The 55,277-nt window shown below is 67.7% G+C and carries 54 protein-coding genes, 1 pseudogene and 1 riboswitch (2 of these 56 only partly in view); of the genes and pseudogenes, 36 read left to right on the plus strand and 19 right to left on the minus strand.

The window, feature by feature from the left end:
• From ACFIMZ_RS16200 to ACFIMZ_RS16210, 3 genes are all read left to right on the plus strand, one after another.
• Positions 1-511: the 3' portion of a DJ-1/PfpI family protein gene (locus ACFIMZ_RS16200; protein WP_431820384.1), read on the plus strand. 173 nt of this gene lie to the left of the window's left edge; only the last 511 of its 684 coding nucleotides appear in the window; the start codon falls outside the window, past its left edge; it ends in the stop codon at positions 509-511.
• A gap of 71 nt (positions 512-582) precedes the next feature.
• Complete coding sequence (locus ACFIMZ_RS16205; RefSeq protein ID WP_431822516.1) at positions 583-894, plus strand: cupin domain-containing protein; 312 nt, start codon at positions 583-585, stop codon at positions 892-894.
• 90 nt (positions 895-984) lie between these two features.
• On the plus strand, positions 985-1,260 hold the full coding sequence (locus ACFIMZ_RS16210; RefSeq protein ID WP_431820385.1) for a hypothetical protein: 276 nt from the start codon (positions 985-987) through the stop codon (positions 1,258-1,260).
• Between the two features lie 26 nt (positions 1,261-1,286).
• Here the strand turns inward: ACFIMZ_RS16210 and ACFIMZ_RS16215 are convergent, their stop codons facing one another.
• The 4 genes from ACFIMZ_RS16215 to ACFIMZ_RS16230 form a co-directional block, all read right to left on the minus strand.
• Positions 1,287-1,571 (minus strand): PAAR domain-containing protein, encoded by a 285-nt coding sequence (locus tag ACFIMZ_RS16215; RefSeq protein WP_431820386.1) that lies wholly within the window; start codon positions 1,569-1,571, stop codon positions 1,287-1,289.
• A 487-nt stretch (positions 1,572-2,058) separates the two neighbouring features.
• On the minus strand, positions 2,059-2,445 hold the full coding sequence (locus tag ACFIMZ_RS16220) for an MAPEG family protein (RefSeq protein WP_431820387.1): 387 nt from the start codon (positions 2,443-2,445) through the stop codon (positions 2,059-2,061).
• 151 nt (positions 2,446-2,596) lie between these two features.
• Positions 2,597-3,460, minus strand: coding sequence for a helix-turn-helix domain-containing protein (locus ACFIMZ_RS16225; RefSeq protein WP_431820388.1), 864 nt, complete (start codon positions 3,458-3,460; stop codon positions 2,597-2,599).
• Positions 3,461-3,574: 114 nt separating this feature from the next.
• A complete protein-coding gene (locus ACFIMZ_RS16230; protein WP_431820389.1) occupies positions 3,575-4,510 on the minus strand; it encodes an oxygenase MpaB family protein in 936 nt (311 codons plus the stop codon).
• An 89-nt stretch (positions 4,511-4,599) separates the two neighbouring features.
• Here ACFIMZ_RS16230 and ACFIMZ_RS16235 point away from each other — a divergent pair, with 89 nt between their 5' ends.
• From ACFIMZ_RS16235 to ACFIMZ_RS16245, 3 genes are all read left to right on the plus strand, one after another.
• Entirely contained in the window at positions 4,600-4,911 is a 312-nt protein-coding gene (locus ACFIMZ_RS16235; RefSeq protein WP_431820390.1) for a hypothetical protein, read from the plus strand.
• Entirely contained in the window at positions 4,859-5,437 is a 579-nt protein-coding gene (locus tag ACFIMZ_RS16240; protein ID WP_431820391.1) for an NADPH-dependent FMN reductase, read from the plus strand. The genes ACFIMZ_RS16235 and ACFIMZ_RS16240 overlap by 53 nt, the downstream gene beginning before the upstream one ends.
• Positions 5,438-5,505: 68 nt before the next feature.
• The gene (locus ACFIMZ_RS16245) at positions 5,506-6,393 is read left to right on the plus strand and encodes a LysR family transcriptional regulator (RefSeq protein WP_431820392.1); all 888 of its coding nucleotides are present in this window, start codon (positions 5,506-5,508) and stop codon (positions 6,391-6,393) included.
• 54 nt (positions 6,394-6,447) lie between these two features.
• Here ACFIMZ_RS16245 and ACFIMZ_RS16250 read toward each other — a convergent pair whose 3' ends face one another.
• Positions 6,448-7,758 carry a dicarboxylate/amino acid:cation symporter gene (locus tag ACFIMZ_RS16250; protein WP_431820393.1) on the minus strand — a complete coding sequence of 437 codons (1,311 nt, stop codon included), beginning with the start codon at positions 7,756-7,758 and terminating at the stop codon, positions 6,448-6,450.
• Between the two features lie 423 nt (positions 7,759-8,181).
• On the opposite strand from ACFIMZ_RS16250, the gene ACFIMZ_RS16255 reads away from it, so the two are divergent.
• The gene (locus ACFIMZ_RS16255) at positions 8,182-11,298 is read left to right on the plus strand and encodes a transglycosylase domain-containing protein (protein ID WP_431820394.1); all 3,117 of its coding nucleotides are present in this window, start codon (positions 8,182-8,184) and stop codon (positions 11,296-11,298) included.
• Here the strand turns inward: ACFIMZ_RS16255 and ACFIMZ_RS16260 are convergent.
• A complete protein-coding gene (locus ACFIMZ_RS16260) occupies positions 11,270-11,617 on the minus strand; it encodes a GFA family protein (RefSeq protein ID WP_431820395.1) in 348 nt (115 codons plus the stop codon). The genes ACFIMZ_RS16255 and ACFIMZ_RS16260 overlap by 29 nt on opposite strands.
• A 144-nt stretch (positions 11,618-11,761) precedes the next feature.
• Here ACFIMZ_RS16260 and ACFIMZ_RS16265 point away from each other — a divergent pair.
• Positions 11,762-12,021, plus strand: a pseudogene (locus ACFIMZ_RS16265) (DUF1272 domain-containing protein).
• A gap of 57 nt (positions 12,022-12,078) precedes the next feature.
• Here the strand turns inward: ACFIMZ_RS16265 and ACFIMZ_RS16270 are convergent.
• Positions 12,079-12,762, minus strand: a complete 684-nt coding sequence (locus tag ACFIMZ_RS16270) for a FadR/GntR family transcriptional regulator (protein WP_431822517.1) — start codon at positions 12,760-12,762, stop codon at positions 12,079-12,081.
• Positions 12,763-12,898: 136 nt separating this feature from the next.
• On the opposite strand from ACFIMZ_RS16270, the gene dgoD reads away from it, so the two are divergent.
• Positions 12,899-14,047: a galactonate dehydratase gene (gene dgoD / locus ACFIMZ_RS16275; protein ID WP_431820396.1), complete on the plus strand. Its 1,149-nt coding sequence runs from the start codon at positions 12,899-12,901 to the stop codon at positions 14,045-14,047.
• A 117-nt stretch (positions 14,048-14,164) separates the two neighbouring features.
• Here dgoD and ACFIMZ_RS16280 read toward each other — a convergent pair whose 3' ends face one another.
• Positions 14,165-15,097, minus strand: a complete 933-nt coding sequence (locus tag ACFIMZ_RS16280; protein ID WP_431820397.1) for a CopD family protein — start codon at positions 15,095-15,097, stop codon at positions 14,165-14,167.
• A gap of 382 nt (positions 15,098-15,479) precedes the next feature.
• Between ACFIMZ_RS16280 and ACFIMZ_RS16285 the strand changes: the two genes are divergently transcribed.
• The 3 genes from ACFIMZ_RS16285 to ACFIMZ_RS16295 all read left to right on the plus strand — a co-directional run bounded on the left by ACFIMZ_RS16285 (position 15,480) and on the right by ACFIMZ_RS16295 (position 19,163).
• The gene (locus ACFIMZ_RS16285; RefSeq protein ID WP_431820398.1) at positions 15,480-16,241 is read left to right on the plus strand and encodes a c-type cytochrome; all 762 of its coding nucleotides are present in this window, start codon (positions 15,480-15,482) and stop codon (positions 16,239-16,241) included.
• A gap of 19 nt (positions 16,242-16,260) precedes the next feature.
• The gene (locus ACFIMZ_RS16290; protein ID WP_431820399.1) at positions 16,261-17,559 is read left to right on the plus strand and encodes a c-type cytochrome; all 1,299 of its coding nucleotides are present in this window, start codon (positions 16,261-16,263) and stop codon (positions 17,557-17,559) included.
• Positions 17,560-17,693: 134 nt separating this feature from the next.
• Positions 17,694-19,163 (plus strand): DEAD/DEAH box helicase, encoded by a 1,470-nt coding sequence (locus ACFIMZ_RS16295; protein WP_431820400.1) that lies wholly within the window; start codon positions 17,694-17,696, stop codon positions 19,161-19,163.
• Here ACFIMZ_RS16295 and ACFIMZ_RS16300 read toward each other — a convergent pair.
• The 3 genes from ACFIMZ_RS16300 to ACFIMZ_RS16310 all read right to left on the minus strand — a co-directional run bounded on the left by ACFIMZ_RS16300 (position 19,160) and on the right by ACFIMZ_RS16310 (position 22,496).
• Positions 19,160-19,663, minus strand: coding sequence for a hypothetical protein (locus ACFIMZ_RS16300; protein ID WP_431820401.1), 504 nt, complete (start codon positions 19,661-19,663; stop codon positions 19,160-19,162). The two genes, ACFIMZ_RS16295 and ACFIMZ_RS16300, sit on opposite strands and share 4 nt — an antisense overlap.
• 70 nt (positions 19,664-19,733) lie before the next feature.
• Complete coding sequence (locus ACFIMZ_RS16305) at positions 19,734-20,561, minus strand: ferritin-like domain-containing protein (RefSeq protein WP_431820402.1); 828 nt, start codon at positions 20,559-20,561, stop codon at positions 19,734-19,736.
• Positions 20,562-20,855: 294 nt separating this feature from the next.
• Complete coding sequence (locus ACFIMZ_RS16310) at positions 20,856-22,496, minus strand: gamma-glutamyltransferase family protein (protein WP_431820403.1); 1,641 nt, start codon at positions 22,494-22,496, stop codon at positions 20,856-20,858.
• Between the two features lie 211 nt (positions 22,497-22,707).
• Between ACFIMZ_RS16310 and ACFIMZ_RS16315 the strand changes: the two genes are divergently transcribed.
• Positions 22,708-23,487 (plus strand): DeoR/GlpR family DNA-binding transcription regulator, encoded by a 780-nt coding sequence (locus ACFIMZ_RS16315; protein ID WP_010090759.1) that lies wholly within the window; start codon positions 22,708-22,710, stop codon positions 23,485-23,487.
• 305 nt (positions 23,488-23,792) lie between these two features.
• On the plus strand, positions 23,793-23,990 hold the full coding sequence (locus ACFIMZ_RS16320) for a phage tail assembly chaperone (protein WP_059612197.1): 198 nt from the start codon (positions 23,793-23,795) through the stop codon (positions 23,988-23,990).
• 62 nt (positions 23,991-24,052) lie between these two features.
• Here ACFIMZ_RS16320 and ACFIMZ_RS16325 read toward each other — a convergent pair whose 3' ends face one another.
• Entirely contained in the window at positions 24,053-24,418 is a 366-nt protein-coding gene (locus ACFIMZ_RS16325) for a hypothetical protein (protein WP_431820404.1), read from the minus strand.
• A 162-nt stretch (positions 24,419-24,580) separates the two neighbouring features.
• Between ACFIMZ_RS16325 and glpD the strand changes: the two genes are divergently transcribed.
• The 4 genes from glpD to ACFIMZ_RS16345 all read left to right on the plus strand — a co-directional run bounded on the left by glpD (position 24,581) and on the right by ACFIMZ_RS16345 (position 29,368).
• Entirely contained in the window at positions 24,581-26,104 is a 1,524-nt protein-coding gene (glpD, locus tag ACFIMZ_RS16330) for a glycerol-3-phosphate dehydrogenase (protein WP_431820405.1), read from the plus strand.
• Between the two features lie 80 nt (positions 26,105-26,184).
• A complete protein-coding gene (gene glpK, locus ACFIMZ_RS16335; protein WP_431820406.1) occupies positions 26,185-27,687 on the plus strand; it encodes a glycerol kinase GlpK in 1,503 nt (500 codons plus the stop codon).
• 81 nt (positions 27,688-27,768) lie between these two features.
• Complete coding sequence (locus ACFIMZ_RS16340; RefSeq protein WP_084905327.1) at positions 27,769-28,485, plus strand: MIP/aquaporin family protein; 717 nt, start codon at positions 27,769-27,771, stop codon at positions 28,483-28,485.
• Between the two features lie 196 nt (positions 28,486-28,681).
• Positions 28,682-29,368 (plus strand): HAD family hydrolase, encoded by a 687-nt coding sequence (locus ACFIMZ_RS16345; RefSeq protein ID WP_431820407.1) that lies wholly within the window; start codon positions 28,682-28,684, stop codon positions 29,366-29,368.
• Positions 29,369-29,634: 266 nt separating this feature from the next.
• Here ACFIMZ_RS16345 and ribB read toward each other — a convergent pair whose 3' ends face one another.
• The 3 genes from ribB to ACFIMZ_RS16360 form a co-directional block, all read right to left on the minus strand.
• Positions 29,635-30,357, minus strand: a complete 723-nt coding sequence (ribB, locus tag ACFIMZ_RS16350) for a 3,4-dihydroxy-2-butanone-4-phosphate synthase (protein WP_431820408.1) — start codon at positions 30,355-30,357, stop codon at positions 29,635-29,637.
• A gap of 117 nt (positions 30,358-30,474) precedes the next feature.
• Positions 30,475-30,625: riboswitch (FMN riboswitch) on the minus strand.
• Between the two features lie 89 nt (positions 30,626-30,714).
• On the minus strand, positions 30,715-31,404 hold the full coding sequence (locus ACFIMZ_RS16355; protein WP_431820409.1) for a helix-turn-helix domain-containing protein: 690 nt from the start codon (positions 31,402-31,404) through the stop codon (positions 30,715-30,717).
• Positions 31,405-31,587: 183 nt separating this feature from the next.
• Positions 31,588-32,763, minus strand: coding sequence for an MFS transporter (locus ACFIMZ_RS16360; protein WP_431820410.1), 1,176 nt, complete (start codon positions 32,761-32,763; stop codon positions 31,588-31,590).
• A gap of 148 nt (positions 32,764-32,911) precedes the next feature.
• Between ACFIMZ_RS16360 and ACFIMZ_RS16365 the strand changes: the two genes are divergently transcribed.
• From ACFIMZ_RS16365 to ACFIMZ_RS16415, 11 genes are all read left to right on the plus strand, one after another.
• Entirely contained in the window at positions 32,912-33,844 is a 933-nt protein-coding gene (locus tag ACFIMZ_RS16365) for a LysR family transcriptional regulator (protein WP_431820411.1), read from the plus strand.
• A gap of 215 nt (positions 33,845-34,059) precedes the next feature.
• Entirely contained in the window at positions 34,060-35,433 is a 1,374-nt protein-coding gene (miaB, locus tag ACFIMZ_RS16370; protein WP_010090748.1) for a tRNA (N6-isopentenyl adenosine(37)-C2)-methylthiotransferase MiaB, read from the plus strand.
• Between the two features lie 26 nt (positions 35,434-35,459).
• Entirely contained in the window at positions 35,460-36,506 is a 1,047-nt protein-coding gene (locus tag ACFIMZ_RS16375; RefSeq protein ID WP_431820412.1) for a PhoH family protein, read from the plus strand.
• Positions 36,507-36,655: 149 nt separating this feature from the next.
• The gene (ybeY, locus tag ACFIMZ_RS16380) at positions 36,656-37,435 is read left to right on the plus strand and encodes an rRNA maturation RNase YbeY (RefSeq protein WP_431820413.1); all 780 of its coding nucleotides are present in this window, start codon (positions 36,656-36,658) and stop codon (positions 37,433-37,435) included.
• A gap of 15 nt (positions 37,436-37,450) precedes the next feature.
• Positions 37,451-38,083: a gamma-glutamylcyclotransferase gene (locus ACFIMZ_RS16385; protein WP_431820414.1), complete on the plus strand. Its 633-nt coding sequence runs from the start codon at positions 37,451-37,453 to the stop codon at positions 38,081-38,083.
• A 55-nt stretch (positions 38,084-38,138) separates the two neighbouring features.
• A complete protein-coding gene (locus ACFIMZ_RS16390; RefSeq protein WP_431820415.1) occupies positions 38,139-38,288 on the plus strand; it encodes a hypothetical protein in 150 nt (49 codons plus the stop codon).
• A 301-nt stretch (positions 38,289-38,589) separates the two neighbouring features.
• Entirely contained in the window at positions 38,590-39,477 is an 888-nt protein-coding gene (locus ACFIMZ_RS16395; protein ID WP_431820416.1) for an HlyC/CorC family transporter, read from the plus strand.
• Positions 39,478-39,539: 62 nt separating this feature from the next.
• Positions 39,540-41,201 carry an apolipoprotein N-acyltransferase gene (gene lnt / locus ACFIMZ_RS16400; RefSeq protein WP_431820417.1) on the plus strand — a complete coding sequence of 554 codons (1,662 nt, stop codon included), beginning with the start codon at positions 39,540-39,542 and terminating at the stop codon, positions 41,199-41,201.
• A gap of 431 nt (positions 41,202-41,632) precedes the next feature.
• Positions 41,633-42,250: a hypothetical protein gene (locus ACFIMZ_RS16405; RefSeq protein ID WP_431820418.1), complete on the plus strand. Its 618-nt coding sequence runs from the start codon at positions 41,633-41,635 to the stop codon at positions 42,248-42,250.
• Positions 42,226-42,855, plus strand: coding sequence for a type VI secretion system amidase effector protein Tae4 (locus ACFIMZ_RS16410; RefSeq protein ID WP_431820419.1), 630 nt, complete (start codon positions 42,226-42,228; stop codon positions 42,853-42,855). Before ACFIMZ_RS16405 ends, ACFIMZ_RS16410 begins: the two co-directional genes overlap by 25 nt.
• Positions 42,852-43,178 (plus strand): hypothetical protein, encoded by a 327-nt coding sequence (locus ACFIMZ_RS16415; RefSeq protein WP_431820420.1) that lies wholly within the window; start codon positions 42,852-42,854, stop codon positions 43,176-43,178. Before ACFIMZ_RS16410 ends, ACFIMZ_RS16415 begins: the two co-directional genes overlap by 4 nt.
• Before the next feature lie 39 nt (positions 43,179-43,217).
• Here ACFIMZ_RS16415 and ACFIMZ_RS16420 read toward each other — a convergent pair whose 3' ends face one another.
• Positions 43,218-44,864 (minus strand): hypothetical protein, encoded by a 1,647-nt coding sequence (locus ACFIMZ_RS16420; protein ID WP_431820421.1) that lies wholly within the window; start codon positions 44,862-44,864, stop codon positions 43,218-43,220.
• A gap of 310 nt (positions 44,865-45,174) precedes the next feature.
• On the opposite strand from ACFIMZ_RS16420, the gene glyQ reads away from it, so the two are divergent.
• Genes glyQ through ACFIMZ_RS16445 form a run of 5 tightly spaced genes read left to right on the plus strand, consistent with a single transcriptional unit; the run spans position 45,175 to position 50,627 of the window.
• The gene (glyQ, locus tag ACFIMZ_RS16425) at positions 45,175-46,179 is read left to right on the plus strand and encodes a glycine--tRNA ligase subunit alpha (protein ID WP_431820422.1); all 1,005 of its coding nucleotides are present in this window, start codon (positions 45,175-45,177) and stop codon (positions 46,177-46,179) included.
• Positions 46,180-46,196: 17 nt separating this feature from the next.
• Positions 46,197-48,296, plus strand: a complete 2,100-nt coding sequence (gene glyS / locus ACFIMZ_RS16430) for a glycine--tRNA ligase subunit beta (protein WP_431820423.1) — start codon at positions 46,197-46,199, stop codon at positions 48,294-48,296.
• A gap of 10 nt (positions 48,297-48,306) precedes the next feature.
• Entirely contained in the window at positions 48,307-48,870 is a 564-nt protein-coding gene (gene gmhB / locus ACFIMZ_RS16435; protein WP_431820424.1) for a D-glycero-beta-D-manno-heptose 1,7-bisphosphate 7-phosphatase, read from the plus strand.
• Between the two features lie 43 nt (positions 48,871-48,913).
• Entirely contained in the window at positions 48,914-49,678 is a 765-nt protein-coding gene (locus ACFIMZ_RS16440) for a lysophospholipid acyltransferase family protein (RefSeq protein WP_431820425.1), read from the plus strand.
• A gap of 49 nt (positions 49,679-49,727) precedes the next feature.
• On the plus strand, positions 49,728-50,627 hold the full coding sequence (locus ACFIMZ_RS16445) for a M48 family metallopeptidase (RefSeq protein WP_431820426.1): 900 nt from the start codon (positions 49,728-49,730) through the stop codon (positions 50,625-50,627).
• A 95-nt stretch (positions 50,628-50,722) separates the two neighbouring features.
• On the opposite strand, the gene gloA is transcribed toward ACFIMZ_RS16445, so the two are convergent.
• Positions 50,723-51,112 (minus strand): lactoylglutathione lyase, encoded by a 390-nt coding sequence (gene gloA / locus ACFIMZ_RS16450; protein ID WP_431820427.1) that lies wholly within the window; start codon positions 51,110-51,112, stop codon positions 50,723-50,725.
• Positions 51,113-51,342: 230 nt separating this feature from the next.
• Between gloA and ACFIMZ_RS16455 the strand changes: the two genes are divergently transcribed.
• Positions 51,343-52,878, plus strand: a complete 1,536-nt coding sequence (locus tag ACFIMZ_RS16455) for a catalase (RefSeq protein WP_431820428.1) — start codon at positions 51,343-51,345, stop codon at positions 52,876-52,878.
• A 330-nt stretch (positions 52,879-53,208) separates the two neighbouring features.
• Positions 53,209-54,138, plus strand: coding sequence for a DMT family transporter (locus tag ACFIMZ_RS16460; RefSeq protein ID WP_431820429.1), 930 nt, complete (start codon positions 53,209-53,211; stop codon positions 54,136-54,138).
• Between the two features lie 78 nt (positions 54,139-54,216).
• Here the strand turns inward: ACFIMZ_RS16460 and rsmA are convergent, their stop codons facing one another.
• Together rsmA and pdxA are read right to left on the minus strand one after the other, a co-directional pair.
• Complete coding sequence (gene rsmA, locus ACFIMZ_RS16465; protein ID WP_431820430.1) at positions 54,217-55,044, minus strand: 16S rRNA (adenine(1518)-N(6)/adenine(1519)-N(6))-dimethyltransferase RsmA; 828 nt, start codon at positions 55,042-55,044, stop codon at positions 54,217-54,219.
• Between the two features lie 34 nt (positions 55,045-55,078).
• Positions 55,079-55,277, minus strand: the end of a protein-coding gene (pdxA, locus tag ACFIMZ_RS16470) for a 4-hydroxythreonine-4-phosphate dehydrogenase PdxA (protein ID WP_431820431.1). The gene runs 806 nt beyond the window's last position; 199 of the gene's 1,005 nt are visible here — the last part of the coding sequence; the start codon falls outside the window, past its right edge — the gene reads right to left on this strand; its stop codon occupies positions 55,079-55,081.

Raw genomic sequence — 55,277 nt, forward strand, 5'->3', positions numbered from 1 at the left:
CGACTGTCCGCCGCTCGACGTCATCTGCATTCCGGGCGGCATCGGCATCAACGACCTGCTGTCCGATCGGGAGACGCTCGATTTCGTGCGCGAACGGTCGGCAACCGCCCGCTACGTGACGTCGGTCTGCACCGGCGCGCTGCTGCTCGGCGCGGCCGGACTGCTGCGCGGGCGCCGCGCGACCACGCACTGGGCGTTCCATGCGCTGCTCGAACCGCTCGGCGCAGTGCCGGTCCGCGAGCGCGTAGTGCGCGACGGCAACCTGATCACGGGCGGCGGCGTGACCGCCGGCATCGACTTCGCGCTGACGATCGCCGCCGAACTGGCCGGCGACGAAGCGGCGCAGGCGATTCAGCTGGAGCTCGAATATGCGCCCGCGCCGCCGTTCGACGCAGGCTCGCCCGATACCGCACCGGCCAGCGTCGTCACGCGGGTCCGCGAACGCTCGGCAGCCAACCTCGCCCGACGCCGCCAGGCGATCGAGCAGGCCGTCGCCGCAATGGACCGATGACCGCACATCCGATGCGGGCCCCCACGCGCAACCGGCGGCGCACGTCGCCGTCTTTCGATCGATTCCCGGCCATGAAAGTCTTCCGCAGCACCGCATTTACCGCAGATCGCGCCTGGGGCGCGCTGGACGTCGCCAACCTGCTCGGCATCACGGTCCGCCTGCACTGGACCGACCAGCCCTATCGGTGGCACGTCAACGACGGCGACGAAGTGTTCGCCGTGCTCGATGGCCGTGTCGAGATGCGCTATCGCGAAGCGGGCGTCGAACGTTCAGTGGTGCTCGAGACCGGTGACGTGCTCCATGCGCCAGCCGGCACAGAGCACGTCGCGCATCCGCTCGGCGAAGCCCGCATTCTCGTCGTCGAAACCGAAGGCAGCATCTAGACGCCCGCGCCGCGGATGCGCGGTATCCCCCGCATCCGGTCGCCGCGATCTTGGTAGACTGTCGCGCTGTCGATCACACGGAACCCGCACATGAATCTCTACACCAAGGAAGGCAAACCGCTGCAGGTCGGCGGCCAGATCGTATTCAGCCGCACGGGACAGGTCGTCGGACGCATCAGCGGCCGCAAGGTGTTCGGCAAGAACGGCCGCTACGTCGGCACCATCGCCGGCGATCGGCTCGTCTATCGCTCGACCGACAGCGTGGCGTTCGGCTCGCCGTTCTCGGCCGCCAATCGGACGGGCATCGCGAAACTGCATCGCGTCACGTCCGTCGTATGGGGCCGCGAGCCCAATATTCCGGCCTGACGCAGCGCGCATGCGCCGGCGCGCGCTCACCCCGAGATCGTCCCCGTTCCCTGCGACGGGATGAGTTTCGGCAACGGCGAACACTGGCACTGGCACAGGTCGTGTTCGAGTGCGACGACCTTGCCCATCAGGGTCATCGCGCGTTCGCCGCCGTCGGACACGATCACGCCTTGCGTGTTGCACGCCGCGCAGAATACCGGCGCGCCGAGATAGGCCAGCGGCCGGCCGTCGAACGACGATTCGGCGATGCCGTCGAGCACGACGCCGCCATGGTCGGTGGTGTCGCCTTTCAGAATGAATTTGCGGCTCATGATGTTGGTTCTTCCCTCGGATGCGCCACCGTCAGCGGCTGCCCGGCCACCGCCTGGCGCTCAGTGTCCGCTCGTCGGTTGCGAGCGTGCCGCAAGGATAGCATCGCAGCGCCGGCTCGCCCGCCCGGCGTCGCCGCCCCTGTCAGAACCCGTGCCGCCCCCCGATCCGCGCCTCGAACTGCCGGTCGTTCGCCGACGCGCCCGGGCCATTGATCGCCGCGACCGTCGCATGGCCGGTCGAATCGACGCCCGACGCGCGCGGGTAGACGGCCGTCAGGTATACGTCGGTCCGCTATGACAGGAAACAGTCGAACCCCGTCGCGACCTGGAGGTAAGTCACGCCGTCCCGGCCGTGTCGGTCGGGATCCTGACGCGGCGTGACGCGCTCAGCACGGCTGCGTGCGACTACCTGATCCACTGCTTCGTCGAGGCCGTGCGCCGGCACGGGAACGCGAAGCTGCTGTGGCGCTGACGCCGGGCGCGCCGCTCACGTGACCAGCGCGATGCACAGCGCCGCGCCGCACAGATACGTGCCGAGCGCGCCGACGAACCGCGCGGGATTCGGCCTCGACATCGTCGGCCACGCAAGCAGGCCGATCACGAGCAGGCACCGGCAGACGGTCGCGGCGACGATCAGCGACAGGATCGCGCCCGACGGTTCATGCGCGCCGAAGTAGAGAAACAGCACCGCGAGGAACGGTGCGTACTCGGCGGTGTTGCCGTGCGCGCGCACAATCTTGTGCAGCGCATTGGTCGGATCCTCCGCGCAACCGGACCCGGTCGTCGCGCGAAACCGCGTGATGGAGACGGCAAGACCCAGCCCGAACAGCAGCAGGCCGAGCACGGCGGTACAGGCAACGGCGATCACGTTCATATGGTCAGGACTCCGGTCAGGACAGGAAGCCACGCCGGACGGCCACGTCGGACGACGCCGCCCCGGCGGACACGCGGAGATCGTGAACGATGCCCGCAACCGCCACGATACGCGCAGCCGGGGCCGCCGCCTATCCGGCGCCGTGTGCCGCTCAGACGCGCTCGCGCCGGATCCGTGCGGGCGTATTGCCGACGATCCGGCGGAAGCAGGTGGTCATATGGGCCTGATCCGCGAAGCCGCAGTCCTGCGCGATCTCGATCAGCGGCGTACTGGTGTGGACCAGCAGCTTCGTGGCGCGCTCGACGCGCCGCTGCATGATGAAGCGCAGCGGGGTCTCGCCGGTAGATGCACGAAACGCCCGCATGAAATGGGGCTGGCTCACTTCGGCCAGCGCGGCCAGTTCACTCACGGCGAGGTCGGCTGCGAGATGTGTCTCGATGTAGTCGAGGATGCGGCGCAGCCTGAAGGGCGCCAGTCCGCCTTTGACCGCCTGCAGCGGCGCATGGCCGCACATCCGGGCCAGTTCCACGGCGAGCATGCCGATCAGGCTTTCGCAATAGAGCCGCTGCCCGAGGCGAGGCGTCACGCACTCCAGCGCAAGCCGGTCCGTGATTGCCCAGATTGGCTTGTTCTCGAACATCAGACGCGAACGGAAGCAGTCCGTGCCGCCAGCACCCTCGGCGGCCTCGCATGCATCGCGCAGCAGCGCGTCGTCGAAATGGACGGCCACGCAGCGGAAGCCGCGAATGAACGACGTGTGGCCGTAGGCTTCGCCGCCGCGCTCGATCAAGCTCAGGTGGTCGCTGCCGCGATAGCCGTCGGACAGCGGCTTGGAAGCCTGGTGGCGTGCGTCGATACGTCCGCCGACCTCGCGCAATGCTGCTCGCAGGCTGACGCGCTGCGAGCCGATCGGCCGCGCGACATCCTGCAGCTCACCGTACTCGACGACCTCGACCTCGCTGCCCGCACAGACACACGCAGTGCGGCTCTGATGCACATTGGCGACAATCTTCACCCTGTTCAGTCTCCTGCCATTCCCGAAATTTCGATCCCAGATCCGGCTTCATGACGCCTGTGCCGGCCGCAGCGGCATATTCAGGATCGCATGGATTCATCGTTGCCCCCCGTCTTACGGCACCTGCGAAGGGGGCGAAACCGTCCGCGCCGCCGTGCATGATGCGACCCGGGCATGCGCGCGCATGCCCGCGCTGTCGCGGATGGCCCATCGCAACAGCCCGGATGACGCGCGCATCGCCGGCTCGGGAAAGCCCCGCACGAGCCCTGTCAGCGGTTCGCCAAGCATGGCGCTGATCCAGGGTGGTAGCAGGCGGATCGCCGCGCCGAGGAAAATCCGCATGGTCAGCCGTTCGGACACGCCGGCATCGGGTTGCGTAGCCAGTTGCGCGATCGCCTCATGCATGCGGCCACTGGCAATCAGACTGCCGCGCTGGCCGTTCATGTAAGCCTGCAGCGCTTCCCGGCTCTCCGGCACATCGGTCGCGCCAAGCCGCCGCGCCACCTCGGCTGTCTCGGCCAGATAGCGGCCCTGGTCCGCCTGAGTCAGCCGTGGATTCACGTAGCGCAGGTGGGCATCGAGGAAGCTCGAGACTTCTGCGGCGTGCACCCACGTCAGCAGTGCCGGATCGGTCGCGGCATAGGGCCGGCCTTCGGCAGTGGTGCCTGCGATGTCGCGATGAATGCGGTTGACGTGGTCGATCAGTCCGTCGGCGTCACGGGTGCTGCCGTAGGTCGTGCCGGCGATGAACTGTGCCGTGCGTGCCAGCCGGCCACGCATGTCCTGCCGGAAGATCGAATGCTCCAGCACGCCTGCCAGGACAAGGGGATGCAGCGCCTGGAGAATCAGCGCACGGATGCCGCCGACCATCATCGCGGGGAAGTCGTCATGCACCTGCCACGACACCGCCTCTGGGCCGAACAGCCCCGGGTCGCCGCGGGGTGTCGACAGGTCAATGGGAAAGCCCGTCCGCGTGCGCGTGACCGACCATATCTTTCCCTCGATATGGCGCCGCAGCCATTCCAGCGGCGAATATGGCATTGACAGCATTGGCCGCATTCCCTTGCTTGTTTGAAAGAGCGGATTCTAGAAGCGTTGCGGGGCGGTATTTCACGCGCACCGGAAAAAATGATCACGACGTGAAAGAAGTGCTCGCGCCGCACAAGGATTTCTGCGACATGCTGCCTACACTGGTCGCCGTGAACCCCATGCACGCTTTGGAACCCGATCATGACGACGTCCCGTACCGCATCGATGACCCGAGAACAATTGAAGGTCTCGAATATTTTCAGGAAGTCACGGGGGCGCAGCCATCATGCTCGACTTCCCGCCGCGCGGCGAAATCACTTGTACGCGCAACTGACCGCATGCATTTTCCAACCCGCCTCCGAGTGACTCATGAGCATCAAGATCCTGGCATTCTGCGGCAGTACCCGCAGCGGCTCCTTTAATCAAAAGCTCCTCGAAATTGCTGCACAGGGTGCCCTCGAGTCGGGTGCGCAGGTGACGCACATTCATCTGGACGACTATCCGCTGCCGTTCTACGACGGCGATCTTGAAAGCGAATCCGGTCTCCCGGAAACGGCGCAGGCCTTGCAGAAGCTCGTCAACGAATGCGACGCCGTTCTCGTCGCATCGCCTGACTATAACGGCGGCTACAGTGCCGTCCTGAAGAATTCCCTGGACTGGATCAGTCGTCCGAACGGCAATGGTCAAGCGGGGCTCGCGTGCTTTGCAGACAAGCCGGCAGCCGTCATATCGGCATCGCCCGGCCCGTTGGGAGGTTCGCGCGGTCAAGCTGCAATTCGAGGGGTGCTCGACAAGCTAGGAATGCTCGTGATTCCGCAAACCTTTGCTCTCGGGGCGGCACATGAAGCCTTCGACGAGCTTCATCGCTTGAAGGATGTTCGCGCAGACGCGATGGTCCGCGCCGTCGGATCGGCATTGGCGCAAACCGCGGCAAAGCTCCGGCAATGACGCTGGCGTGACCGGCGACAGCGCGAATCATCGCTCCGCAAAACCTTTCAGCACCGGTTTGTATTTGAATGAACGAGCTTCTGTCGATGCGGTTGTTTGTCAAGGTCGCCGATTTGCAAAGCTTCGCGCGCGCCGCCGCCGACCTCGACATGTCGAGCGCATCCGCATCGCGCCTGATCATGAGCCTCGAGGACAGGCTCGGCACGCTGCTGCTGTACCGTACGACGCGCAGCCTGTCGCTCACCAGCGCGGGGCGTCTCTACATCGAGCAGATCCGCAAGGTGATCGACGAGATCGACACCGTGGAAGACGCGATAGCGACGCTCGATCACGAGCCGCTCGGGGCGCTGCGAATCGTCGCGCCCGTGATGTTCGGCATCCATGTGCTTGCGCCCGTCATCGGGTCGTTCAAGCATCGCCATCCGAACGTGGTGCCCGAGATCACGATCGTCGACCGTCACGTCGATCTCGTGTCCGAAGGGTTCGACGTCGGCCTGATGGTCACGCAACGCATCAGCGGCGCCAATACCGTGAAGCGCGTGCTGACGCGGCTGAAGCTCGTCGTGTGCTCGACCCGGCGCTATCTCGAGCGGCACGGTCAGCCGCTCCAGCCGGGCGATCTCGAACGGCACGCGTGCCTGTTGTACCGGGCCGATTATGCGGGGGAGTTCGTTTCATTCGACCATCATGCGACGCGCGTCGCGGTACGGCCGAGGAAGACCGCGTCGTCGAACAATCTCGGCCTGCTCAGGCAGCTCGCGCTCAACGACATGGGGATCGCGATCCTGCCCGCGTACCTCGTCGACCAGGACATCCGCGAGCACCGCCTCGTGCCGCTGCTGGACGACTACCGCCTCCCCGACCTCGAGATGAACATCGCTTATCCGAGCCGTCGCCATTTTCCGCGCAAGGCTCGGCTGTTCGTCGACCACGCGCTCGAGCACTTCGCAGCCTGAACGCAAAAAAAAACGGCCGCCACAATGGGCGGCCGGACGCGCATCACGCGAACATCACGCGCGCTCGCGCACCTCGTGCGCCTGGAGCTGCGCGCCTGCATCCGTCGCGCCAGCCACGTCGGTCCCGTCGTTCTCGTCGCCGAGCTGCCCTTCCCACTTCGCGATCACGGCGGCGGCGATCGAGTTGCCGACCGCGTTGGTCGCCGAGCGGCCCATGTCGAGGAACGTGTCGACGCCCATGATCAGCAGCAGCCCCGCTTCCGGCAGGTTGAACTGGTTGAGCGTCGCGGCGATCACGACGAGCGACGCGCGCGGCACGCCCGCCATCCCCTTCGACGTCAGCATCAGCAGCAGCAGCATCGTCAGCTGCGTGCCGAGCGGCAGGTGGATGCCGTACGCCTGCGTGATGAACAGCACCGCGAACGTGCAGTACATCATCGAGCCGTCGAGGTTGAACGAGTAGCCCATCGGCAGCACGAAGCTCGAGATCTTGCGGTTCACGCCGAAACGGTCGAGCGCGTCGAGCAGCTTCGGATACGCGGCTTCCGAGCTGGCGGTCGCGAACGACAGCAGGAACGGCTCGCGAATCAGGCGGATCAGCGAGAACGTGCGCTTGCCGAGGAACGCGAGGCCCGCGAGCGTCAGCATGCCCCACAGCAGCGCGAGCGCGATGTAGAAGCTGCCCATGAACTTCGCGAACGTGAGCAGGATGCCGAGGCCCTGCGTCGTGATCGTCGACGCCAGCGCCGCGAACACCGCGATCGGCGCGAACCACATCACCGCGCCGGTGACCTTCAGCATCACCTGCGCGAGATCCTCGATCACGCCGGTCAGGCGCTTGCCCATCTCGCCGAGCGAGGACAGCGCGGTGCCGAAGAAGATCGAGAACACGACGATCTGCAGGATCTCGTTGTTCGCCATCGCCTCGGCGATCGACTTCGGCACCAGGTGCGTGACGAAGTCCTTCAGCGTGAACGCGCCGGTCTTCAGGTTGGTGGCCGCGTCCGTGGCCGGCAGCGGCAGGCTCAGATGGCTGCCCGGCTGCAGCAGCGTGGCGGTCAGCAGGCCGAACAGCAGCGACACGAACGACGCGATGAAGAACCAGCCGAGCGCCTTCACGCCGACCCGGCCGACCGAGCCCGTGTCGCCCATGTGCGCGATGCCGACGGTCAGCGTCGCGAACACGAGCGGCGCGATGATCATCTTGATCAGGCGCAGGAACACGTCGGACAACAGCGAGACGTAGCCGGCGATCTCCTTGGTGACATTCGGGTCGGGAAACGCGCTGTGGCAGCCGTAACCGACCGCGATCCCGAGGACCATCGCGATCACGATGTATGAAGTAATGTTGCGTTTCTTTTGCATAACGAATCCCGATGCCCGGGCAAGCTTTGAGGATGTCTGAAAGGTGGGCGCGCGACGGCGTCCAGGGCGGGTCCGGGCGCCCCGCGGCGCGCATCATAACAGACCCAATCGGGCCCCATTTGGACGCAGGTCGTGCCGGACGAACTGGCGCGCAGGGTAGTCAGCCAATTTCGGCATACCAACCGTCATGCGTATTTCGAATACCGGCGGCCGAAAACGCGCATCACGGGTACGGAATGTGCACCGCATGCGCCGCGCCGGTGCACCGCGGGCGGATGTGGCCCCATCCTCGCGCACCGCGCCGGCGCGCGCGTTGCTTCGGCGCATCTCGGGCCCCGGCGGTCCTTGGCAGCACGCGGTTGAGGACTAAACTAATCCTTAATGGGGGCGGCCGGAGCCCGCCCCCTGCAGGGAGACGCCGCCATGAATCGGCCGCTGAATCGAATCCTGCCGCGTGTGACCGGCATTGCGTCGGTCTGGACGTGGATCAAATGGTCGCTGGTCGCCGCCATGCTGGTCGCGGTCGCGATCGTCGCCCGGCTGGTCATGGTCGAAATCGAGACATCCCGGCTGCAGGCCCGCTATTTGTCCGAGCTGACCCGCGACGTCGGCTATGCGGTCGAGGCGGGTGCGAGCGACCACGTGCGGTTTCCCGCCAACGGCCCGTACGACGAGCGACTCGGCTACGCGATGATTCCGGCGTTCCAGCAGCGGCTGCTCGCGCGCGGCTTCGTCGTCAGCAAGCAGGCGCGCGACTCCGAGCGGATGCTGGCGCTCGCCGATCACGGCCTGTTCCTCCCCTATGACGAGAAGGACCAGGCCGGCCTGATGCTGTTCGATTCGACGGGCGCGCCGCTGTTCGCGACCACGTTCCCGCAGCGCGTCTATCGCGACTTCGACGCGATCCCGCGCGTCGTCGTCGATTCGCTGCTGTTCATCGAGGACCGCTACCTGCTCGACCCGAGCCAGCCGAACCGCAACCCGGCGATCGACTGGGGCCGCTTCGGCCGCGCGATCGCCGACCAGGGCCTGCACTTCGTCAACCGGCACCAGGCGCGGCCGGGCGGCAGCACGCTCGCGACCCAGATCGAGAAATTCCGCCACTCGCCGGACGGCCGCACCGCGTCGCCGCCCGAGAAGCTGCGGCAGATCGCGTCCGCGTCGGTGCTCGCGTACCTGAACGGCCCGCAGACGATGCTCGCGCGCCGCACGATCGTGGTCCGCTACCTGAACTCGGTGCCGCTCGCGGCGCGGCCGCACATCGGCGAAATCACCGGCATCGGCGACGGTCTCGCCGCGTGGTACGGCCGCGACTTCAACGAACTGAACCGCCTCCTCGCCGCGCCGACGACGGCCGAGAACATCGACCAGCAGGGCGTCGCGTTCCGCGAGGTGCTGTCGCTGATGATCGCGCAGCGCGCGCCGTCGTACTTCCTGAACAGCGGCTACCCGGCGCTGCAGCGGCTGACCGACAGCTACCTGCGGCTGCTCGCCGGCGGCGGCGTGATCGCACCCACGCTGCGCGACGCCGCGCTCGCCGCGCACATCGAGCGCGCGCAGCCGCCGCAGGCGGCGCACGTGCAGTCGTTCATCTCGCGCAAGGCCATCACGTCGGCACGCGCGTCGCTGCTCACCGCACTCGGCATCGACGATGTGTACCAGCTCGACCAGTTCGACCTGGAAGCGACGAGCACGCTCGACAACGGCGTGCAGCAGGCGGTCGCCGAGCGGCTCGCGAAGGCGTCGACGCGCGAAGGCGCGCAGGCCGCCGGCCTGTACGGCTACGAGATGCTCGCGCCGAAGGACGACCCGTCGCACCTCACGTACAGCTTCACGCTGTACGAGCGGCGCAACGGCGCGAACGTGCTGCGCGTGCAGACCGACAGCGTGAACGAACCGTTCGACATCAACCGCGGCGGGCGCATCAACCTCGGTTCGACCGCGAAGCTGCGCACGCTCGTCACGTACCTGCAGATCGTCTCCGACCTGCATGCGCGCTACGGCAAGCTGTCGAAGGCCGAGCTCGCGCGCGTGAAGCCCGACCCGATGGACGGCCTGTCGCTGTGGGCGCTCGACTACCTGTCGCATACGCAGGACCGCTCGCTGCAGGCGATGCTCGACGCGTCCGTCGAGCGCAAGTACTCGGCGAGCCCCGACGTGTTCTATACGGGCGGCGGCGCGCAGGTGTTCAGCAACTTCGAGAAGTCCGACAACCACCGCATCCTGACGCTGCACCAGGCCTTCGCGCACTCGGTCAACCTCGTGTTCGTGCGGCTGATGCGCGACATCGTCCACTACCAGATGATCCAGACGTCCGGGCCGTCGTCGTCGTGGCTCGATGATCCCGAGCAGCGCAAGCATTATCTGCAGCAGTTCGTCGACGGCGAAAGCAAGGTCTACGTGAAGCGCTTCTACACGCGCTACGCGGGCAAGCCCGCGGACGACGCGCTCGCGCTGATGCTGAAGGACGTGCGCAAGTCGCCGCCGAAGATCGCGACCGTGCTGCGCAGCGTCGCGCCGAACGAGTCGCTCGCGTGGTTCGACGCGCAGATGCGCGCGCAACTGAAGGGCACGCCGGCGGCAACGCTGTCCGACGACGATCTCGCGGCGCTCTATGCGAAGTACGCGATCGACCGCTTCAACCTGAACGACCGCGGCTACATCGCAAGCGTGCACCCGCTCGCGCTGTGGACGCTCAACTACCTGCGCGCGCATCCGGACGCATCGCTCGGCGACGTGGAGCAGGCGAGCCGCGACGCGCGCTTCTACACCTACACGTGGCTCTACAAGACGCGCTATCACGGCACGCAGGACCGGCGGATCCGCCGCATGGTGGAACTGCGCGCGTACGCGGCGATCAGCAAGTCGTGGCGCGCGCTCGGCTATCCGTTCGCGGAAGTCACGCCGTCGTACGCGGCCGCGATCGGCGCATCGGGCGACCAGCCGGACGCGCTCGCGAAGCTGATCGGGCTGATCGCGAACGGCGGCGACAAGGCGCCGACCGAGACCATCACGCGGCTCGACTTCGCGAAGGGCACGCCGTACGAGACGCGTTTCGTGCGGGCGGCCGCACAGCCGCAGCCGACGCTGTCGCCGGAGATCGTCGACGTCGTGCACCAGCTGCTGCGCGACGTCGTGCTCACCGGCACCGGCAGGCGGCTCGCCGACGGGATGACGCTGCCCGACGGCAAGAAGCTCGAGGTGTACGGCAAGACCGGCACCGGCGACCAGCGCTTCAATGTCTACGCGCGCGGCGCGCGGCTGATCGAGTCGCGCAAGGTGAACCGCAGCGGCACGTTCGTGTTCGTGCTCGGCGACCGTTTCTTCGGCGTGCTGACGGCGACCGCGCACGAGCCGTACGCGGCGCGCTACGACTTCACGAGCGCGATGGCCGTGCAGTTGCTGAAATCGATGGCGCCGGCGCTCGCGCCGCTGATCGAGCGGCCGGCAGCAGTCGGCCCGCAGGCCGAGGTGGCCGCGCCGGCCGCCGGCAGCGCGCCGCCACCCACCGTCAGTGCGAGCGCCCGTCGTAATGGGTGACCGGCAACGCGTCGATGTCGACGTCTTCGAGGCAGCGCACGTTGATCGCCGCCATCCGGTTTCCGTTCGGATCGGTGCCCTCGCCGAACGGATGAATCCCGCAGCGCTTGCAGAAGCGATGCTGGATCACGTGCTTGTTGAACGTGTAGCTGGCCAGATTCTCTTCCGGCGTCAGCAGGTACAGGCTCGCGCGCGGCACGAACCACATCAGCGCGCCCTTGCGCCGGCAGATCGAGCAATTGCACGCCATCACGCCCGTCAACTCGCCGTCCACCTCGAACTGCACGTCGCCGCAATGGCAGCTTCCTCGGTAAAGCATGATCGTCTCCTGTGGCCCGCTCGCTGCGATGCCGTACCGGCGGGCGTTGGTCAAACTGAATCGATGCGCTTACAGTAGCGTGCCGCCGGCGCCCCTGCAACGTCCGGCGCCCGTCCATCACCCACTGTCACCAAGGAGACCGGCATGCTCGAACTGCGCCCCGGCTGCGAATGCTGTGACAAGGACCTGCCGCCCGATGCGGGCGACGCGCGGATCTGCACATTGGAGTGCACGCGGGCGGCGAGCCATATTGCGCGACCTGCGCCGACGAGGTGCTGAAGGGCCGCTGCCCGAACTGCGGCGGCGAGCTGGTCGTGCGGCCGCGCCAGCCGGCCAGCCTGCTCGCCAAGTACCCGGCGTCGACGCCGCGCATCCACGAGCCCGGCGGCTGCGCGGCGGCATAGCCGTGTCGGTCCGGGCGCCGCTCGCCGCCCGCTCCGCCGCGCGTTCGGGTTGCCCGATCAGCTCGACTCGATCCGCGCGCGCGTGACCGCGAGCAGCGTCGCCATCGCACGGCGCGCGCCTTCCGCGTCGCGCGCGCGGATCGCGTCGCACACCGCCAGATGCTCGGCGAGCGACGCATTGAACACGTCGGCACGGCGCGCATTCAGATGCAGCTGCGCCTCGAGCGTGCGGTCGATCAGCGCGCCGAGCGGCACCAGCAGCTCGTTGCCGCCCGCCTCGAGCACGCTCAGGTGGAACCGCAGGTCGGCGCGCACCCATTCGTCGACGTTGCGCGCGTCGGCCATCGCCCGCGCGGCGGCGTCGATCGCTTCGAACGCTTCCGGCGCATACGCGCGAGCGGCGAGCGCCGCCGCATGCGGCTCGACCATCTCGCGCATCTCCTGCAGCTTCAGCGCGAACGAAAGCGGCGGCGCGACGCGCGAGTACCAGTCGAGCAGGTCGGCATCGAGCAGGTTCCACGCGCGGCGCGGCCGCACCCGCGTGCCGACCTTCGGCCGCGATTCGACCAGCCCCTTCGACGTCAGCGTGCGCAGCGCCTCGCGCAGCACCGTGCGGCTCACGCCGAACCGCTCCATCAACTCGGGTTCCCTCGGCAGCAGCGATTCGGGCGGATGGTCGCCGCGCAGGATCGCCGTCGCAAGCCGGAACGCCGTTTGTCCATGCAGGTCGCGTTGAATGATGATCGTTCTCCCAAGGCGCGGGTAGCCGGCGCCGACGCCGGGCTGCCCACTATTTGCACAATAGTGCTATTAATACTATTTTTTAAACGGCCTACGCTAGGATACCCACAAAGCCTACCGTCAGGAGACATCCTCCATGAAGATCACCCGCCTCGAAACCTTCATCGTGCCGCCGCGCTGGCTGTTTCTCAAGATCGAGACCGACGAGGGCATCGTCGGCTGGGGCGAGCCGGTTGTCGAGGGCCGAGCGCATACCGTCGAGGCGGCCGTGCACGAGCTCGCCGACTATCTGGTCGGCAAGGACCCGCGGCTGATCGAGGATCACTGGCAGGTGATGTACCGCGCGGGCTTCTACCGCGGCGGCCCGATCACGATGAGCGCGATCGCGGGCATCGACCAGGCGTTGTGGGACATCCTGGGCAAGCATCACGGTGCGCCGGTGCACGCGCTGCTCGGCGGCCAGGTGCGCGACCGTATCAAGGTGTATTCGTGGATTGGCGGCGACCGGCCGAGCGACGTCGCGAACAACGCGCGCGCGGTCGTCGAGCGCGGCTTCCGCGCGGTGAAGATGAACGGCTCGGAGGAACTGCAGATCGTCGACACCTACGACAAGGTCGACCAGGTGATCGCGAACGTCGCGGCGGTGCGCGAAGCGGTCGGCCCGCACGTCGGCATCGGCGTCGACTTCCACGGCCGCGTGCACAAGCCGATGGCGAAGGTGCTCGCGAAGGCGCTGGACCCGTACCGGCTGATGTTCATCGAGGAGCCGGTGCTGTCGGAGAACGCCGAGGCGCTGCGCGACATCGTCAACCAGACCGATACGCCGATCGCGCTCGGCGAGCGGCTCTACTCGCGCTGGGATTTCAAGCACATCCTCGCGGGCGGCTATGTCGACATCATCCAGCCGGACGCGTCGCATGCGGGCGGCATCACCGAATGCCGGAAGATCGCGACGCTCGCCGAGAGCTACGACGTCGCGCTCGCGCTGCACTGCCCGCTCGGCCCGATCGCGCTCGCCGCGTGCCTGCAGCTCGACGCGGTCAGCTACAACGCGTTCATCCAGGAACAGAGCCTCGGCATCCACTACAACCAGGGCAACGACCTGCTCGACTACCTGCGCAACCCCGAGGTGTTCCGCTACGACGACGGCTTCGTCGCGATCCCGCAAGGCCCGGGGCTCGGCATCGACGTCAACGAGGAGAAGGTGCGCGAGATGGCGCAAACCGGCCACCGCTGGCGCAACCCGGTGTGGCGCCACGCGGACGGCAGCGTCGCCGAGTGGTGACGGCGCGGCTCGCGCCGCAGCGACGCCGAGCGCCCGTTCCCGCCGTCGGCCGGCTCGCGCCGGCCCGGCGGACCGCCGCTTCGACGCGGCGGCGCGGCGGCGCGGCGGCTGCCCGCGCTAGCCGAGCGCCGCGAAGCCCGGCACGCTCGCGGCCAGCACGGCCGCCGCGATGAACACGCCGATCATCGTCAGCCCTTCGAGATGCAGGATGTTGCGGAACGTGTGCGCATCCTCGGTCGACGCGGTGCGGCGCAGGCGCGGCAGCGCGGAAAAGCGGTTCAGCCCGCCGAGCACCATCGCGAGCGCGACCAGCAGCAGCTTCAGCAGCAGCACGCGGCCCCACGCGCTGCCGTCGAGCGGCGCAAGCGAGCCGCCAAGCCCGCGCGCCGCGTTGAGCGCGCCGGTGGCAAGCACGAACACGAGGGCGACGATCGACATCCGCGACAGCCGCTGCGCGATGCGGATCAGCGCGCCGCGCGCGACCGACGAGCCGAGCGCGGGCAGCACCGCGAGCCCGCCCGCGAGCACGAGCCCGCCCCACGCGGCGGTGACGAGCAGGTGCAGCGTCTGCAACGCGACGGCGGCCGAGAACGCGCCGGTATCGGCCGCGTGTCCGAGCGACGCCTTGCCGGCGGCGATCGCGATCACCGCCAGCCACAGCACCGCATACGCGAGCGGCCCGTCAGGCCGCGACAGCGCGACGACGGCGAGCACGACCGCGCCGCCGAACGCGACGCTCCACGCAAAACCTGCGTGGGTCTGCGCGAGCACCGTCGGAATCGCGCCGAACGCGCCGCCGAGCCCCGCCCCGCTCATCGCCGCAGCCTCGTAGACGAGCCAGCCGAGGTCCGCCAGCAACAGCGCGGCCGCGGCGGCCATCAGCGAATGTTGCGCACGCAGCCATGCCGGATGCGAAGGCGCGATGACGGGCCGTGCGCCGTCCTTCGCGAGCCAGGCCTTGAGCAGCGCCGAGCCGACTGCCGTTGCGAACGCCGCGTCCATCAGCGCGGCAAGCGCGACCTGGCCGATCCACAAGCTGTCGATCCTCATCGCGTACACCCTCCGTGGCGAGCGGCGCGCAACGGCAAGCCGGCAGCGCGGCGACAGGACGAGTAATGAAAATCGGGCAACGGCACGGTAGAAAACGTCATCGATGAATCCGGAAACTGTGAAATGACACGATCTGCGGCGGAGGCGGCACCGCGCGACCCGCGAGTGTACGGTCTTCGATAGGCAAAACGCACGCCGGTTCACGACGGCTGTTTACGATGCGCGTCAAATTGTCGCAAGTCGGAAACAGGCAGGAACCGATGACCATTTGTCAAATAGCCGTCATTACCCATCGATGATAGAATGCCGCGTCGCAGCAGCCCGGCTGTCCTGCCGTCATGCCGAGCCGATCGTAGCCCGGTCAGGTCCCCGACGAATAATCATGGAGTCTCGTGTGTCTTCAAGACGCCTCTTCCGTCCGCTGCTCGCCGTTCTGTTGATCGGCGGAGCGGGCCTTATGAGCGCTGCCCAAGCGCAGACCAAGCCCACGGAGCAACAAGCCCAGCAGGCGCCGCTCAAGGCACCCGATACCATGGCCGAGCGCGTGCGCGGCTGTACGGCCTGTCATGGCGTCCATGGCCAGGGCACGGACAACGATTACTTCCCGCGTCTCGCCGGCAAGCCGGCCGAGTACTTGTACAACCAGCTCGTCAACTTCCGTGACGGCCGTCGCAAGTACCCGCCGATGAACTATCTGCTGACGTACCTGAACGACGACTACCTGCGCGAGATGGCCGCGCACTTCTCGGCCGAGCGCCCGCCGTACCCGGCGCCGGCGAAGCCGAGCCTGCCGGCCGCGACCCTCGCGCGCGGCAAGCAGCTCGTCACGCAAGGCGATCCGTCGCGCAAGCTGCCGGCCTGCGTGGCCTGCCACGGCGCGACGCTGACCGGCATGCAGCCGGCGATCCCGGGTCTCGTCGGCCTGCACGCCGACTACCTGAGCGCGCAGCTCGGCGCATGGCGCTCGGGCAACCGCCACGCGAAGGCGCCCGACTGCATGCACGATATCGCCGCGAAACTCTCCGACGAAGACGTGACCGCCGTGACCGCATGGCTCGCCGCCCAACCGGCGCCCGCCAACCCCGTGCCGGCCCCGGCCCGCGCGATGAAGACTCCGCTTGCCTGCGGCAGCGAACCGCAATAAGGCTAGGGAGACAGACACAATGAAACGCAAGTCCCTGTTTGCACTCTCGGCTGTCGCGATCGTCGCGGCAGCGGCTCTCGTGCCGGTCCTGTGGCCGGGCAACGACACGCTGCACGGCGCCGCCGCCGTCGCGGCCACGCCGGCCGACCAGGCCGCGCTGATCAAGAAGGGCGAATACCTCGCGCGCGTCGGCGACTGTATCGCGTGCCACACCGTGCGCGGCGGCAAGCCGTTCGCGGGCGGCCTGCCGATGGCGACGCCGTTCGGCACGATGTACACGCCGAACATCACGCCGGACGACCAGGCCGGCATCGGCAAGTGGACGTCGGACGACTTCTACCGCGCGATGCACACGGGCCGCTCGAAGGACGGCAGCCTGCTGTACCCGGGCTTCCCGTTCGCGAGCTACACGAAGGTCACGCGCGCGGATTCGGACGCGATCTTCGCGTACCTGCGCTCGGTCGCGCCGGTATCGGCGCCGAGCCGTCCGCACGAACTGAAGTTCCCGTTCAACAACCGCAACCTGCTGATCGGCTGGCGCACGCTGTTCTTCAAGGAAGGCGAATACAAGCCGGATCCGACCAAGTCGGTCGAATGGAACCGCGGCGCGTACCTCGTCGAAGGCCTTGGCCACTGCTCGATGTGCCACACGTCGATCAACATGATGGGCGGCCCGGTGAGCGCGTCGGCATTCGCGGGCGGCCTGATCCCGCTGCAGAACTGGTATGCGCCGTCGCTGACGAACGACAAGGAACTCGGCCTCGGCGACTGGCACGTGCAGGAGCTGTCCGACCTGCTGCAAGCCGGCGTGTCGCACAAGGGCGCGGTGTTCGGCCCGATGGCGGACGTGGTCCACAACAGCCTGCAGTACATGACCGACGAGGATACGCGCGCGATGTCGACGTACCTGAAGTCGATCCCGCAGAAGGCTGAAGCGCCGAAGAACATGCAGTACGAGCCGTCGAAGCAGTTCGGCAACGTGCTGCTCGAGCAAGGCAAGAAGATCTACGCGGACAACTGCGCGACCTGCCACGCCGACAACGGCCAGGGCAAGCCGCCGGCCTATCCGCCGCTCGCGCAGAACCATTCGATCATGATGGAATCGGCCGTGAACCCGATCCGCATGGTGCTGAATGGCGGCTATCCGCCGAGCACGCTCAAGAATCCGCGTCCGTACGGGATGCCGCCGTTCGCGCAGTCGCTGTCGAACCAGGAAGTCGCGGCGGTCGTTTCGTACATCCGGATGTCGTGGGGCAACAACGGTTCGCCGATCTCGCCGCAACAGGTGAGCGATCTGCGTTCCGCACCGCTCGACTAAGTATCGGGTGACGCAAACGGGGCGCGGCTGCGGGAAACCGCGGCCGCGCCCTTTTGTTTTTGTTTTTCTTGCGACGCTATTCCCGCGCTGGCCGCGCGATGCGTCGCCGATCATAAAACTCCAGAGTCGTATCTATGTCTTTTGAATCCCTTGGCCTGGCCGAACCGCTCGTCAAAGCGGTCAACGAGCTCGGCTACACATCACCCACGCCGATCCAGTCGCAGGCGATCCCCGCCGTGCTCGGCGGCGGCGACCTGCTCGCCGGCGCGCAAACCGGCACCGGCAAGACCGCAGGCTTCACGCTGCCGATCCTGCAGCGCCTGCACACCTTCTACGCCGAACACCACAACGCGAAGCGCGCGGTGCGCGCGCTGATCCTCACGCCGACGCGCGAACTCGCCGCACAGGTCGAGGAAAGCGTGCGCGCGTACAGCAAGTACCTGAAGCTGCGCTCGACCGTGATGTTCGGCGGCGTCAGCATCAATCCGCAGATCGATGCGCTCAGGCGCGGCGTCGACATCGTCGTCGCGACGCCGGGGCGCCTGCTCGATCACATGCAGCAGAAGACGATCGACCTGTCGCAGCTCGACATCCTCGTGCTCGACGAAGCCGACCGGATGCTCGACATGGGCTTCATCCACGACATCAAGCGCGTGCTCGCGAAGCTGCCGCCGCGCCGCCAGAACCTGCTGTTCTCGGCCACCTTCTCCGACGAGATCAAGGCGCTCGCCGACAGCCTGCTCGACTCGCCGGCGCTGATCGAGGTCGCGCGCCGCAACACCACCGCCGAGACCGTCGCGCAGAAGATCCACCCGGTCGACCGCGACCGCAAGCGCGAGCTGCTCACGCAACTGATCCGCGAGCACAACTGGTTCCAGGTGCTGGTGTTCACGCGCACGAAGCACGGCGCGAACCGGCTCGCCGAGCAGCTGACGAAGGACGGCATCAGCGCGATGGCGATCCACGGCAACAAGAGCCAGTCGGCGCGCACGCGCGCGCTCACGGAGTTCAAGAACAGCACGCTGCAGGTGCTCGTCGCGACCGACATCGCCGCGCGCGGCATCGACATCGACCAGCTGCCGCACGTCGTCAACTTCGACCTGCCGAACGTGCCGGAAGACTACGTGCACCGGATCGGCCGCACCGGCCGCGCGGGCGCGACCGGTGAAGCGGTGTCGCTCGTGTGCGTCGACGAGAAGCAATTGCTGCGCGACATCGAGCGGCTGATCAAGCGCGAGATTCCGCAGGAAGTGATCCCGGGCTTCGAGCCGGACCCGAACGCGAAGCCGGAGCCGATCCAGCAGCGCCGCGGCCAGCAGCCGCGTGGCGGCGGCGGCGGCGGCGGTGGTGGTGGCGGCAATCGCGCGCCGCGTGCCGGCGGCTCGGGCCAGCCGGCGGCAAAGCGCGACGGCGCGCCGAAGTCGTCGCAACCCAAGGCGGCCCCGCAGAAGGCCGCGCAGCCGCAGAAAGCTGCGAAGCCGGGCAACGCGGGCGGCAACGGTCCGCGTCCGGCGAGCGGCGGCGGCAGTGGGCGATCGGCCAATGGCAACGCCGCGCACGCGAACCGCAATCGTTCGTCGCGCAGCGGCCAGCGCGGCCACTAAAGCCGCGCAGCCGCGCGCCGCAGGTGCTCGACCTGGCGTCGCCAGCGTTCGAGCACCGCGGCGCGCTCCCCTTCCAGCGCGAACGTGACGCCTGTCGCGAGACGCGCATAGCCGACGCGCTGCGCATCGCCGTGCGCGATCGTCGCGGCAAAACCCGCGAGCCCGCCGAAGTCGCCTTCGAGCGGCTCGATCTTCAATTGCGCCTGAAAGAACGCGCCGTCGGCGACGAGCGTCAGCGCGGCCGCGCGCCGTTGCGCGAGCGCGTGCGCCGCGCGCGATTGCGGCCACAGCGCGAACAGCAGCACGCGCGCATCGCGCGCGTAGATCTCGCCGACGCTCAAGAGCGTCGTGCGCAATTGGCCGTCGTCGGTCGCGACGATCAGCGACGCCGCGACGTCGGCCTTGCGGTCGAGCGCCGAGCCGTCGAACAGCGACACGACGGCCGGCGGCCACGCGTCGAACGTCCATTGCTCGAGTGCGTGGCGATGTGAATCGGTCATGATGGAGCGGCCTCGTCGAACCGGAAGGATGCCGCAGCATACCCGCGGCCGGCCGCCCTGTGGACGGCGATCAGCGGAAGAACACGTGCTGCGTGAGCTTCGTGAGCGGATAGTGGACGCCCGGCTGGATCTTCGCGGGCAGGTCGAGCGGCTTGAGCAGCATCTTCACGCACATGTCCGCCGACAGGTTGCGACGCACAAGCGCATTGATGCGCGCGACCCGCGCGCGGCTGTATTCGCTGTCGCCGATGCGGTCCGGATAGCGGATCGCGAACACGTGGCGCAGCGCGATCTCCGAATCTTCGTTCTTGATTTCCAGCAAGCGGCGCATCAGCGCGCCGAGCACCGCGAACCGGCCGTTGCCTTCGAGCTGGTTGTACTTCTTGAAATATTTGAAGAAGTGCTTGTAGTGGCGCACTTCGTCCGTGCGAATGTTGTCGGTGATTTCCTTCAGCACGGGCTCGTCCGAGCATTCGTTGATCGCGCGATAGAGCGTGGCCGTGCCCGTCTCGACGACGCAGCGCGCGACCATCTCGAGCGCGCGGGTCTTCTCGAACGCTTCGATCGAGCAGGTCTTCGAGTATTCGTCGAAGAAGTTCGCGAATGCGGTATCCCAGTCGAACTCCGGCCAGACGTGCGCGATGTAGGCTTTCAGCGCGCGGCCGTGCTGCAATTCTTCGTGCTCCCATGCATTGTTGAGCCACGCCGACACTTCCGGATCGTCGTTGAAGAACTCGCTCAGGTTGCTGGTGTAGAGATCCGAACCGCTCTCGATGAACGACGCCGCGCACAGCAGCAGCAGCAAATCCTCGTTCGCCGCGGCGCGCTGACGATCGATCCGCGTAAGGTCGATGTCCTCGATTCGCCACGGCATGACATGCGTCGTTTCAGTCTGCATGGTGTTGCGCTCCCAGTCGCCCCATCCGGCAATCGCCCGCGCTCGCGGCGCGGGCGACAGTCATCCCGGATGCGGCCTATTGCTTGACGTTATTAGAAGAAATGGGTCCGGCCGACCATTCCGGCATCTTAGCCGTACTTTAATGATCGTGCTTCAGAGCACTGACCGCGCCGGCCAGGCGCAGTTCCGCGCCGGCCATTGCGGTTCGTCAGAGGAGACTGTCGAGCACGTGGCGCACAGACCAAACGGGCGGCCGTCCGGCCGCCCGTCGGGGACGCGTGTGGAAGGGAACCGTCAGAAACCGGCGGCGAGTCCGTCGCGCCGGCTGTCGCTCGCGGCTACGTAGCCGCGGTCGGGATCGTCCCGGTCGAGCCGCCACACGAACTGGCCGGAGCCGAAATCCATGTAGGGATCGTCGACCGACTTGATCGTATGGCCGCGCGCCGCGAGCGCGCCGACCGTCGCGCGATCCATGCTCGACTCGACGTCGAGCGTGAAGTCGCGGTTGACCTTCCAGCGCGGCGCGTCGCACGCTGCCTGCGGCTGCTGGCCGTAGCCGAGCATCCGCACGATGGTCTGCAGATGGCCCTGCGGCTGCATGTCGCCGCCCATCACGCCGAAACTCATCACCGCCTCGGTGCGGCCGTCGACTTCTTCGGTCACGAACGCCGGAATGATCGTGTGGAACGGCCGCTTGCCGCCCGCGACGACGTTCGGCGACGCGGGGTCCATCGAGAAGCCGTACCCGCGGTTCTGCAGCGCAATCCCGGCGCCCGGCACGACGAGGCCCGAGCCGAAGCCCATGTAGTTGGACTGAATGAAGCTCACCATCATCCCGCGCTCGTCGGCCGCCGACAGATAGATCGTGCCGCCCGACGGCAGCCGGCCGTGGCCGAAGTGCGTCGCGCGCGCCGGGTCGATCCGCTTCGCGCGTTCGGCGAGGTACGCGTCGTCGAGCATCTGCTCGGGCGTGACCTCCATCGCGCGCGGGTCGGCGACGTAGCGGTAGACGTCCGCGAACGCGAGCTTCATCGCCTCGATCTGCAGGTGCTGCGATTCCGGCGAATCGACCGGCCACTCGGCGACGCCCGCGTGCTCGGCGATGCCGAGCGCGATCAGCGCGGCGATGCCCTGCCCGTTCGGCGGGATCTCGTGAATCGTATGGCCGCGAAAGCGCTTGCCGATCGGCTCGACCCATTCCGGCCGGTACGCGCGCAGGTCGGCTTCGGTCAGTGCGCCGCCGCCGTCGCGCGCGAACGCGGCGATCCGCTCGGCGAGCGCGCCCTCGTAGAATGCGCGCGCGCCGTCCTTCGCGAGCGTGCGCAGCGTCTGCGCATGGCCGGGCAGGCACACGCGCTCGCCCACCTCGGGCGCGCGGCCGCGCGGCATGAACGTGTCCGCGAAGCCCGGCAGCCCTTTCAGCTCGGGCACCGCGGCCGCCCACTTGTGCGCGACGATCGGCGGCACCGCATAGCCGCGCTCGGCGATCTCGATCGCCGGCTCGAGCAGGTCCGCGAACGGCAGCGAACCGAATTTCGCATGCAGCGCCTCCCAGCCCGCGACGACACCCGGCACGGTGACCGTGTCCCAGCCGCGCGTCGGCTTGCGCGCATGGCCCCGCGCGTCCTCGCCATGACGCCGGCGGAAATAGTCGACGTTCCATGCGGCCGGCGCGACGCCCGACGCATTCAGCCCGTGCAACCGCCGGCCGTCCCACACGAGCGCGAACGCATCGCCGCCCAGCCCGCACGACACCGGCTCGACCACCGTGATCGCGGCCGCGGCGGCGAGCGCCGCGTCGACCGCGTTGCCGCCCTTCCACAGCATCCGCAAGCCGGCCTGCGCGGCCAGCGGATGCGACGTCGACACGACGTTGCGCGCGAACACCGGGATGCGCGTCGTCGGATACGGGTTGTGCCAGTTGAAGCCGGTCATCGATTCCACCTCGTCGGAAACTGAATGAGCGCGCGAACGCGGACAATCCGCCATTGCAGCGTGATCGGCACGGTCGCGCAAATTCATTTGTCACATGAATCCATGCATCGCGCGCATGAATCATCGGCAGCGCGCCGGCCGGGCGCGCCCGGCTTGGCGGCCGAACACCCTTACAATACCCGCTCCGTGTTCACGCCTTCGACATCGAGCCATGACCCGAGACCCTCGCCTCACCCTCAACGCGCGCCAGCAGGAATTGCTCGAATGGGTGCAGCGCGACGGCTTCGTGACCGTCGACGATCTCGCCGCGCACTTCGCGGTAACGCCGCAGACGATCCGCCGCGACGTCAACTGGCTCGCCGACCTGAACCTGCTGCGCCGCTATCACGGCGGCGCGAGCCTGCCGACCAGCTCGGAGAACGTGTCGTACACCGCGCGCCAGCGGATGTTCCACGACGAGAAGCGGCGCATCGCGGCGCTCGCCGCGTCGCACATCCCCGACCAGGCGTCGCTGTTCATCAACCTCGGCACGACGACCGAGGAGGTCGCGCGCGCGCTGAACCGCCATCACGGCCTGCATGTGATCACCAACAACCTGAACGTCGCGTCGATGATGAGCGGCTATCCGGACTGCGAGGTGCTGATCACGGGCGGCATCGTGCGGCCGTGGGACAAGGGGATCGTCGGCGAGCTGGCGATCGACTTCATCCGCCAGTTCAAGGTCGATTACGCGATCATCGGCACGTCGGCGATCGAGACCGACGGCACGCTGCGCGACTTCGACACCCGCGAGGTGCGGGTCGCCGAGGCGATCATGCAGCATGCGCGCACGGTCTACCTCGTGGCCGACCATTCGAAGATCGGCCGCCCGGCGCTCGTGCGCCAGGGGCACCTGAGCCAGGTGCACGCGCTCTTCACCGACAAGCCGCTGCCGCCGGACATGGCGGAGACGGTCGCCGCCGCCGGCACCCAGGTGTACGTCGCGGAATGACCGTCGCGATGCTGCGCCGCACACAAAACTTCAAGTGGAATCAAGAAGTTGGCGGCACAGCAAGACCGCTTGCCGCGCATCCTTCTGTCAATTGGAAAATTAATGGGGCGCGATTTGGCGTTGTCCGCGCGCTCGACTAGACTCCAGTTCCCCGGCCTGTTCGCCCGTCCCGCCCGTGCCAACGCACGGGCGTTCCGTTGGGCCGGCGAAAGCAGCTTTTCCCCCCAAGCCATACCCCCCGCTGGGTATCGCGCACCGGCCACCGAGCCGAGTGCACGGGCAGTCCGGATGCCATGGAGAGAACGATGCTGAGTCCGCATGAATTCGCCACGCTACTGCTTGTGAAGGATGCTCCCGATCAGGCCAACATGGATCGCGATGAACTCGACGCGCTGCTCGAGCAGCAACTCGTCCGGCTCGAAGGGCTCGGTTCGGGACGCAAATACTGCGTGACCGAGACGGGCGACGCGGCGCTGCGATCCATCAAATGCCGCTTTTCCTGACCTGACCGCGGCCGGCTTCCGGCCGCCCCCTCCCTCCTCTCGCCCATCCCGGGCGGCGCCGCTCAGCCGCCGCGCAGTGTCGGATCGACCGCCGCGCGCCAGCCGATGGCCTTCGCGCGCGCGTCGTTGAAATACGCGACCCAGGCGGCCCGCGCCGACGCGTCCGGCGCCGCATAGCGCGCCGAAAGTTCGTTTACGAACGTGCAGTAGTTCGCTTCCGACAGCCCGCGATACCGTTTCGCGACATACGCATCGTAGATCGCCGAGTAGACCGGCTGCGCATCCGCGCCCCAGTCGCGCGCCGTGCCGCCGCACGCCGTCTGCAACGCCACGAACGACGGCGCCCGCCAGCTGCCCCCGAGCGGCGGCGTGCCCGCGCACCCCGCCAGAAGGACGGCGCATACGCCGGCCCACATCCCAATACGCATGATTCACCTCATGAAACGGTCGATTCCACCAGTATCGTCCGGGATCGCCCGGCACGCCACCCGCCCCTCTTTTTCGAACTTTACTTTTTCGAATTCGTTCGTTAAATTTCGAATTCGAACATTTCTTGTTCGTCAATTTCCATCAGACGATAAGGACAGCAGGTGACCCAACCGAATCGCTACGATCTGCTCGTCGTCGGCGGCGGCATCAACGGCGCGGGCATCGCGCGCGATGCGGCCGGCCGAGGCCTGTCGGTCATGCTCTGCGAGCAGGACGATCTCGCGTCGCACACGTCGTCGGCCAGCACGAAGCTGATCCACGGCGGCCTGCGCTATCTCGAATACAACGAATTCGGGCTCGTGCGCAAGGCGCTGCAGGAACGCGAGACGCTGCTGCGCGCGGCGCCGCACATCATGTGGCCGCTGCGCTTCGTGATGCCGCACATGCCGAACCTGCGTCCGGCCTGGCTGATCCGCATCGGCCTGTTCCTCTACGATCACCTCGCGAAGCGCGAGCTGCTGCCCGGCTCGCGCGGCATCGACATGCGCCGCCACGCGGCCGGCGCGCCGCTGATCGATTCGATCAAGCGCGGCTTCGTGTATTCCGATGGCTGGGTCGACGACGCGCGCCTGGTCGTGCTGAACGCGCTCGACGCGAAGGAGCGCGGCGCCGAGATCCTCACGCGCACCAAGCTCGTGTCCGCCGAGCGGGCCGGCGACGAATGGGAAGCGCGGCTGCAGCTCGCGGACGGCTCGATTAGCGTCGTGCGCGCCCGCGCGATCGCGAACGCGGCCGGCCCGTGGGTCGGCGACGTGCTGCACGGCGCGCTCGGCCGCGGCGCGCAGCACAGCGTGCGGCTCGTGAAGGGCAGCCACATCATTACGCGCCGCCTGTTCGATCACGACCACGCGTACATCTTCCAGAACCCGGACAAGCGGATCATCTTCGCGATTCCGTACGAGCGCGACTTCACGCTGATCGGCACGACCGACGTCGAATACACGAACGATCCGGCCAAGGTCGCGATCGACGGCAACGAGACGCAATACCTGTGCGAGTCGATCAACCGCTACTTCAAGCGCAAGATCTCGCCGGCCGACGTCCACTGGACGTATTCGGGCGTGCGGCCGCTGCTCGAGGACGAGAACGCGGCCAACGCGTCCGCCGTCACGCGCGACTACCGGCTCGAGATGGACGACGGCGCGGGCGCGCCGCTGCTGTCGGTGTTCGGCGGCAAGATCACGACGTTCCGCAAGCTCGCCGAGGAAGCCGGCGACCTGCTGTGCCGCGCGCTCGGCCGTGACGCCGCGCCGTGGACCGCCGGCGCGCCGCTGCCGGGCGGCGACATCGCCAACGCGAAATTCGACGCGTTCGCCGCGCAATTCGCGGCGCGTCATCCGTGGCTGCCTGCCGAGCTCGCGCGCCGCTATGCGCGCGCGTACGGCACGCGCGCGGAACGCGTCGTCGGCAATGCGAAGTCGCTCGCCGAGCTCGGCGCGGCAATCGCGCCGGGCATCCACGAAGCCGAACTGCGCTACCTGCGCGACGTCGAATGGGCGACGCGCGCACAGGACGTGCTGTGGCGCCGCTCGAAGCTCGGCCTGCACGTTGCGCCGGGCACGCTCGACGCGGTGACGGCCGCGCTCGACGCGTGGTTCGCCGCCGCGCACGCGCAACACGCCTGACCGTTTTCGACTCACCCAAATCGCGCCGCCTCGTGCGGCGCGAATCACAACTAAGCCAACTACGGATGGAGATGAGAGACATGCAGGAACAGTACATCCTCGCGCTCGACCAGGGCACGACGAGCTCCCGCGCGATGCTGTTCGATCGCCAGGGCAACATCGTGTCGACCGCGCAGAAAGAATTCGAACAGATCTACCCGCAACCCGGCTGGGTCGAGCACGACCCGCAGGAAATCTGGTCGACGCAGGCGGGCGTCGCGGCCGAGGCCGTGACCCGCACCGGCCTGAACGGCACGTCGATCGCCGCGATCGGCATCACGAACCAGCGCGAGACGACGATCGTCTGGGATCGCGAGACGGGCCAGCCGGTCTACAACGCGATCGTCTGGCAGGACCGCCGCACCGCCGACTTCTGCGACTCGCTGAAGGCGCAGGGCCTCGAAGCGAAGGTGCGCGCGAAGACCGGCCTGCCGATCGACGCGTACTTCTCCGCGACCAAGATCCGCTGGATCCTCGAAAACGTGCCCGGCGCGCGCGACCGTGCTCGCCAGGGCAAGCTCGCGTTCGGCACCGTCGACAGCTGGCTCGTGTGGAACTTCACGAAGCACGAGCTGCACGTGACCGACGTGACGAACGCGTCGCGCACGTTGCTGTTCAACATCCATACGCGCCAGTGGGACGACGAGCTGCTCGAGCTGTTCGACATTCCGCGCAGCATGCTGCCGGAAGTGAAGGCGTCGTCCGAGATCTACGGCCACACGAAGACCACCGTGTTCGCGTCGAAGATTCCGCTCGCCGGCATCGCGGGCGACCAGCAGGCGGCGCTGTTCGGCCAGATGTGCACGACGTCGGGCATGGTGAAGAACACCTACGGCACCGGCTGCTTCCTGATGATGAACACCGGCGACAAGCCGATCGAGTCGAAGAACAACCTCGTGACGACGATCGCGTGGCAAATCGGCGACGACGTGCAGTACGCGCTCGAAGGCAGCATCTTCATCGCCGGCGCGGTCGTGCAGTGGCTGCGCGACGGCATGGGCATCATCAAGAGCGCATCCGAGATCGAAGCGCTCGCGGAAAGCGTGCCGCACACCGACGGCGTCTACCTCGTGCCTGCGTTCGCCGGCCTCGGCGCGCCGCACTGGAACGCCCGCGCGCGCGGCTCGCTGTTCGGCGTCACGCGCGGCACGACGTCCGCGCACCTGGCCCGCGCGGCGCTCGATTCGATCGCGTACCAGTCGCTCGACGTGCTCGCGGCGATGGAGGCCGATTCGGGCATCAGCGTCGGCGAACTGCGCGTCGACGGCGGCGCGAGCGCGAACAACCTGCTGATGCAGTTCCAAGCGGACCTGCTCGGCGTCGACGCGGTGCGTCCGCAGATCACCGAGACGACCGCGCTCGGCGCGGCCTACCTCGCGGGTCTCGCGATCGGCTACTGGAAGAACCTCGACGAACTGCGCAGCCAGTGGCAGCTCGACCGCCGCTTCTCGGCGTCGATGCCGAAGGAGCAGGTCGAACGGTGCATGACCGGCTGGCAGCGCGCGGTGCGCGCCGCAAAGGCGTGGGCCGACGACGCGCAGTAACCATTCGTCATCCATAACGAATACAAAAACGACCGGCGGACCGCGCGGCGCGCGAGTCCGCCACGACATACGAGAGACAACATGTCACCTTATTTCGCAGAATTCATCGGCACCGCCATCCTCGTGCTGCTCGGCAACGGCGCGGTCGCGAACGTGCTGCTCGCCAACACCAAGGGCCGCGGCGCGGACCTCATCGTGATCGTGTGGGGCTGGGCGATGGCGGTATTCGTCGCCGTCTACGTGACCGCGTCGTTCAGCGGCGCGCACCTGAACCCGATCGTGACGATCAGCCTCGCGCTCGCGCACAAGTTCGCGTGGTCGAAGGTCGGCGGCTACATCCTCGCGCAGATGCTCGGCGGAATGGCGGGCGCGCTGCTCGTGTGGCTCGCGTATCGCCAGCACTTCGCGAAGGAAGCCGATCCCGACCTGAAGCTCGCGGTGTTCTGCACCGCGCCCGCGATCCGCAGCGTCCGTCACAACGTGCTGACCGAAGCGATCTGCACGTTCGTGCTGATCCTCGGCGTGCTGTACCTCGCGTCGCCGCAGGTCGGCCTCGGCGCGCTCGACGCGCTGCCCGTCGGCCTGCTCGTGCTCGGCATCGGCATCTCGCTCGGCGGCCCGACCGGCTATGCGATGAGTCCCGCGCGCGACCTCGCGCCGCGCCTCATGCACGCGCTGCTGCCGATCCCCGGCAAGCGCGACAGCGACTGGCGCTACGCGTGGATTCCGGTGATCGGCCCGCTGATCGGCGGCTCGCTCGCGGCCGGCCTGTACCTGACGCTGCACGTGCCGCACTGACCGGCGGCCCGCATCGCCGAAGCAACGCAGCCCGCGCGCCACAAGGCCGCGGGCTGTTTCACTGTGGCGCCCGCCGCGACCGGCCCCCGGCGTCGGCAAGGGCCGCCGCTCGGTCCGAACCTGCGCGCCGTCGCCCGGCAAAGCACGTATCATGGCGGCTGACAGGCGTCGCCGACGCCCCTGCTTCTTCACCATCATGCTCGATCACCTTATCTGCGACTGCGACGGCGTGCTCGTCGACAGCGAAGTCATCGCCGACCGCGTGCTGCTCGACACGCTGTCCGCCACGTTCCCGCACATCGATTTCGAGGCCGCCGCGAAGACCGCGTTCGGCCAGCAGACGTCGCGCTTCCTCGCCGGGCTCGAGACGCGCTACGGCATCACGATGCCCGACAACTTCATCGAGACGATCGAGCACAACATCGAGGCCGGTCTCGCGCAATCGCTCGCGCCGATCACCGGCGTGCGCGACGCGCTGCTGAAGGTGAGCCTGCCCGCGGCGGTCGTGTCGAACAGCCGCCTCGCGCGCGTGCGCAGTTCGCTCAAGCGCGCCGCGCTCACCGAGATCTTCGGCGAGCGCGTGTTCAGCGCCGAGCAGGTCGCGCGGCCGAAACCCTACCCCGACGTCTACCTGCATGCGGCGCGCACGCTCGGCGTCGCGCCCGGGCACTGCATCGTCGTCGAGGACAGCGTGTCGGGCCTGAACGCCGCACGCGCGGCCGGGATGAAGACGATCGCGTTCGTCGGCGCGAGCCACATCCCCGACAACTACGCGGATGCGCTGCGCGCGATGGGCATCACGCGGATCATGCGGAAGATGGACGAGCTGCCGTCGCTCGTCGCCGCCGGCGTGCGCGGCGAGTTCGGCGACGTGCAGTCGTAATGCCCGGCGGCGGCCGTCGAACGGCACGCCGCCGGAAACCCGACGCGCCGCCATTTGCGGAGCCCGACGAGGATATCGCCGACCGGGCCGGATTGATTGAATGACCGCCGGCGTCGAGCGCCGGCCGCCTTCCGAAGGCATGCGAACGATCATCGACGCCTTCGAGGATGGAAAGTCAGGGTGGCGACCGGCGCGGCGGATATCGGCGAATGTCCACTTTCCTCACGCGGCTTCACGCATCCACGCACGGCCGGATCGCGTGCGCGCTACGCGTCGCTCACGCAGCACTCACGCGCGGTCGCAAGCGCCTCGCGGAATTCGACCAGCTCCGCGATCGTCAGCATCGGCAGGCCGTGCTGCTGCGCGAAACGCGCGACGTCGTCGCCGCGCGTCATCGTGCCGTCCGGGTTCATCAGCTCGCACAGCACCCCGGCCGGCTTCAGCCCCGCGAGGATCGCCAGGTCGACCGTGCCCTCGGTGTGGCCGCGGCGCGCGAGCACGCCGCCCGGTTGCGCACGCAACGGAAACACGTGGCCCGGGCGCACGATGTCGTGCGGCGCCGCATCGTCGGCGATCGCCGCGCGGATCGTCGTCACGCGGTCGGCCGCCGACACGCCGGTATGCACGCCTTCGCGCGCCTCGATCGACACGGTGAACGCGGTGCCGTTGCGGCTTTCGTTGGTCTGCACCATCGGCGGCAGCGCGAGCGCGCGCACCTTGTCGTCGGTCAGGCACAGGCAGACGATCCCGCTGCACTCGCGGATCAGCAGCGCCATCGTTTCCGGCGTGATCCGCTCGGCCGCCACGATCAGGTCGGCTTCGTTCTCGCGGTCGTGATCGTCCTGCAGCACGACCGCGCGGCCCGCGCGCAACGCGTCGAGCGCGGCGGCGATGCGCGGCGGCACCGGTTCGGAATCGAGCAACGGGAGATCGGCGAAGGCGTCGGCAGGCGCCGACGAATGGGACAAAGCAGCGGAAGTAAAGGACATGTGAAACGCTCCTCGCAATACGATGTGGGCGAAAAACGTTTCAGGGCATTGCAAACAGACAGAACGACAACCCGCTTCGCACGCACGGCGAAGCGGCCCTGACGGACATGACTATCTGCACATCTTCTCTCATCCGGACTGTGACCGTCGGCTCTGGCATTCGACCAGATCTGCTGACCCCGCGCATGACGCACGGGCGCTCGCGGGCTCGCCGGCTTGACGCCAGCCTACCGCCGGTGGGGAATTCCGCCCCGCCCTGAAGACGCACTGATTGCCGGACGAACCGGCGGGCAAAGCATACAACAGCCGCACGCGCGACGCAGCGAACGGCACCTAAAACCTTACTGACGACCCCGTCTAATGTGCGCCTGCCGCATGCGCCGCATCCGGCACGAGCCAGCGCGGCGGCACCTCCGGGCTCACCGTCACGCGAAACGCGCGCGCCTCGCTGTCGCCCGGATTGCGCAGGCTGTACGGCTGGTCGGCGTCGAACACGATCGCATCGCCGGTCGCGAGCAGCTGGCGACGATCGTGCACGCTCACCTCCAGCGTGCCTTCGCTGACCACCAGGTTGATCGTCGTGCCCGGCGCGCGGCGCACGCCCGTTTCGGTATGCAGCGGCGCGATCCGCAGCTCGTGGAACTCGGCCGCGGCCGGCTCCCCTTCCGGATGCAGCGCGCGCGCCGAGAAGCGCCCGTTCGAGCTGACGACGCGCGACGCGCGGTCGGCCGCGAGATGCTCGAAGCCGTTCACCGCATGGCGGCGCAGGAACGCCGCGACCGATACCTTCAGCGCTGCCGCGATCTTGCACAGCACCTTGATCGACGGCACGCTGCGCGCCGATTCGATCTGCGCAAGCATCGCGCGCGACACGCCGGACAGCCGCGCGAGCGCATCGAGCGACAGCTGCCGCTCGGCGCGCAGCCGCGCGAGATTGACGCCGACGACCTGCTCGAGCGCATCGAGCGACGCCTGCGTCCGGACATCGGCGGCTTCGCCGGACTCCACGGAAGACACATCGCGCACCAGCGCCAGGGGTGAATACATAGGGCTTGCCTCCGGGCCGCGACGCGGCCCTGCGAATGGGATAAGCGGGTGGGAATCGGATTGCGCATCGATCGAAGCGCGTACCGAGACGCTATCACCCGCCCCCGCACCGGCAAACGAAGTTATCTTCACACCGTTATCAGCATCGCGGAGGAATGCGTATCGTCGCGGCCCGTTCCGACGCTATCGCGCCGCCGCCGCAGCGCCGCGAGCCGGGCCGCGTGCGTCGAGCCGCGCCGCGAGCCACGTGACGACGAGCGCCGCGCAGGTCACCGCGGCCGCGACCCACGGCAGCGCGTCGAGCGCGATGCCGTGGCCGAGCGCGAGGCCGCCGAGCCACGCGCCGCCGGCATTGCCGACGTTGAACGCGCCGATGTTGAGCGTCGACGCGAGATGCGGCGCGCTCGCCGCCTTCTCGACGACGCGCGCCTGCAGCGGCGGCACCGTCGCGAACGCGGCGATCCCCCACACGAACACGGTGAGCACGGCCGCGACCGGCAGATGGCTCGTCTTCGCGAACACGGCCATCACGGCCATCAGCGCGACGAGGATCGCCATCAGCGACGGCATCAGCGCGCGGTCGGCGAGCTTGCCGCCGAGCATGTTGCCGATCGTGAGGCCCGCGCCGAACAGCACGAGGATCAGCGCGACCGCGCGCGGCGAGAAGCCGGACACGCTCTCGAGGATCGGCGCGATATAGGTGAACACGACGAACACGCCGCCGAAGCCGAGCACGGTCATCAGCAGCGCGAGCCACACCTGCGGCTCCTTCAGCACCCGCACTTCGCGCCCGAGTCCGATCGGGCCGCCGTCGTGGCGGTTCGGCACCAGCGCCGCAATGCCCGCGAGCGACGCGACGCCAAGCGCCGCGACGATCCAGAACGACGCGCGCCAGCCGAGCAGCTGGCCGACGAACGTGCCGAACGGCACGCCGAGCACGTTCGACAGCGTGAGGCCCGTGAACATCAGCGCGATCGCGCTCGCGCGCTTGTCGGCCGGCACGAGCGACGCGGCGACCACCGCGCCGATCCCGAAGAACGAACCGTGCGCGAACGACGTGACGACGCGCGCGACCATCAGCATCGCGTAGCCGGACGCGGTCGCGCACAGCACGTTGCCGACGATGAAGATCGCCATCAGCAGCTGCAGCGCGGCCTTGCGCGGCATGCGGCTCGTCAGCACCGCGAGCAGCGGCGCGCCGACCGCGACGCCGAGCGCGTAGCCGGTCACGAGCAGCCCGGCGGACGGCAGCGACACCGCCAGATCGTGCGCGACCTCGGGCAGGAGGCCCATGATGATGAATTCGGTGGTGCCGATGGCGAAGGCGCTGATCGCGAGCGCCAGCAACGGGACGGGCATGGTGGTCTCCGGGAGCGGGAGGCGCGGCGCCGGAACGCTGCCGCGCCGCACACAATATGACGGGATGTGCGCGCATTCTCCTGAATCCGCCGATTTTTGATAATTGGCGTAGCATTTGAATCATTTTCAAAATTTATTGGAAAATCGGATGGACCGACTGGGCGATATCCGGCTGTTCGTCGAGGCGGCGGAACTGGGCAGCCTGTCCGCCGCCGGACGCAAGCTGAACCTGACGCCGGCCGCCGCGAGCGCGCGTCTCGCCAAGCTCGAGGCGCAGATCGCGACCCGCCTGTTCGAACGCTCGACGCGGCAGCTGCGGCTCACCGACGAGGGCCGCCTGTACCTGAACTGCTGCCGGCAGGCGCTGCAGGCGCTCGACGATGCGGATGCGATGCTGCAGGCGGGCCGCAATGTCGTCGGCGGCAAGGTGCGGCTGTCGTCGACGTCCGATTTCGGCCGCAACCAGCTGCTCGACTGGCTGGACGCATTCACCGCGCAGCATCCGGACGTGACGTTCTCGCTGACGGCGGCCGATTCCTCGTTGAACCTCTGGCAGGACGAGATCGACCTCGCGATCCGCTTCGCCGCGCCGCCCGACAGCGCGCTGATCGCCCGCCGGCTCGCCGCGAACCGGCGCGTGCTGTGCGCGTCGCCGGCTTTCGTCGCGCGGCACGGCGCGCCACGCGATCCGCACGACCTGGCCCGCTTTCCATGCATCGTGATCACGCTCACATCCGGGCCGCTGAACGCGTGGCGCTTCACGCGCGACGACGAGGTGCAGACCTATACCGTGCCGCTCGCGAGCGCGTTCGAGACGAACGACGGCGGCCTCGCCCGCGAGTGGGCGCTGCGCGGCCACGGGATCGTGCAGAAGTCGATCTGGGACGTCGCGGACGACGTGCGCGGGGGGCGGCTGCGCGTGCTGCTGCCCGACTGGCGGCAGGAGGACGCGCCGCTGCACGCGCTCCATCACAGCCGGCGCTACATGGCGCCGCGCGTGCGCGTGCTGCTCGATTTCCTCGCCGAACGCTTCGCGCGCGAGGAGGCGGCGCTCGACGACCTGCTGAATGCGTGCCGCTGAGCGCCCGATGGCCCGTCGCCGGGGTCCGACCCACGGCCGCCGCCGTCGCACGCGCCCGCACCCGGCCGGCCGTTCCGCGCGGGATGAAAAGCTATAATAGAAAGCTTTCCCGACGGTCTCTTCCCCGCGGCGGCGCTTGCGCCGCGCGGCGGGCGGCCGTCCCGATTCACCCTAGACGACGCCCCCAGGTCAACCACTGCGAACGGCGAATCCCCATGACGAAAAAAGTTTACGTAAAGACCTTCGGCTGCCAGATGAACGAGTACGACTCGGACAAGATGGTGGACGTGCTCAATGCCGCCGAAGGCCTCGAAAAGACCGACACTCCGGAAGACGCGGACATCATCCTGTTCAACACCTGCTCGGTGCGCGAGAAGGCGCAGGAGAAGGTGTTCTCCGACCTCGGCCGCGTGCGCGAGCTGAAGGAAGCGAAGCCGGACCTGCTGATCGGCGTCGGCGGCTGCGTCGCGAGCCAGGAAGGCGCGTCGATCGTGTCGCGCGCGCCGTACGTCGACCTCGTGTTCGGCCCGCAAACATTGCACCGCCTGCCGCAGATGATCGACCAGCGCCGCGCGAGCGGCCGCGCGCAGGTCGACATCACGTTCCCCGAAATCGAGAAGTTCGACCACCTGCCGCCCGCGCGCGTCGAGGGCCCGAGCGCGTTCGTGTCGATCATGGAAGGCTGCTCGAAGTACTGCAGCTACTGCGTGGTGCCGTACACGCGCGGCGATGAGGTGTCGCGCCCGCTCGACGACGTGCTGACCGAAGTCGCGGGCCTCGCCGACCAGGGCGTGCGCGAAGTCACGCTGCTCGGCCAGAACGTGAACGCCTACCGGGGCGCGCTGACGGCCGGCTCGTCCGAGATCGCCGATTTCGCGACGCTGATCGAATACGTGGCCGACATCCCCGGCATCGAACGGATCCGCTACACGACGTCGCATCCGAAGGAATTCACGCAGCGCCTGATCGACATGTACGCGAAGGTGCCGAAGCTCGTGAACCACCTGCACCTGCCGGTCCAGCACGGCTCCGACCGGATCCTGATGGCGATGAAGCGCGGCTACACGGTGCTCGAGTACAAGTCGGTGATCCGCAAGCTGCGCGCGATCCGCCCCGACCTGTCGCTGTCGACCGACCTGATCGTCGGCTTCCCCGGCGAGACCGAGGCCGACTTCGACAAGATGATGGCGCTCGTGCACGAGATGAGCTACGACACGAGCTTCTCGTTCATCTACAGCCCGCGCCCCGGCACGCCGGCCGCGAACCTGCACGACGACACGCCGCGCGAGGTCAAGCTCAAACGCCTGCAACATCTGCAGGCGACCATCGAGGAGAACGTCGCACGCATCAGCCAGTCGATGGTCGGCAAGGTCGAGCGCATCCTCGTCGAGGGGCCGTCGCGCAAGGACCCGAACGAGCTCGCGGGCCGCACCGAGAACAACCGGGTCGTCAACTTCCCGGCGCCGCTCGCGTCGCACCCGCGCCTGATCGGCCAGATGATCGACGTGAAGATCAATCACGCGTATCCGCACTCGCTGCGCGGCGAGCTCGTGCTCGCGCACGACGACGCCAGCACGGCCACGCACTGACGTTCCACCAGGAGCCCGACGCCACTTTGAAAGCCACCCAAGCACTGGAATTCACCGCGCCGCGCGACGACAACGCGCGCCTCGCGAATCTCTGCGGCCCGCTCGACGAGAACCTGCGGCAGATCGAACAGGCACTCGACGTCACGCTGCAGCGGCGCGGCCACCGGATCGCGATTCGTGGGCGCGGCGCCAAGCTCGCGCTCACGGCGCTCGAAAACTTCTACAACCGCTCGCGCGATCCGCTGTCGGTCGACGACATCCAGCTCGCGCTCGTCGAGGTGCGTCACACGGGCGGCAACGGCCGCGTCGAAGACACGCTCGACGTGCGGTTCCGCGGCGACCCCGACCATCCGTTCGACGAGCCGGTGATGCGCGTCGACGACGAAGAGCTCGAGGAGCCCGCGCCGAAGCTGTACACGCGCCGCGCCGACCTGCGCGGCCGCACGCCCGCGCAGCGCGAATACCTGAAGCAGATCCTGTCGCACGACGTCACGTTCGGGATCGGCCCGGCCGGCACCGGCAAGACCTATCTCGCGGTCGCGTGCGCGGTCGACGCGCTCGAGCGCGACCAGGTCAAGCGCATCGTGCTGACGCGCCCGGCCGTCGAGGCCGGCGAGCGGCTCGGCTTCCTGCCGGGCGACCTCGCGCAGAAGGTCGATCCGTACCTGCGGCCGCTGTACGACGCGCTGTACGACCTGCTCGGCTTCGACAAGACCGCGAAGATGTTCGAGCGCCAGATGATCGAGATCGCGCCGCTCGCGTACATGCGCGGCCGCACACTGAACCACGCGTTCATCATCCTCGACGAGGCGCAGAACACGACGCCCGAGCAGATGAAGATGTTCCTCACGCGGATCGGCTTCGGCTCGAAGGCCGTCGTGACCGGCGACACGAGCCAGGTCGACCTGCCGCGCGCGCAGAAGAGCGGCCTGATCGAGGCGCAGCAGGTGCTCGGCGGCGTGCGCGGCATCGCGCTCACGCGCTTCACGAGCGCCGACGTGGTCCGGCACCCGCTCGTCGCGCGCATCGTCGAGGCGTACGACGAGTTCCACGCGCAGCACAAGGACGACTGACGCGCCCGCGCGTCACGCCCGGCCCGGCCCGCCCCACGGCGCGCCGGGCTTTTTTTCGGCTGCGCGGCGCACGGGCGCCGCTCCGGCCGAATTCGGGCGGGATTGGCCGTTTGGTGTATCCTCATCGCGTTCCAATTGCCCGACGCGTCATGAAATCGTCCCGCTCCCGCAAGTCCGCCCGCGCCGACCAGGCCACGTCCGAAACGCTCCGTCTTTCGCTGTTCGATGCGAAGGGCAAGGTCAAGTCCGTCGACGCGCAGGGGCTGCGAATCGATTTTCCCGACGGCCGCAGCCTGATGTTCGACCTGTCGGGCGCGTCCGGTGAAGCCGCCGTCGCGATCGTCGCGCAGCACGCCGATCCGTCGATGCGCGCGAAGCTCGCGCTCCAGCCCGAGCACTACGACAGCATCACGCTGCACGTCGGCGCCGAACCCGCGCCGCGCGACGTCGGCCTCGATGACGAAGCGATCCGCGATCCCGAGCTCGACCTCGCCGTCCAGTACGGCGACGAGATCACCGGCGACGTGCGCAAGGCGTGCCCCAAGCGCAAGCTGATCGCCGAATGGATCGCGCCCGCACTGTTCGCCGACGCGCAACTCACCGTGCGCTTCGTCGGCGACGAAGAAGGCCGCTCGCTGAACGACAGCTACCGCCACAAGGACTACCCGACCAACGTGCTGACCTTCGCGTACGACGAAGCGCCGGACGGCACCGTGATCGGCGACCTCGTGCTGTGCTGCCCGGTCGTCGAGAAGGAGGCGCGCGAGCAGGGCAAGCCGCTCGACGCCCACTACGCGCACCTGCTCGTGCACGGCGTGCTGCACGCGCAAGGCTACGACCACGAGACGAGCGACGAGGACGCCGCCGAGATGGAAGCGCTCGAAGTCGACATCCTCGCGAAACTGGGCTTCCCGAACCCGTACCGGTAAGCCGCCCCGCCCCCGATGCGCAACGCCGCCACGCTCCCGCCCGCGTACCCGCCGTCGATCGGCGAGGGACGGCTGCTGACGGAAGACGAGCTCGCGGCGTCGCTCGCGCACACGATGCGCGACTGGGACGGCCGGCAGGATCTCTGGCTGTTCGGCTATGGGTCGCTGATCTGGAATCCCGGGCTGCCGACCGTCGATGCCGTGCGCGGCAAGGTGCACGGCTATCACCGCGGCCTCTATCTGTGGTCGCGCGTGAACCGCGGCACGCCGGAGCGCCCGGGCCTCGTGCTGGCGCTCGACCGCGGCGGCTCGTGCAGCGGCATCGCATTCCGGCTCGCCGGCGCGACCGCGCAGCCGCACCTCGAAACGCTGTGGAAACGCGAGATGCCGATGGGCTCGTACCGGCCCGCGTGGCTGCCGTGCTCGCTCGGGAACGGCGAACGCGTGATGGCGCTCGCGTTCGTGATGCGGCGCGACGCGCCGACCTACACCGGCAAGCTGCCGGACGGCGTCGTGAAGGAAGTGCTCGGCTGCGCGTCCGGGCGCTACGGCACGACGCTCGACTACGTGAGCCGGACCGTCGACGCGCTGCGCGCGAGCGGCATCCCGGATCGCGCGCTGGAAGGACTGCTGGCACGCTGCCGCTGACGCGCCGCACGGCCGCCCGCCGGCACCGCCCGTTCATCTTCGAAGGACGCCCGCCATGACCTCGCCCCGCTGGCTGCGCTGCAAAGCCGTCGCACTGATCGTCGTCGCGAGCGTCGCGCTGTCCGGCTGCGGCGTGTTCGGCTGCAGCGGCGCCGCGACCAATGGCGGGGCGGGCGGCGGCTGCTCGGCCGGCATGCGGTTCTGAACTCGGCGGCCCGCCGCCAGCGACATAGCGACATATCGTCGCCCCCCGCTGCTCCGGCCCGAAAAAGACGCCCGACCGGCCGGTCTGCCAGGAATTTCGTCCGCCGCTGCCCCGCCGCGTATTTCTGAGATAGGATGGAAACGACAGGACGGCGTGGCGCCGAGCCCGCCTGTCCCCGAGCGGGGCTTGCGCGGCTGCCCGCCCCGGCCGGATGGCCGGGGTGACACGGCCGCGCCTTGCCCTTGGTGTATCCTTGCCAATTCCGTGACAGCGCGCCCCGACGTGAACCGGGCGCACCACCATGAACGATTCGTATCCCAGTCGAAAGTCCAACGACAAACCACATGAAAAGCGCTCGCTGCTCGAGCGCCTGACCGACTTCATCTCGCCGGAGCCCGAATCCCGCGGCGAGCTGCTCGAAATCCTCCAGGACGCGCACGAACGCAACCTGATCGACGCCGATTCGCTGTCGATGATCGAGGGCGTCTTCCAGGTGTCCGACCTGTGCGCCCGCGACATCATGGTGCCGCGCGCGCAGATGGACGCGATCAACATCGCCGACAAGCCCGAGGATTTCATCCCGTTCGTCCTCGAAAAGGCGCACTCGCGCTACCCCGTCTACGAGGAAAACCGCGACAACGTGATCGGCGTGCTGCTCGCGAAGGACCTGCTGCGCTTCTATGCGGAAGAGGAATTCGACGTGCGCGGGATGCTGCGTCCTGCCGTGTTCATCCCGGAATCGAAGCGCCTGAACGTACTGCTGCACGACTTCCGGGTCAACCGCAACCACCTCGCGATCGTCGTCGACGAATACGGCGGCGTCGCGGGCCTGATCACGATCGAGGACGTGCTCGAGCAGATCGTCGGCGACATCGAGGACGAATACGATTTCGACGAGGAAGCCGGCAACATCATCTCCGGGCCGGACGGCCGCTACCGCGTGCGCGCGCTGACGGAGATCGAGCAGTTCAACGAGGCGTTCGGCACCGATTTCCCCGACGAAGAGGTCGATACGATCGGCGGCCTGATCACGCACCATTTCGGGCGCGTCCCGCACCGCGGCGAGAAGCTGCAGCTCGGCAACCTCGTGTTCGAGATCCAGCGCGGCGACGCGCGCCAGGTCCACGTGCTGCTGGTGCGCCGCAGTCCGCTCGCGAGCCGCCGCGCCGAGACGTCGCACGAAGACTGACCCCCTGACCGCCGCGCCCCGCGCGGCGTCTCCACCAACCGCTTCGCCACCCTTCGAATCGCATGGACGAGCCGATCCCGTCCCGCCCGGCAGGCGGCCTCCTCGCGCCGGCGCCCGGCCGCACGCTGCCTCGCTGGCACTACCCCGCCGCGCTGCTCGCCGGCGCGGCCAATACCCTGACCTTCGCGCCGACCCCGCACGGCGGCTGGCTGCAGCTCCTGGTATTCGTCTGGTTTTTCGCGCAGCTCACGCGCACCGCGAGCTGGAAGAGCGCGGCGCTGACAGGCGGCGCGTTCGGCTTCGGCAACTTCATCTCCGGCATCTGGTGGCTCTACATCAGCATGCATGTGTACGGCGAGATGGCCGCGCCGCTCGCCGGCGCCGCGCTGTTGCTGTTCTCGCTGTTCCTGTCGCTATACCCGGCGTTCTCGGCCGGGCTGTGGTCGTTCTGCGCGGGCCACGCGTGGCACCGCCGCGAACCGGACCCGCGGCCGTTCGCGCCGACCTGGCACGGCGCGTTCGCGTTCGCGAGCGCGTGGGCGCTCGGCGAATGGCTGCGCGGCACCGTCTTCACCGGCTTTCCGTGGCTCGCGAGCGGCTATCCGCAGGTCGACGGCCCGTTCGCGGGCTTCGCGGCGATCGTCGGCGTGTACGGGATCGGCTGGCTGCTCGCGCTGTTCGCCGCGCTGGTCGTGCAGGCGCTCGCCGCCGCCCGTCAGCCCTCCGCGCGGCAGGCCGGTAACGGCGGCGACCGGCGCGTGCGCATCGCGGCGCCGGCCGGTGTCGCGCTCGCGCTCGTCGCGGCCGGCATCGCGCTGTCGCAGGCGACGTGGACCGTGCCCGCGAACGCGCCGCTCACGGTCCGGCTGCTGCAGGGCAACGTGAAGCAGGACATCAAGTTCGAGCAGGCGGGCATCGACGCGGCGATCAAGATGTACACGCAGATGATCACCGACAAGCCCGCCGACCTGATCGTCACGCCCGAGACGGCGATCGCGGTGATGATCCAGGAATTGCCCGAGCCGTTCGCGCGCGCAGTGCGCAAGTTCAGCGACAGCACCGGCTCCGCGGTGCTGTTCGGCGCGGTCGGCGCGTCGGTCACCGACGACGGGCGCTACGTCGACTATACGAACAGCCTGTACGGCGTGACGCCGAATTCGCGCGACATCTATCACTACGACAAGCACCACCTCGTGCCCTTCGGCGAATTCATCCCGTGGGGCTTCCGCTGGTTCGTCGACCTGATGAAGATGCCGCTCGGCGATTTCGCGCGCGGCGCGCCGGTGCAGAAGCCGTTCCTCGTGCGCAACCAGCCGGTGATGGCCGACATCTGCTACGAGGACATCTTCGGCGAGGAGATCGCCGCCACCATTCGCGACAACCCGCAGCCGCCCGGCGTGCTCGTCAACGTGACGAACCTCGCGTGGTTCGGCGACACGATCGCGCTCGACCAGCACCTGCAGATCGCGCGGATGCGCGCGCTCGAGACCGGCCGGCCGATGCTGCGCGCGACCAACACGGGCATGACGGCCGCGATCGACGCGCGCGGCCGCGTGCTCGGCCAGCTCAAGCCGTTCACGATCGGCTCGCTCGACGTGCGCATCGAAGGCACGAGCGGCTTCACGCCTTACGTGACGAGCGGCAACGCTGCCGTGCTCGCGGTGTCGTTCGTGCTGCTCGCGTTCGGCTTCACGTTCGGGCCGGGGCTGCGGCGGCGCGGCTGAATCTCGTATCGGTTGCGTGACAGGCAATGCGCGGCTGCATGACGCTCGCCGCGCAGCCGGCATGCCAATTTCGCCGGCCGAAATTGACGAAAGTGGCCACACCGAATCATCCGCAGCAGCATTTTCCCTGCCGAGAGAATTTGGAAGCACGCCACAAAAAATAATCAGTGGTCCGAGTTTCGAATTCGTCTGATTGATTCTCCTTTCTCGTTCGCGCAAATTTTGTGCGGAGCGATCCTCGCCCATTTGTCGAGAAAGGAGATCTGGATGAGTCACGAGCAGAAGGCGCCGGCCCATCTTTTTGCGGCAGTCGGCTCACACACGGCGCGAGGCAGCCGGGCGAGCAACGCTGCCAGCAGCCCGGCAGTCATCGGGCCTGCCGTTGCCCACGTCAGCCATATCGCGGCCTACGACGCCGGTGGCAGGGCAGCATGATTCGCTACTTTCTCGCCAGAGGCGACCGAGCCGGAAACGCGGTAATCACCGAAGGTCTCGACAACGTGACCTGTTCGAACCCGCCACCAAGGGTGAATATCGCGACGCTTTTCATGAAAACCTACTGTACGGCCTGCAAGCAGGAAGGTTTTGTCGCGCCGAAAGGGCCACGCCGGCCCGGCACGGCGCCAAACGGCAAGCCGTGGGCGTTGAGCGGCGACATTAATATCTGCGGGTGCAATCCACCGCCCATTTTCCATGCCGAGCGCGGCATGAAGATGATCGTCACGTCGCAGGAAGCGGCGACGCTGGCAGGAGGAAGCAGCGCCTCGGCCGCAAGCACCACGGGAGCCAAGGTCGCGACGGCAGTGCCGACGGATGTCTCGGCTACCTATGACGAACAGGTGCGAGCCGGCATACGCACCACGCTACCGCAGAGTTATCCGTATCTGATTGAAATGAGCGACGGACGCACCTATGCCGGGCGCGTCAACACTAACGGCCAGTTGCCGCGCATCCATTCCGGCACCGCCGAGAACTACACGATCTATTGGGGCGAACACGCGCTTACACACAAGGACTGGACATCATGCCAAACAGCCCAACCACGGTAAGAACGAACTCGACGCCCAACTCCATCAAGGTAGTGCAACTACGGGCGGTAACATTCGAGGAACTATGGGATGTCTACCCGTCCGGCAATCCCTATGACAATCCGGCCTATACCAATCAATGTGCCATTCGCATGAGCGTCGCCCTTCATCGCGTTGGCGTTGAAATGAAGTCGTTCTCGTCAAAGCTGGTCAAGCCGCTTGGTGATCAACCGAGTATCGGGCGAATCCTGCTGAACGGAAAGGCAACCGCCACGCGCGCCAACGAGCTTGGGGCATGGTTGAAACTTCAGCCTTTTGCAGGTCTGGGAAAGGCTGAAAACATCACCGGATCGGGTTGGGAGTCCAGGATCAAGGGCCGCACCGGCATCGTCATGTTTGACGGTTACTGGACACGCGAAGGGGAAACTGCGGCAAATGCCAGCGGTGGGCACATTGACCTATGGAACGGCTCACGAATGTCAATTAACGGCTTCTGGGGCAGCTTCTCAACAATCGGGCGCTATATCGGAATATCCTCGTTTCGACAAGGCACCAGCGTTCTGCCAGATGTCAGCTATTCAGACCTCAGCAAATCAAAGTTGATTCTATTTTGGGAAATCAGGTGAAGCGACTCGCGGTCTTTCTGTGCGGGACCCTCTATGGCCTGCTATTAATCTGGCTTCTCCTTTACACATACAGTCACATAAAATGGCCAGAAGTCCAGAGCCATGCGTCACATGGCTGCCACGAACTCGACAAATGCGCGATCCCGTGGTGGGAAGGGGCACTTCTTCTTTCTTATTTGCTTGCCCCGGCTTTACTCTTTGGCCTTCTCAATGCAATTGCCTATAAGCGCTGGTCGCGACGGAAATGGGCCATCTCGTTCAGCATCGGAACCACGCTCGCGAGCGTGCTTTATCTCGAAGCTTACGTCGCCCGCTTGCTTTAAAAGCATCCATGATGCATTTTGTGCAAAACGGGAGCGGGATCACGTTGCCGTCGGCGTCATGGCCAGACGCCGCAAATCCCTTGCAACCTCTTCCATCACCGGCCCCCACTCCCCGAACGCCGGCTGCCGGTACAGCGTCGCGCTCGGATACCACGGGCTGTCGCGCCGCTCGAGCCGCCACGGCCAGTGCGGATTCACGTCGAGCAGCACCCACGTCGGCGCGCCGAGCGCGCCGGCCAGATGCGCGACCGACGTGCACACGGTAATCACCAGATCCAGCGCGCCGATGTACGCGGCGGTGTCGTCGAAGCTCGCCAGCTCGGCGGTGTGATCGGCGATCGGCAGACCGGCCGCGCGCGCCGCGGCGACGTCGGCCTCCGCGCCCGGCTGCAGCGAATGGAACGCGACGCCGTCGATCCCGCGGAACGCGTCCACGTAGCGTTCGATCCCGACCCGCCGGAACGGATTGCGCTGGTGCCCCGCGCTGCCCGTCCACACGAGCCCCACCTTCAGCCGGCTGTCGTCCACGATTTCACCCGCGAGGCGCGCGCGCCACGCGTCGCGCGCGCGCGCGTCGGCCCGCAGGTACGGCACGGACGCCGCCAGCGTCGCGTCGCCGGTGCCGAGCATCAGCGGCAGGCTGGTCAGCGGCACTTCGTAGTCGAACGGCGGCAGTGCGTCGACGCCGCCGCCCGCGCCGAACGCGTCCGCATGCGCGCCGAGGCTGCGCTGCATCAGCATGCCCATCTGCGGAAACGTGTTCCATGCGAGCCGCCCGCCTTCGCGATGCACGCGCTCGGCAAGCGGCGCGATGAAGCGGCAGAACTGCAGCACGTCGCCCATCCCCTGCTCGCCCCACACGAGCAGCGTCTTGCCGGCGAGCGGCTCGCCCCGCCAGCGTGGGCCGGGCAGCACCGGCAGGCGGCCGCGCAATTCGCCGGAGCCGTCCCAGCGCGCTTCGTGCTCGCGCCAGCCCGCCGCGTAATCGCCGCGCACGAGATGGATGATCGCGAGGTTGAAGCGGTGCGACGCGTCGCCCGGCGCGAGCTCGCACGCGCGCGCGGCACAGCGCTCGGCGTCGTCCCAGCGCTGCGCTTCCTTCATCGCCATCGCGACGTTGTTCATCGCGAGCGCGTTGTCCGGCGCGAGCACGGCGAGCCGTTCCGCGCACGCGAGCGCCCCCGTCAGGTCCTGCGCGGCGAGACGCGCGGTGACGAGGTTGATCCACGCCTGCACGTCGTGCGGATCGAACGTCACCGCCTCCTCGAGCAGGGCCGCCTCCTCCGCGCGATCGCCGCCCGACAGCCGCAGCGCGATCGCGAGGTTGTTGCGCAGCGACGGCAGGTCGGGCTCGGTCGCGAGCGCCGCGCGGTAAGGCGCGACCGCCTCGGCGTGGCGGCCGGCCATCTGCAGCGCGTAGCCGAGATTGAAGCGGGCGGCCGCATTCGGATGCAGACGCGCGCCGAGATCGGCCAGCGTGATCGCGTCCGCCGTGCGCTGCCGGCCGATGAGCGCCGCGGTGAGCCGCGCGAGCGAAGCCGGGTCGGCCCCATGCAGGTGGGCGGCGGCGGCGAGCCAGAGATCGTGCGCGGCGCGGTCGCCGCGCGCCTGCGCGTCGGCGGCCCGCCCGAGCAGCGCGATGAATGGCGGCAGCAGCGGAACGAGGAAATCGGTCGAGTCGTCCATGCAATCGGATACGGTAAGCTGCGCGGCCGCCTATCGGCCGCGCGACGCGGAATACGCGCATCTTAACGTCCGCGCGCGGCGCCGAGACGCAAGCCGGCGCACCGGCGCGATCCGGCCGACACGACGCGCGCCGGGCCGCCGGCCGGGCCTCGGCGCCCCCCTTCGTCGCCGTTCCGGCCGCATCGCCCCGCCGATCCGGTAAAATTGCACGTTTCAGCACACTAACAAGCCGCGCCGCCGCGCGAGCCGCCCCCGGGTTCCCGCCCGGGACGCCGCCCGCAACGGAGCGCCAGCGCCACGAAGGCTCTTCATGCTTACGTTTCAGCAAATCATCCTGACCCTGCAGTCCTACTGGGACAAGCAGGGTTGCGCTCTGCTCCAGCCCATCGACATGGAAGTCGGCGCGGGCACGTCGCATGTCCATACGTTCCTGCGCGCGATCGGCCCCGAGCCGTGGCGCGCCGCGTACGTGCAGCCGTCGCGCCGCCCGAAGGACGGCCGCTACGGCGAGAACCCGAACCGCCTGCAGCACTACTACCAGTACCAGGTCGTGCTCAAGCCGGCGCCGGAAAACATCCTCGACCTCTACCTCGGCTCGCTGGAAGCGCTCGGCTTCGACCTGAAGCAGAACGACGTGCGCTTCGTCGAGGACGACTGGGAGAACCCGACGCTCGGCGCGTGGGGCCTCGGCTGGGAAGTCTGGCTGAACGGGATGGAAGTGACGCAGTTCACGTACTTCCAGCAGGTCGGCGGCCTCGACTGCAAGCCGGTGCTCGGCGAGATCACCTACGGTCTCGAGCGTCTCGCGATGTACCTGCAGAAGGTCGAGAACGTGTACGACCTGATCTGGACGGAATGGGAAGAGCAAGGCCCGGACGGCCCCGAGCTGCGCCGCCTGACCTACGGCGACGTCTATCACCAGAACGAAGTCGAGCAGTCGACGTACAACTTCGAGCATGCGAACGTCGACCTGCTGTTCACGTTCTTCAACAGTTACGAAGCGGAAGCGAAGCGGATGATCGACGCGCAGCTCGCGCTGCCCGCGTACGAGCTGGTGCTGAAGGCCGGCCACACGTTCAACCTGCTCGACGCGCGCGGCGCGATCTCGGTGACCGAGCGCGCGGCGTACATCGGCCGCATCCGCGCGCTGTCGCGTCTCGTCGCGCAGGCTTACTACGAATCGCGCGAGAAGCTCGGCTTCCCGATGCTCGGCAACCCGCCGGGCGTGCCGGGCCTCACCACCGACGCCCAGGAAGCCGCGCAGCCGGCCTGGGTGCCGCCGCTGAAGGTCGAACGCAAGATCGATCAGGACTGACGAGACTTCTTCACATCATGACGCACAATCATCCCGCCCCCCTGCTCGTCGAACTGCTGACCGAAGAGCTGCCGCCGAAGGCCCTCGCGCGCCTCGGCGATGCGTTCGCCGAAGGCCTCGCGCAACGCCTCGCGGCGCGCGACCTGATCGAAGGCGAGCTCGTCTTCGAACGCTATGCGACGCCGCGCCGCCTCGCGGTCGTCGTGCAGAACGTGCGCGCCGTCGCACCCGAGAAGCAGGTCCGTGAAAAGGTGCTGCCGGTATCGGTCGCGCTCGACGCCGAAGGCAAGCCCACCGCGCCGCTCGCGAAGAAGCTCGCGGCGCTCGGCCACCCGAACCTGTCGATCGCCGATCTCGAGCGCGCGCAGGACGGCAAGGCCGAAGCGTTCTTCGTCAACTACGCGGCCGCCGGCGCGACGCTCGCGGACGGCCTGCAGGCCGCGCTCGACGAGACGCTTGCGAAGCTGCCGATCCCGAAGGTCATGACCTACCAGCGCCCGGACGGCACCGACGTGCAGTTCGTGCGACCGGTGCATCGCCTGACCGTGCTGCACGACGATCGCATCGTGCCCGTCACCGCGTTCGGCATCGACGCCGGCGACACGACGCTCGGCCACCGCTTCCTGTCCGACGGCCTCGTCGCGATCTCGCATGCGCGCGCGTATGCGGACACGCTGCGCGACAAGGGCCGGGTGATCGCGCATTTCGCCGACCGCAAGGAAACGATCCGCACGCAACTGAACGAACACGCGAACGGCGACACGGTCGTGATGCCCGAAGCGCTGCTCGACGAAGTGACGTCGCTCGTCGAATGGCCGGTCGTCTATCCGTGCCGCTTCGAGGACGAATTCCTGCAGGTGCCGCAGGAATGCCTGATCCTCACGATGCAGACCAACCAGAAGTACTTCGCGCTGACCGACGTCGCCGGCAAGCTGCGCTCGCGCTTCCTGATCGTGTCGAACATCGAGACGAAGACGCCGGGCGAGATCATCGAAGGCAACGAGCGCGTCGTGCGCCCGCGCCTCGCCGACGCGAAGTTCTTCTTCGAGCAGGACAAGAAGAAGACGCTCGCCGACCGCGTGCCGCTGCTCGCCAACGTCGTCTATCACAACAAGCTCGGCACGACGCTCGCGCGCGTCGAGCGCCTCGAGGCGCTGGCCGGCGAGATCGCGCCGGCGATCGGCGCCGACGCCGCGCATGCGAAGCGCGCCGCGCGACTGGCGAAGGCCGACCTGCTGACCGACATGGTCGGCGAGTTCCCCGAGCTGCAGGGCACGATGGGCACGTACTACGCCCGCCACGACGGCGAGCCGGACGACGTCGCGATCGCGTGCACCGAGCACTACCAGCCGCGCTTCTCCGGCGACGCGCTGCCGACGACGCCCGTGTCGACCGCGGTCGCGCTCGCCGACAAGCTCGAGACGATCGTCGGCATCTGGGGCATCGGCCTCGCGCCGACCGGCGAGAAGGATCCGTTCGCGCTGCGCCGCCACGCGCTCGGCGTGCTGCGCGTGCTGCTCGAGAAGCAGCTGCCGCTCGATCTCGTGTCGCTGCTGCGCCTCGCGCATGCGCGCTTCGCGACCGTGCCGGACGTCGCCGAATCGACCGACGCGATCCTCGCGTTCTTCATGGACCGCCTGCGCGGCCTGCTGCGCGAGCGCGGCTACACGGCGGGCGAAGTCGACGCGGTGCTGAGCCTGAACCCGACCCGCCTCGACGACATCGTCGCGCGCCTCGACGCCGTGCGCGAATTCACGCGCCTCGCGGAAGCCGAAGCGCTGGCCGCCGCGAACAAGCGGATCTCGAACATCCTGAAGAAGTCGGAAAGCGGCGCGAACGGCGCGGTGCAGCCGACCCTGTTCGTCGAAGCGGCCGAGAAGGCGCTGCACGAGCAGCTCGCGGCCGTGACGCCGCGCGTGCAGTCGCAGCTCGAGGCGCGTGCGTACACGGGCGCGCTGTCGGCGCTCGCCGCGCTGCGCGCGCCGGTCGATGCGTTCTTCGACGACGTGATGGTCAACGCCGAGGATCCCGCGCTGCGTGCGAACCGCCTCGCGCTGCTGTCCGCGCTGCACCAGCAGATGAACTGCGTCGCAGACATCTCGAAGCTCGCCGCATAAGGGCCGCACGATGCCGACCAGTCCCACCAGGAAGCTCGTCGTTCTCGACCGGGACGGCGTGATCAACGTCGATTCGGATGCGTTCGTCAAGACGCCCGACGAGTGGATCCCGCTGCCCGGCAGCCTCGAGGCGATCGCCCGGCTCAACCACGCGGGGTATCGCGTGGTCGTCGCGACCAACCAGTCCGGCATCGGCCGCGGCCTGTTCGACATGGCGACGCTCAACGCGATGCATCTGAAGATGCATCGCGCGGCGGCGGCGGTCGGCGCGCGCATCGACGCGGTGTTCTTCTGCCCGCACACGGCGGAAGACCACTGCGACTGCCGCAAGCCGAAGCCCGGCATGATGCAGATGATCGCCGACCGTTTCGAGATCGATCCGGACCATACGCCGGTGGTCGGCGATTCGCTGCGCGACCTGCAGGCCGGCGTCGCGCTCGGCTTCCAGCCGCATCTGGTGCTGACCGGCAAGGGCAAGAAGACGCTTGCCGCGGGCAACCTGCCGCCCGGCACGAAGGTCCACGACGACCTGCGCGCGTTCGCGCTCGATTTCCTTTCACACGAACACGAGTGATGCGGCCGCCGCGCGCATCCTCCCTTACGCCAGACACACGCCGATGCGCTTTGTCCGCTCCCTGCTGCTGCTGATCTACTTCATCCTGTACACGGTGCCGTACGCGACCGCGTGCTTCATCGCGTTCCCGTTCCTGCGCCCCGACGCCCGCTACTGGATGGCGGCCGGCTGGTGCAAGTCCACGCTGTGGGTCGTGCGCTGGCTGAACGGCATCCGCTACCGGATCGAAGGGGTGGAGAACCTGCCCGACGGCCCGGCGGTGCTGCTGTCGAAGCACCAGTCCGCGTGGGAAACGCTCGCGTTTCCGGCGCTGATGCCGAAGCCGCTCTGCTACGTGTTCAAGCGCGAGCTGCTGTACGTGCCGTTCTTCGGCTGGGCGCTCGGCATGCTGCACATGGTTCACATCAACCGCAAGGAAGGCAAGAACGCTTTCGACTCGGTGATCCGCCAGGGCCGGAAGCGGCTCGCGGAAGGCGCGTGGGTGATCATGTTCCCGGAAGGGACGCGCACGCCGGTCGGCAAGCAGGGCAAGTACAAGACGGGCGGCGCGCGTTTCGCGATCGAGACCGGCGCGCAGGTCGTGCCGATCGCGCACAATGCCGGCCGCGTGTGGCCGCGCAATTCCTTCACGAAATTCCCGGGCACCGTCACGGTGTCGATCGGCAAGCCGATCGACGTGACGGGTCTCACGCCCGACGTATTGAACTCGCGGGTCGAAGCGTGGATCGAAGCGGAAATGCGCCGCATCGACCCGGACGCCTACCGCGCGCCGGGCAGTGCCGAAAAGCGCAATGCCGCGCGAGTCTGATTCACCCGGGCCGGATCCGTTGTTGCGTACTACAAGACGAAGCGAATTGATGAAGAAGCGTCCGCGGCCACGACCCGCCGTCGTGGCTCTCGATCATCGCCAGCTGGATCTGCCGCTCTTCGATGGGCCGGCCGCTGCGCCGTCCGCGCCCGCCACGCCGCAGACGCCGCCCGAAGCAGCGCCCGCAGCAACGCCCGTGGCGGTGCCCGATCCCGCGCCCGACCGCTCGCGCGTGCGCACGTTCGCGCTCGACAGCCGGGTGCTCGAATACCGGCTGAAGCGCTCCGCGCGCCGCACGATCGGCTTCACGATCGACGGCAGCGGGCTGACGATCACCGCGCCGCGCTGGGTCACGCTCGCGGACATCGAGGCGGCGATCACCGAAAAGCAGCGCTGGATCTTCGCGAAGCTCGCGGAATGGAAGACGCGCACCGAACAGCGCGCACTGCCGCAGATCGACTGGCGCGACGGCGCGCGGCTCCCGTATCTGGGCAAATCGGTGACGGTCGCGCTCGCGTCCGATGCCGGCGCGGTCGCGTTCGACGGCGATGCGCTGCGGCTCGCGCTGCCGCTGCCCGCGCACGCCGACGCGCAGCAGATCAAGGACCGCGTGCAGGGCTGGCTGCAGGGCGAGGCAAAGCGGATCTTCGGCGAACGGCTCGCGTTCTACGCGGAACAGCTCGGCGTCACGTATTCGATGTATGCGCTGTCGTCGGCCGCGACGCGCTGGGGCAGTTGCTCGAGCGACGGCAAGATTCGCCTGAACTGGCGGCTGATCCACTTTCCGATGTCGATCATCGACTATGTCGTCGCGCACGAGCTGTCGCATCTGCGCGAAATGAACCACAGCCCGCGCTTCTGGCAAACCGTCGAATCGATCTTCCCGGAATTCCGCGAAGCGCGGCACACGCTCAAGCATCATCCGCCCGAGCTGCTGCCGTCGCTGTAAACGCCAACGGGCGGTGCGGGATTCCCCGCGCCGCCCGTTTTGCCGTTTTGCATCGCGACGCGCATGGCGCGCGCCGCAAGCCGCTCATCCGGCGCTCAGTGCACCTTCTTCTGGATGAACTCGATCTTGTAGCCGTCCGGATCCTCGACGAACGCGATCACGGTCGTGCCGTGCTTCATCGGGCCCGCTTCGCGCGTGACCTTGCCGCCTTGCGCCTTGATCCGCTCGCAGGCCTTGTACGCATCGTCGACTTCCAGCGCCAGATGGCCGAAACCCGTGCCGAGGTCGTAGGACGGGGTATCCCAGTTGTGGGTCAGTTCGATCACCGTGCCCTTGCTTTCCTCTTCGTAGCCGACGAACGCGAGCGTGAACTTGCCTTCCGGATAATCCTCGCGGCGCAGCAGCTTCATGCCGAGCAATTCGGTATAGAACTTGATCGAGCGGTCGAGATCGCCGACTCGCAGCATCGTGTGCAGCATACGCATGGGGTGTACTCCTGTGGGGACTTTCCAGAACCGGGAACTCTACCAGAGTCGGATGAACCGCGCTGGCGGCGGCCCGGCGGGCAAGCCGATGCGAAGCATCCGGCCGCGGTGCATTCATTATCTCGAATTAATAGAAAGTGATAATTGGAATAATAGAAATATAGAAATTCCAGCAATGTAAGCGCCTTGTTAGATTTCGATTTCAACTTGGCAAATCGAGGAATTTACTCATGGCAACTTATCGCCTCCCTATTCCATTGAGTCGTCTGATCGTCGCCGCCTCCGTCCTGGGCGCATTCGCCGCTCACGCGTCGACGCTCACGCGCGACAACGGCGCACCGGTAGGTGACAACCAGAATTCGCAGACGGCCGGCGCGAACGGGCCGGTTCTGCTGCAAGACGGCCATCTGATCCAGAAGCTGCAGCGCTTCGATCGCGAGCGCATCCCCGAGCGCGTCGTTCATGCCCGTGGCACCGGCGCGCACGGCGTGTTTGTCGCGACGCGCGACATCTCCGGTCTCACGACGGCGAAAGTCTTCACGCCCGGCACGCAAACGCCGGTGTTCGTGCGCTTCTCCAGCGTGATTCACGGCGGCACGTCGCCGGAAACGCTGCGCGACCCGCGCGGATTCGCGACCAAGTTCTACACGTCGGAAGGCAACTGGGACCTGGTCGGCAACAACCTGCCGGTCTTCTTCATTCGCGACGCGATCAAGTTCCCGGACATGGTCCATTCGCTCAAGCCGGCGCCGAACACGAACATTCAGGATCCGGGCCGCTTCTTCGATTTCTTCTCGCATCAGCCGGAAGCGACTCACATGATTACGCGTCTCTTTTCCGACTCGGGCACGCCCGCGACATATCGCGAAATGGACGGCAATAGCGTGCACGCGTACAAATTCGTCAACGCGAAACGCGACGTCGCCTACGTCAAATTCCACTGGAAAAGCCTGCAGGGCCAGAAAAACCTGACCGCGCAGCAGGCGGAATCGACTCAGGGCAAGGACTTCAACCACATGTCCCGGGATCTGATCGCGGCGATCGACGCGGGGCAATTCCCGAAATGGGACCTGTACGTTCAAGTGCTGAAACCCGATCAGCTCGACCGCTTCCCGTTCGACCCGCTGGATGCGACAAAGGTGTGGACCGGCGTGCCCGAGGCGAAGATCGGCACCATGACGCTCAACAGGAATCCCGACAACGTGTTCCAGGAAACGGAGCAAGCGGCGTTCGCACCGTCGAATCTCGTGCCGGGCATCGAACCGTCCGAGGATCGCTTGCTGCAGGGTCGCCTCTTCGCCTACGCGGACACCCAGTTGCACCGGGTCGGAACGAACGCGCTCCAGTTGCCGGTGAACCGCCCGCGCGTTCCGGTCGAAAACGTCAACCAGGACGGAGCAATGAACGGCGCCAATACCCGTGGCGGCGTGAACTACGAGCCGAGCCAGCAGGCCACGCTGACGGCTGACCCGGCATTCTCGTCCAGTCGCTCGCCACTCGCGGGCACGACGCAACAGGCCCGAATCGCGAAGACACTCAACTTCGAGCAGGCTGGCGAGTTCTACCGTTCGCTGACGGCCGGCGAGCGCGCCAACCTCGTAGGCAACCTGGCCGCCGATCTGAAGCAGGTCAAGAACGACGCTGTCAAATACAGGATGCTGTCGTACTTCCAGAAAGCGGACGCGGAATACGGACGTCAAGTCACCGCCGCGCTGGGCGCAGATCAGCATCGCGTCGACGCGCTGACCGCCAAGCTCGCCGACTGACGCGACACGATGCGGCGCCGTGCGCGCCGCATCGACTCGTCCCCGGTCTCCTGGCCGTTTGATACGGGCCGCGCCAGCCGAACCACGGCGCGGTCCGCATCGCGATTCGCGTCGCATGGCGGCACGCCGTTCGTGTACCATCGTACGGCCGTGGCCTCGGATATTCGTTCGACCGCCGGCGTTCCCGATTCCGGCGCCCCCGCACGACACGCGACTTGCGGCGTGCGCGCCAGTCCGATGACTCAGCCAGACCACCGTGCGAAACCTCCGATTCGAACTCGCCACCCGCCCAACCCCGCTGCCGTCCCGCCGCTCGCGCGGGGCACGCCGATGAGCGTGGCCGCCGCCACGCGCCGCGCGCCCGACGCGCGCGCGGTCGGCCTGATGCTGCTGCTGTGCGCGATCTGGGGCTTTCAGCAGGTCGCGATCAAGAGCACGAATGCCGCGATCCCGCCGATGTTCCAGGCCGGACTGCGCTCGCTGATCGCCGCGCTGCTGCTGTGGGGCTGGGCGCGCGCAGCCGGCACGCCGCTGTTCCGCGCGGACCGCACGTTCGTCCCGGGGCTCGCGGCCGGTGCGCTGTTCGCCGGCGAATTCATCTGCGTGTTCTTCGGCCTGACGCTGACGAGCGCGTCGCACATGGCGATCTTCCTGTACACGGCGCCATGCTTCACCGCGCTCGGCCTGCACCTGTTCACGCCGGGCGAGCGCCTGCAGCGCACCCAGTGGCTCGGCGTCGGCCTGGCGTTCGCCGGCATCGCGCTCGCGTTCGCCGACGGCTTCCTGAAGCCGCTCGCACCCGGCGCGTCGGTGTTCGCCGGGCTCGCCGGCGACGCGCTCGGGATTCTCGGCGGCGCGATGTGGGCGGCGACGACGGTCGTCGTGCGCTCGACGTCGCTCGCGCATGCGAGCGCCAGCAAGACGCTGTTCTACCAGCTCACGGTGTCGGCCGTGATACTGCTCGCGCTGGCCGCGCTGCTCGGCCAGGCATCGTTCGCGCACGTGACGCCCGTCGCGATCGCGAGCCTCGCATACCAGTCGGTGATCGTCGCGTTCGTCAGCTATCTGTCGTGGTTCTGGCTGCTGACCCGCTACATCGCGTCGCGGCTGTCGGTGTTCACGTTCCTGTCGCCGCTGTTCGGCGTTGCGTTCGGCGTCCTGTTGCTCGGCGAATCGGTCGGCTGGCGCTTCCTGTCCGCCGCGGCGCTGGTGCTGATCGGCATCGGGCTCGTCAATGCGCCCGCGCGCAAGGGGACGTAGCGCGCCGCGCAAGCAAAAAGGCTGCCCCCGGGGCAGCCTCGAAGATCGGCGCGCGATCCGGCGTCACCGCCGCGTGCGTCACCCGGCCTTGCGCGCCAAAGCGAGCGCCTGCGCGACGCCGACATACTCGGCCACGCTCACATCTTCCGCGCGGCGCGCGAGATCGAAGCCGAGCGCGTCGAAATCGACCGTCTCGCGATAGTCGCCGAGCGTGTTGCGCAGCATCTTGCGGCGCTGCGAAAACGCCGCCGTCACGATTTCGCCGAGCAGCGCGGGATCGACGTCCGGCAACTCATGCGGCTCGTACGGAATCATCCGCACGATCGCCGAATCGACCTTCGGCGGCGGCTGGAACGACTCCGGCGGCACGTCCATCATCTTGTCCATCACGTAGCGGTATTGCAGCATCACGGACAGGCGCGAGAACGCCTTCGTGCCCGGCTCGGCGACCATCCGCTCGACGACTTCGCTCTGCAGCATGAAATGCTGGTCGACGACCACGTCGGCGAACGTCATCAGGTGGAACAGCAGCGGGCTGGAAATGTTGTACGGCAGGTTGCCGACGATGCGCAGCGACGGCTTGTCGCCCGCCGCCGCGAGCGAGCGGAAGTCGAACGCGAGCGCGTCGCCCGCGTGCAGTTCGAGCAGTGCGCCGAAGCGCTGCTGCAGCCGGGCGATCAGGTCGCGGTCGAGCTCGACCGCATGCAGTGGCGATTCGGGCGTCGCGAGGCGCGCGATCAGCGGCTCGGTCAGCGCGCCGAGGCCCGGGCCGATCTCGACCATCCGCTGGCCGCGCGCCGGACCGATCGTCGCGACGATCGAGTCGATCACGCCGTGATCGACGAGGAAGTTCTGCCCGAAGCGCTTGCGCGCGAAATGGCCCTGGTGCTGTCTGCTGTTCGACATCGACTATAGAAAACGAAAAACGCGAGGAATGGAGTCAGGCTGCGTCAGGCCGGGCTGCGCGGCGGTGACGCGCCATCGTGACGGCGGTATCGAGCGCGGCGATCATGCTGCCCGGATCGGCGCGGCCGGTGCCGGCGAGGTCGAGCGCGGTGCCGTGATCGACCGACGTGCGGACGATCGGCAGGCCCAGCGTGACGTTGATCCCCTCGCCGAACGTCGCGTACTTGAGCACC

Source organism: Burkholderia sp. F1, assembly GCF_050813845.1.
Classification (GTDB): domain Bacteria; phylum Pseudomonadota; class Gammaproteobacteria; order Burkholderiales; family Burkholderiaceae; genus Burkholderia; species Burkholderia ubonensis.

Coding starts and splice junctions, on each gene's coding strand:
- ACFIMZ_RS16205 (WP_431822516.1), top strand. CDS start 583: ATGAAAGTCTTCCGCAGCACCGCATTTACCGCAGATCGCGCCTGGGGC.
- ACFIMZ_RS16420 (WP_431820421.1), bottom strand. CDS start 44,864: ATGGACGACTCGACCGATTTCCTCGTTCCGCTGCTGCCGCCATTCATC.
- ACFIMZ_RS16295 (WP_431820400.1), top strand. CDS start 17,694: ATGTCTTTTGAATCCCTTGGCCTGGCCGAACCGCTCGTCAAAGCGGTC.
- glyS (WP_431820423.1), top strand. CDS start 46,197: ATGACGCACAATCATCCCGCCCCCCTGCTCGTCGAACTGCTGACCGAA.
- ACFIMZ_RS16315 (WP_010090759.1), top strand. CDS start 22,708: ATGACCCGAGACCCTCGCCTCACCCTCAACGCGCGCCAGCAGGAATTG.
- ACFIMZ_RS16310 (WP_431820403.1), bottom strand. CDS start 22,496: ATGACCGGCTTCAACTGGCACAACCCGTATCCGACGACGCGCATCCCG.
- ACFIMZ_RS16280 (WP_431820397.1), bottom strand. CDS start 15,097: ATGAGGATCGACAGCTTGTGGATCGGCCAGGTCGCGCTTGCCGCGCTG.
- ACFIMZ_RS16260 (WP_431820395.1), bottom strand. CDS start 11,617: ATGCTTTACCGAGGAAGCTGCCATTGCGGCGACGTGCAGTTCGAGGTG.
- ACFIMZ_RS16285 (WP_431820398.1), top strand. CDS start 15,480: ATGGAGTCTCGTGTGTCTTCAAGACGCCTCTTCCGTCCGCTGCTCGCC.
- miaB (WP_010090748.1), top strand. CDS start 34,060: ATGACGAAAAAAGTTTACGTAAAGACCTTCGGCTGCCAGATGAACGAG.
- ACFIMZ_RS16395 (WP_431820416.1), top strand. CDS start 38,590: ATGAACGATTCGTATCCCAGTCGAAAGTCCAACGACAAACCACATGAA.
- ACFIMZ_RS16320 (WP_059612197.1), top strand. CDS start 23,793: ATGCTGAGTCCGCATGAATTCGCCACGCTACTGCTTGTGAAGGATGCT.
- ACFIMZ_RS16290 (WP_431820399.1), top strand. CDS start 16,261: ATGAAACGCAAGTCCCTGTTTGCACTCTCGGCTGTCGCGATCGTCGCG.
- ACFIMZ_RS16460 (WP_431820429.1), top strand. CDS start 53,209: ATGAGCGTGGCCGCCGCCACGCGCCGCGCGCCCGACGCGCGCGCGGTC.
- ACFIMZ_RS16230 (WP_431820389.1), bottom strand. CDS start 4,510: ATGCTGTCAATGCCATATTCGCCGCTGGAATGGCTGCGGCGCCATATC.
- ACFIMZ_RS16355 (WP_431820409.1), bottom strand. CDS start 31,404: ATGTATTCACCCCTGGCGCTGGTGCGCGATGTGTCTTCCGTGGAGTCC.
- ACFIMZ_RS16210 (WP_431820385.1), top strand. CDS start 985: ATGAATCTCTACACCAAGGAAGGCAAACCGCTGCAGGTCGGCGGCCAG.
- ACFIMZ_RS16245 (WP_431820392.1), top strand. CDS start 5,506: ATGAACGAGCTTCTGTCGATGCGGTTGTTTGTCAAGGTCGCCGATTTG.
- ACFIMZ_RS16215 (WP_431820386.1), bottom strand. CDS start 1,571: ATGAGCCGCAAATTCATTCTGAAAGGCGACACCACCGACCATGGCGGC.
- ACFIMZ_RS16305 (WP_431820402.1), bottom strand. CDS start 20,561: ATGCAGACTGAAACGACGCATGTCATGCCGTGGCGAATCGAGGACATC.
- ACFIMZ_RS16220 (WP_431820387.1), bottom strand. CDS start 2,445: ATGAACGTGATCGCCGTTGCCTGTACCGCCGTGCTCGGCCTGCTGCTG.
- ACFIMZ_RS16365 (WP_431820411.1), top strand. CDS start 32,912: ATGGACCGACTGGGCGATATCCGGCTGTTCGTCGAGGCGGCGGAACTG.
- ACFIMZ_RS16405 (WP_431820418.1), top strand. CDS start 41,633: ATGATTCGCTACTTTCTCGCCAGAGGCGACCGAGCCGGAAACGCGGTA.
- ACFIMZ_RS16445 (WP_431820426.1), top strand. CDS start 49,728: ATGAAGAAGCGTCCGCGGCCACGACCCGCCGTCGTGGCTCTCGATCAT.
- ACFIMZ_RS16340 (WP_084905327.1), top strand. CDS start 27,769: ATGTCACCTTATTTCGCAGAATTCATCGGCACCGCCATCCTCGTGCTG.
- ACFIMZ_RS16410 (WP_431820419.1), top strand. CDS start 42,226: ATGCCAAACAGCCCAACCACGGTAAGAACGAACTCGACGCCCAACTCC.
- ACFIMZ_RS16345 (WP_431820407.1), top strand. CDS start 28,682: ATGCTCGATCACCTTATCTGCGACTGCGACGGCGTGCTCGTCGACAGC.
- dgoD (WP_431820396.1), top strand. CDS start 12,899: ATGAAGATCACCCGCCTCGAAACCTTCATCGTGCCGCCGCGCTGGCTG.
- lnt (WP_431820417.1), top strand. CDS start 39,540: ATGGACGAGCCGATCCCGTCCCGCCCGGCAGGCGGCCTCCTCGCGCCG.
- ACFIMZ_RS16390 (WP_431820415.1), top strand. CDS start 38,139: ATGACCTCGCCCCGCTGGCTGCGCTGCAAAGCCGTCGCACTGATCGTC.
- ACFIMZ_RS16325 (WP_431820404.1), bottom strand. CDS start 24,418: ATGCGTATTGGGATGTGGGCCGGCGTATGCGCCGTCCTTCTGGCGGGG.
- glyQ (WP_431820422.1), top strand. CDS start 45,175: ATGCTTACGTTTCAGCAAATCATCCTGACCCTGCAGTCCTACTGGGAC.
- rsmA (WP_431820430.1), bottom strand. CDS start 55,044: ATGTCGAACAGCAGACAGCACCAGGGCCATTTCGCGCGCAAGCGCTTC.
- ACFIMZ_RS16250 (WP_431820393.1), bottom strand. CDS start 7,758: ATGCAAAAGAAACGCAACATTACTTCATACATCGTGATCGCGATGGTC.
- ACFIMZ_RS16455 (WP_431820428.1), top strand. CDS start 51,343: ATGGCAACTTATCGCCTCCCTATTCCATTGAGTCGTCTGATCGTCGCC.
- ACFIMZ_RS16360 (WP_431820410.1), bottom strand. CDS start 32,763: ATGCCCGTCCCGTTGCTGGCGCTCGCGATCAGCGCCTTCGCCATCGGC.
- gloA (WP_431820427.1), bottom strand. CDS start 51,112: ATGCGTATGCTGCACACGATGCTGCGAGTCGGCGATCTCGACCGCTCG.
- ACFIMZ_RS16440 (WP_431820425.1), top strand. CDS start 48,914: ATGCGCTTTGTCCGCTCCCTGCTGCTGCTGATCTACTTCATCCTGTAC.
- glpK (WP_431820406.1), top strand. CDS start 26,185: ATGCAGGAACAGTACATCCTCGCGCTCGACCAGGGCACGACGAGCTCC.
- ACFIMZ_RS16385 (WP_431820414.1), top strand. CDS start 37,451: ATGCGCAACGCCGCCACGCTCCCGCCCGCGTACCCGCCGTCGATCGGC.
- ACFIMZ_RS16255 (WP_431820394.1), top strand. CDS start 8,182: ATGAATCGGCCGCTGAATCGAATCCTGCCGCGTGTGACCGGCATTGCG.
- ACFIMZ_RS16240 (WP_431820391.1), top strand. CDS start 4,859: ATGAGCATCAAGATCCTGGCATTCTGCGGCAGTACCCGCAGCGGCTCC.
- ribB (WP_431820408.1), bottom strand. CDS start 30,357: ATGTCCTTTACTTCCGCTGCTTTGTCCCATTCGTCGGCGCCTGCCGAC.
- gmhB (WP_431820424.1), top strand. CDS start 48,307: ATGCCGACCAGTCCCACCAGGAAGCTCGTCGTTCTCGACCGGGACGGC.
- ybeY (WP_431820413.1), top strand. CDS start 36,656: ATGAAATCGTCCCGCTCCCGCAAGTCCGCCCGCGCCGACCAGGCCACG.
- ACFIMZ_RS16300 (WP_431820401.1), bottom strand. CDS start 19,663: ATGACCGATTCACATCGCCACGCACTCGAGCAATGGACGTTCGACGCG.